The sequence below is a fragment of the Rhodococcus mengyinensis genome, assembly GCF_048381435.1.
Classification (GTDB): Bacteria; Actinomycetota; Actinomycetes; order Mycobacteriales; family Mycobacteriaceae; genus Rhodococcus_F; species Rhodococcus_F opacus_D.
In genome coordinates this window covers 1-42709 of record NZ_JBLWIT010000098.1, presented here as the reverse complement: position 1 = coordinate 42709, position 42709 = coordinate 1, and the positions used below count along the sequence as shown (strand labels likewise).

General features: G+C 67.9%; 49 protein-coding genes and 1 tRNA gene. 29 read left to right on the top strand and 21 right to left on the bottom strand.

Annotated features, from left to right (window positions below):
* On the top strand, positions 1 to 1383 hold a 1383-nt coding region (locus tag ACNJ7E_RS19000), incomplete at its 5' end, for an FAD-dependent oxidoreductase (RefSeq protein ID WP_418340696.1).
* A 53-nt stretch (positions 1384 to 1436) separates the two neighbouring features.
* Here the strand turns inward: ACNJ7E_RS19000 and ACNJ7E_RS18995 are convergent.
* Positions 1437 to 2006, bottom strand: coding sequence for a TetR/AcrR family transcriptional regulator (locus ACNJ7E_RS18995; RefSeq protein ID WP_280780344.1), 570 nt, complete (start codon positions 2004 to 2006; stop codon positions 1437 to 1439).
* 106 nt (positions 2007 to 2112) lie between these two features.
* Between ACNJ7E_RS18995 and ACNJ7E_RS18990 the strand changes: the two genes are divergently transcribed.
* Positions 2113 to 2868 carry an amidohydrolase family protein gene (locus ACNJ7E_RS18990; protein WP_105415221.1) on the top strand — a complete coding sequence of 252 codons (756 nt, stop codon included), beginning with the start codon at positions 2113 to 2115 and terminating at the stop codon, positions 2866 to 2868.
* Between the two features lie 15 nt (positions 2869 to 2883).
* Here ACNJ7E_RS18990 and ACNJ7E_RS18985 read toward each other — a convergent pair whose 3' ends face one another.
* The 5 genes from ACNJ7E_RS18985 to cobF form a co-directional block, all read right to left on the bottom strand.
* On the bottom strand, positions 2884 to 3645 hold the full coding sequence (locus tag ACNJ7E_RS18985) for a hypothetical protein (protein ID WP_280780345.1): 762 nt from the start codon (positions 3643 to 3645) through the stop codon (positions 2884 to 2886).
* Between the two features lie 98 nt (positions 3646 to 3743).
* A complete protein-coding gene (locus ACNJ7E_RS18980) occupies positions 3744 to 4226 on the bottom strand; it encodes a DUF456 domain-containing protein (protein ID WP_283336339.1) in 483 nt (160 codons plus the stop codon).
* Positions 4223 to 5434, bottom strand: coding sequence for a formate-dependent phosphoribosylglycinamide formyltransferase (gene purT, locus ACNJ7E_RS18975; protein ID WP_418340695.1), 1212 nt, complete (start codon positions 5432 to 5434; stop codon positions 4223 to 4225). The genes ACNJ7E_RS18980 and purT overlap by 4 nt, the downstream gene beginning before the upstream one ends.
* 38 nt (positions 5435 to 5472) lie before the next feature.
* Positions 5473 to 6339, bottom strand: a complete 867-nt coding sequence (locus ACNJ7E_RS18970) for an Fpg/Nei family DNA glycosylase (protein WP_418340694.1) — start codon at positions 6337 to 6339, stop codon at positions 5473 to 5475.
* A gap of 55 nt (positions 6340 to 6394) precedes the next feature.
* Positions 6395 to 7135, bottom strand: a complete 741-nt coding sequence (gene cobF / locus ACNJ7E_RS18965) for a precorrin-6A synthase (deacetylating) (protein WP_418340693.1) — start codon at positions 7133 to 7135, stop codon at positions 6395 to 6397.
* A gap of 85 nt (positions 7136 to 7220) precedes the next feature.
* Here cobF and ACNJ7E_RS18960 point away from each other — a divergent pair, with 85 nt between their 5' ends.
* From ACNJ7E_RS18960 to ACNJ7E_RS18935, 6 genes are all read left to right on the top strand, one after another.
* Positions 7221 to 8021, top strand: coding sequence for a thymidylate synthase (locus ACNJ7E_RS18960; RefSeq protein ID WP_280780349.1), 801 nt, complete (start codon positions 7221 to 7223; stop codon positions 8019 to 8021).
* Positions 8021 to 8527, top strand: coding sequence for a dihydrofolate reductase (locus ACNJ7E_RS18955; RefSeq protein ID WP_280780350.1), 507 nt, complete (start codon positions 8021 to 8023; stop codon positions 8525 to 8527). Before ACNJ7E_RS18960 ends, ACNJ7E_RS18955 begins: the two co-directional genes overlap by 1 nt.
* A 72-nt stretch (positions 8528 to 8599) precedes the next feature.
* On the top strand, positions 8600 to 8998 hold the full coding sequence (locus ACNJ7E_RS18950) for a hypothetical protein (RefSeq protein WP_280780351.1): 399 nt from the start codon (positions 8600 to 8602) through the stop codon (positions 8996 to 8998).
* 72 nt (positions 8999 to 9070) lie between these two features.
* Positions 9071 to 9397: a cupin domain-containing protein gene (locus ACNJ7E_RS18945; protein ID WP_087559051.1), complete on the top strand. Its 327-nt coding sequence runs from the start codon at positions 9071 to 9073 to the stop codon at positions 9395 to 9397.
* A 150-nt stretch (positions 9398 to 9547) separates the two neighbouring features.
* On the top strand, positions 9548 to 9787 hold the full coding sequence (locus ACNJ7E_RS18940) for an SLAC1 family transporter (protein ID WP_280780352.1): 240 nt from the start codon (positions 9548 to 9550) through the stop codon (positions 9785 to 9787).
* A complete protein-coding gene (locus tag ACNJ7E_RS18935) occupies positions 9784 to 10509 on the top strand; it encodes an SRPBCC family protein (RefSeq protein ID WP_280780353.1) in 726 nt (241 codons plus the stop codon). Before ACNJ7E_RS18940 ends, ACNJ7E_RS18935 begins: the two co-directional genes overlap by 4 nt.
* Positions 10510 to 10521: 12 nt before the next feature.
* Here the strand turns inward: ACNJ7E_RS18935 and ACNJ7E_RS18930 are convergent, their stop codons facing one another.
* On the bottom strand, positions 10522 to 11145 hold the full coding sequence (locus ACNJ7E_RS18930; protein ID WP_280780354.1) for a Tat pathway signal protein: 624 nt from the start codon (positions 11143 to 11145) through the stop codon (positions 10522 to 10524).
* Positions 11146 to 11262: 117 nt separating this feature from the next.
* Here ACNJ7E_RS18930 and ACNJ7E_RS18925 point away from each other — a divergent pair, with 117 nt between their 5' ends.
* On the top strand, positions 11263 to 12909 hold the full coding sequence (locus tag ACNJ7E_RS18925; RefSeq protein ID WP_280780355.1) for a sensor histidine kinase: 1647 nt from the start codon (positions 11263 to 11265) through the stop codon (positions 12907 to 12909).
* Between the two features lie 8 nt (positions 12910 to 12917).
* Here ACNJ7E_RS18925 and ACNJ7E_RS18920 read toward each other — a convergent pair whose 3' ends face one another.
* Positions 12918 to 13553, bottom strand: a complete 636-nt coding sequence (locus ACNJ7E_RS18920; RefSeq protein WP_280780356.1) for a response regulator transcription factor — start codon at positions 13551 to 13553, stop codon at positions 12918 to 12920.
* A gap of 172 nt (positions 13554 to 13725) precedes the next feature.
* On the opposite strand from ACNJ7E_RS18920, the gene ACNJ7E_RS18915 reads away from it, so the two are divergent.
* Positions 13726 to 14589 (top strand): nitroreductase family protein, encoded by an 864-nt coding sequence (locus ACNJ7E_RS18915; RefSeq protein ID WP_418340692.1) that lies wholly within the window; start codon positions 13726 to 13728, stop codon positions 14587 to 14589.
* Between the two features lie 41 nt (positions 14590 to 14630).
* Here the strand turns inward: ACNJ7E_RS18915 and ACNJ7E_RS18910 are convergent, their stop codons facing one another.
* The 4 genes from ACNJ7E_RS18910 to ACNJ7E_RS18895 form a co-directional block, all read right to left on the bottom strand.
* Positions 14631 to 15716, bottom strand: coding sequence for an alpha/beta hydrolase family protein (locus ACNJ7E_RS18910; RefSeq protein WP_418340691.1), 1086 nt, complete (start codon positions 15714 to 15716; stop codon positions 14631 to 14633).
* 59 nt (positions 15717 to 15775) lie between these two features.
* Positions 15776 to 16666: a universal stress protein gene (locus tag ACNJ7E_RS18905; RefSeq protein WP_280780359.1), complete on the bottom strand. Its 891-nt coding sequence runs from the start codon at positions 16664 to 16666 to the stop codon at positions 15776 to 15778.
* A gap of 49 nt (positions 16667 to 16715) precedes the next feature.
* On the bottom strand, positions 16716 to 17756 hold the full coding sequence (locus tag ACNJ7E_RS18900) for an LLM class F420-dependent oxidoreductase (RefSeq protein ID WP_011595049.1): 1041 nt from the start codon (positions 17754 to 17756) through the stop codon (positions 16716 to 16718).
* A gap of 72 nt (positions 17757 to 17828) precedes the next feature.
* On the bottom strand, positions 17829 to 18713 hold the full coding sequence (locus ACNJ7E_RS18895) for a universal stress protein (protein WP_105415249.1): 885 nt from the start codon (positions 18711 to 18713) through the stop codon (positions 17829 to 17831).
* Between the two features lie 248 nt (positions 18714 to 18961).
* On the opposite strand from ACNJ7E_RS18895, the gene ACNJ7E_RS18890 reads away from it, so the two are divergent.
* The gene (locus tag ACNJ7E_RS18890) at positions 18962 to 19438 is read left to right on the top strand and encodes an RrF2 family transcriptional regulator (protein ID WP_280780360.1); all 477 of its coding nucleotides are present in this window, start codon (positions 18962 to 18964) and stop codon (positions 19436 to 19438) included.
* Between the two features lies 1 nt (position 19439).
* On the top strand, positions 19440 to 20621 hold the full coding sequence (locus ACNJ7E_RS18885; RefSeq protein ID WP_280780361.1) for a globin domain-containing protein: 1182 nt from the start codon (positions 19440 to 19442) through the stop codon (positions 20619 to 20621).
* An 18-nt stretch (positions 20622 to 20639) separates the two neighbouring features.
* On the opposite strand, the gene ACNJ7E_RS18880 is transcribed toward ACNJ7E_RS18885, so the two are convergent.
* Complete coding sequence (locus tag ACNJ7E_RS18880) at positions 20640 to 22148, bottom strand: glutamate-cysteine ligase family protein (RefSeq protein WP_005254223.1); 1509 nt, start codon at positions 22146 to 22148, stop codon at positions 20640 to 20642.
* 118 nt (positions 22149 to 22266) lie between these two features.
* Here ACNJ7E_RS18880 and ACNJ7E_RS18875 point away from each other — a divergent pair, with 118 nt between their 5' ends.
* Positions 22267 to 22527, top strand: coding sequence for a hypothetical protein (locus tag ACNJ7E_RS18875; protein WP_005251602.1), 261 nt, complete (start codon positions 22267 to 22269; stop codon positions 22525 to 22527).
* A gap of 4 nt (positions 22528 to 22531) precedes the next feature.
* Here the strand turns inward: ACNJ7E_RS18875 and ACNJ7E_RS18870 are convergent, their stop codons facing one another.
* Positions 22532 to 23320, bottom strand: a complete 789-nt coding sequence (locus tag ACNJ7E_RS18870; RefSeq protein WP_280780362.1) for a M23 family metallopeptidase — start codon at positions 23318 to 23320, stop codon at positions 22532 to 22534.
* A gap of 113 nt (positions 23321 to 23433) precedes the next feature.
* Positions 23434 to 24912, bottom strand: a complete 1479-nt coding sequence (gene cycA, locus ACNJ7E_RS18865) for a D-serine/D-alanine/glycine transporter (protein WP_280780363.1) — start codon at positions 24910 to 24912, stop codon at positions 23434 to 23436.
* A gap of 176 nt (positions 24913 to 25088) precedes the next feature.
* On the opposite strand from cycA, the gene ACNJ7E_RS18860 reads away from it, so the two are divergent.
* Positions 25089 to 25346, top strand: coding sequence for a hypothetical protein (locus ACNJ7E_RS18860; RefSeq protein WP_105415257.1), 258 nt, complete (start codon positions 25089 to 25091; stop codon positions 25344 to 25346).
* On the opposite strand, the gene ACNJ7E_RS18855 is transcribed toward ACNJ7E_RS18860, so the two are convergent.
* Entirely contained in the window at positions 25347 to 26117 is a 771-nt protein-coding gene (locus tag ACNJ7E_RS18855; protein WP_418340690.1) for a dienelactone hydrolase family protein, read from the bottom strand.
* Positions 26118 to 26188: 71 nt separating this feature from the next.
* Between ACNJ7E_RS18855 and ACNJ7E_RS18850 the strand changes: the two genes are divergently transcribed.
* Together ACNJ7E_RS18850 and ACNJ7E_RS18845 are read left to right on the top strand one after the other, a co-directional pair.
* Positions 26189 to 26261, top strand: a tRNA-Arg gene (locus tag ACNJ7E_RS18850).
* Positions 26262 to 26671: 410 nt separating this feature from the next.
* Positions 26672 to 27115, top strand: coding sequence for a VOC family protein (locus tag ACNJ7E_RS18845; protein WP_418340689.1), 444 nt, complete (start codon positions 26672 to 26674; stop codon positions 27113 to 27115).
* A 42-nt stretch (positions 27116 to 27157) separates the two neighbouring features.
* Here ACNJ7E_RS18845 and ACNJ7E_RS18840 read toward each other — a convergent pair whose 3' ends face one another.
* Both ACNJ7E_RS18840 and ACNJ7E_RS18835 read right to left on the bottom strand, forming a co-directional pair.
* Complete coding sequence (locus tag ACNJ7E_RS18840) at positions 27158 to 28033, bottom strand: amidohydrolase family protein (protein ID WP_283336311.1); 876 nt, start codon at positions 28031 to 28033, stop codon at positions 27158 to 27160.
* Positions 28034 to 28092: 59 nt separating this feature from the next.
* Entirely contained in the window at positions 28093 to 28632 is a 540-nt protein-coding gene (locus tag ACNJ7E_RS18835; RefSeq protein WP_317568290.1) for a ribonuclease H family protein, read from the bottom strand.
* A 72-nt stretch (positions 28633 to 28704) separates the two neighbouring features.
* Between ACNJ7E_RS18835 and ACNJ7E_RS18830 the strand changes: the two genes are divergently transcribed.
* The 8 genes from ACNJ7E_RS18830 (at position 28705) to ACNJ7E_RS18795 (ending at position 34898) form a co-directional block, all read left to right on the top strand.
* Positions 28705 to 29631, top strand: a complete 927-nt coding sequence (locus ACNJ7E_RS18830) for a DNA-3-methyladenine glycosylase family protein (RefSeq protein ID WP_418340688.1) — start codon at positions 28705 to 28707, stop codon at positions 29629 to 29631.
* A gap of 128 nt (positions 29632 to 29759) precedes the next feature.
* Positions 29760 to 30455: an energy-coupling factor ABC transporter permease gene (locus ACNJ7E_RS18825; RefSeq protein ID WP_418340697.1), complete on the top strand. Its 696-nt coding sequence runs from the start codon at positions 29760 to 29762 to the stop codon at positions 30453 to 30455.
* Positions 30452 to 30814: a PDGLE domain-containing protein gene (locus ACNJ7E_RS18820; protein WP_105415372.1), complete on the top strand. Its 363-nt coding sequence runs from the start codon at positions 30452 to 30454 to the stop codon at positions 30812 to 30814. Before ACNJ7E_RS18825 ends, ACNJ7E_RS18820 begins: the two co-directional genes overlap by 4 nt.
* Before the next feature lie 2 nt (positions 30815 to 30816).
* On the top strand, positions 30817 to 31581 hold the full coding sequence (gene cbiQ / locus ACNJ7E_RS18815) for a cobalt ECF transporter T component CbiQ (protein WP_105415374.1): 765 nt from the start codon (positions 30817 to 30819) through the stop codon (positions 31579 to 31581).
* Positions 31578 to 32372 carry an energy-coupling factor ABC transporter ATP-binding protein gene (locus tag ACNJ7E_RS18810; protein WP_283353273.1) on the top strand — a complete coding sequence of 265 codons (795 nt, stop codon included), beginning with the start codon at positions 31578 to 31580 and terminating at the stop codon, positions 32370 to 32372. Before cbiQ ends, ACNJ7E_RS18810 begins: the two co-directional genes overlap by 4 nt.
* A gap of 50 nt (positions 32373 to 32422) precedes the next feature.
* Positions 32423 to 33493 carry a methyltransferase domain-containing protein gene (locus tag ACNJ7E_RS18805; protein ID WP_418340687.1) on the top strand — a complete coding sequence of 357 codons (1071 nt, stop codon included), beginning with the start codon at positions 32423 to 32425 and terminating at the stop codon, positions 33491 to 33493.
* 182 nt (positions 33494 to 33675) lie between these two features.
* Positions 33676 to 34278, top strand: coding sequence for a DUF8020 domain-containing protein (locus ACNJ7E_RS18800; protein WP_317568287.1), 603 nt, complete (start codon positions 33676 to 33678; stop codon positions 34276 to 34278).
* A 191-nt stretch (positions 34279 to 34469) separates the two neighbouring features.
* Complete coding sequence (locus tag ACNJ7E_RS18795) at positions 34470 to 34898, top strand: hypothetical protein (RefSeq protein WP_280780373.1); 429 nt, start codon at positions 34470 to 34472, stop codon at positions 34896 to 34898.
* Between the two features lie 54 nt (positions 34899 to 34952).
* On the opposite strand, the gene ACNJ7E_RS18790 is transcribed toward ACNJ7E_RS18795, so the two are convergent.
* Together ACNJ7E_RS18790 and ACNJ7E_RS18785 are read right to left on the bottom strand one after the other, a co-directional pair.
* Entirely contained in the window at positions 34953 to 36149 is a 1197-nt protein-coding gene (locus ACNJ7E_RS18790; protein ID WP_280780374.1) for a CaiB/BaiF CoA transferase family protein, read from the bottom strand.
* An 8-nt stretch (positions 36150 to 36157) separates the two neighbouring features.
* Positions 36158 to 36523 (bottom strand): ArsR/SmtB family transcription factor, encoded by a 366-nt coding sequence (locus tag ACNJ7E_RS18785; RefSeq protein WP_280780375.1) that lies wholly within the window; start codon positions 36521 to 36523, stop codon positions 36158 to 36160.
* A 168-nt stretch (positions 36524 to 36691) separates the two neighbouring features.
* Here ACNJ7E_RS18785 and ACNJ7E_RS18780 point away from each other — a divergent pair, with 168 nt between their 5' ends.
* From ACNJ7E_RS18780 to ACNJ7E_RS18760, 5 genes are read left to right on the top strand one after another with little or no spacing between them, the layout of a single operon-like run.
* A complete protein-coding gene (locus ACNJ7E_RS18780) occupies positions 36692 to 38260 on the top strand; it encodes a long-chain-fatty-acid--CoA ligase (protein WP_418340686.1) in 1569 nt (522 codons plus the stop codon).
* Positions 38257 to 39300: an MBL fold metallo-hydrolase gene (locus ACNJ7E_RS18775; RefSeq protein WP_418340685.1), complete on the top strand. Its 1044-nt coding sequence runs from the start codon at positions 38257 to 38259 to the stop codon at positions 39298 to 39300. The genes ACNJ7E_RS18780 and ACNJ7E_RS18775 overlap by 4 nt, the downstream gene beginning before the upstream one ends.
* Before the next feature lie 12 nt (positions 39301 to 39312).
* A complete protein-coding gene (locus tag ACNJ7E_RS18770) occupies positions 39313 to 40074 on the top strand; it encodes a crotonase/enoyl-CoA hydratase family protein (protein WP_280780378.1) in 762 nt (253 codons plus the stop codon).
* Between the two features lie 47 nt (positions 40075 to 40121).
* Positions 40122 to 41000 carry a LysR family transcriptional regulator gene (locus ACNJ7E_RS18765; protein WP_280780379.1) on the top strand — a complete coding sequence of 293 codons (879 nt, stop codon included), beginning with the start codon at positions 40122 to 40124 and terminating at the stop codon, positions 40998 to 41000.
* A 12-nt stretch (positions 41001 to 41012) separates the two neighbouring features.
* Positions 41013 to 41897, top strand: a complete 885-nt coding sequence (locus tag ACNJ7E_RS18760; RefSeq protein WP_280780380.1) for a LysR family transcriptional regulator — start codon at positions 41013 to 41015, stop codon at positions 41895 to 41897.
* On the opposite strand, the gene ACNJ7E_RS18755 is transcribed toward ACNJ7E_RS18760, so the two are convergent.
* Positions 41879 to 42709 (bottom strand): NAD(P)H-dependent flavin oxidoreductase (locus ACNJ7E_RS18755; protein WP_418340684.1); only part of this gene is annotated, 831 nt, incomplete at its 5' end. The genes ACNJ7E_RS18760 and ACNJ7E_RS18755 overlap by 19 nt on opposite strands.

Sequence of the window (42709 nt, the reverse complement as noted above, 5' to 3'; positions counted from 1 at the left end):
CAGACACGTCCGTTGCGCGTTGCGATCGTGGGTGCCGGCCCCGCCGGTATCTACGCAGCCGACGCTCTCATGAAATCCGATGCCGCGTCTGACGGCGGGATCAGCATCGACCTCTTCGAGCGGATGCCTGCCCCCTTCGGTCTGATCCGGTACGGCGTCGCACCCGACCACCCGCGCATCAAGGGCATCATCACCGCCCTGCACAAGGTGCTCGACAAGCCGTCGGTGCGCCTGCTGGGCAACATCGACTACGGCAGCGACATCACCCTCGAAGACCTGCACAATTTCTACGACGCGGTGATCTTCTCCACCGGTGCCAACGCCGACCGCGCCCTGGGCATCCCGGGCATCGAACTGGACGGCAGCTACGGCGCCGCCGACTTCGTCTCCTGGTACGACGGCCACCCTGACGTCCCGCGCACCTGGCCCCTCGAGGCCGAGAAGGTCGCCGTCCTCGGTGTCGGCAACGTCGCCCTCGACATCGCCCGCGTCCTCGCCAAGACCGGCGACGAACTGCTGCCGACGGAGATCCCGGCCAACGTTTACGAGGGACTCAAGGCCAACAAGGCCGTCGAGGTCCACGTGTTCGGTCGCCGCGGACCGGCGCAGGCCAAGTTCACCCCCCTCGAGCTGCGTGAACTCGACCACTCGCCGACGATCGAGGTCATCGTCGATCCCGAGGACATCGACTACGACGAGGGCTCCGAGCAGGCGCGCCGCAACTCCAAGCAGGTCGACATGGTCGCCAACACCCTGCAGGACTGGGCCATCCGCGACGTGGGCAACCGTCCGCACAAGCTGTTCCTGCACTTCTTCGAATCGCCCACCGAGGTGCTCGGCGAGGACGGCAAGGTCGTCGGTCTGCGCACCGAGCGCACCCAGCTCGACGGCACCGGCAACGTCAAGGGCACCGGCAAGTTCAACGACTGGGACGTGCAGGCCGTGTACCGGGCGGTGGGCTACCTGTCGCAGAACATCGCCAAGCTCCCGTTCGACGAGCAGGCCGGTACCGTCCCGAACGAGGCCGGACGCGTCATCGCCGACGACACCGCCGAGGGCAACGACCGGTTCATGCCCGCCACGTACGTCACCGGGTGGATCAAGCGCGGCCCGGTCGGCCTGATCGGCCACACCAAGGGCGACGCGAACGAGACCGTCGCGAACCTGCTCGAGGACCGGTCCGGTTTCGCCGAGCCCGCCAACCCGTCCGAGGACGCGATCATCGAGTTCCTCGAGGGCAAGCAGGTCCCGTACACCACCTGGCAGGGCTGGTACCGCCTCGATGCGCACGAGCGCAGCCTGGGCGAGCCCGAGGGCCGTGAGCGGATCAAGGTCGTCGAGCGCGAGGACATGCTCAAGGCCAGCGAGCCCGACAAGGCCTGATCTTTCGAATCGGTGTGAAGGGAACCTCCTGCGGGAGGTTCCCTTCCGTCGTCTCAGGCCAGGTGTGACGACAGCGCCCGCAACGCCGTGAGCAGTTCCTCGGCCGACATCGCATGGTCGGGGTCCACCAGCCACTGCTCCGCGACGCCGAGCAGCAGTGCCTGGTAGAGAGCGCCCAATGTGTGTGCCCGGCCGGGCTCGATGCCCGCGTCACCGAACAGTTCGACCAGCCCTTCGCGGGCGTCGGCCGTCGACGCCACCAGGTTCTTTCTCAATTCCGGCAGGGAGTCCAGGTGCCCGAGCAGTTCGAACTGCAGCATCCACAACCGACGATGGGCGGTGAACGACTCGATGACCCCGGTCCAGATGGCTTCGAACCGTTCCGTCGAACTCATGCCGGGTTCGATCTTCTTCGCGGCGGCCGTCGCGAGGTCGTCACCCCAGCGCTCCATCTCCCGGTACAGGGCGGCGTGGAGCAGCGCCTCCTTGGTGCCGAAGTGGTAGCCGATCGCCGCGAGGCTCACCCCGGAGGCCGACGCGATGTCCCGGGCCGTCGTCCGCGAGTATCCCTTGTCGTACAGGCTGCGCGCGGCGCCGTCGATCAGGTCTTCGCGATTTCCCATGACCTCACCCTAAAGAGTCTCAGACGTATGTGTAGGACGCTTGTACCAGCACTCGCGCACCGCTCCGCCACGCAACGTGTCCCCCGCACAAGGCAGGATATAGGTCGTGTTTGACGCCCATGTTCACATCATCGACCCCCGGTTCCCGGTGGTCGAGAACCACGGCTACCTGCCGGAGCCGTTCACCATCGCCGACTACCGGGCGCGCACGGAAGGCTTCGGCGTGGACGGCGGCGCGGTCGTCACGGCCTCGTACCAGGGGACCGATCAGAACTACCTGAAGGCGGCGCTCGCGGAGCTCGGCCCCAGCTGGGTGGGCGTCACCCAGATGGAACCCGACGCCACCGATGAGAGCATCCTCGAACTCGACCGCGCCGGCGTGCGGGCCCTCCGATTCAACCTCCGGCGCAGCGCGACCGACGTGAAGCTCCTCACCAAGCAGGCCCTGCGCGCGTACGAGCTGGCCGGCTGGCACGCCGAGTTCTACGTGGACGCCACGCTGCTGCTGTCGCTCGAGCCGGTGTTCGCAAAACTCCCCGCCGTGTGCATCGACCACCTGGGGATGTCGACACGGGGCCTGCCGTACCTGCTCGACCTCGTCGACCGCGGAGTTCGGGTGAAGGCAACCGGGTTCGGGCGGACCACCATCGAGAACGTCGGCGACGTGCTGCGCAAGATCCACGCCGTCAACCCCGAGGCGCTGATGTTCGGCACCGACCTTCCGGGTAGTCGTTCCCGAAGAGTGTTCCAGGACAGCGACATCGACATCGTCGCGGACGCGGTGGGTGACGACTTCGACGCCGTCATGGGCGGCAACGCGCGCGCCTGGTACCGCTGCGACGCTCCCGGAGGGGCCTGCTAGCACGCAGGACCCGTGTCAACACCCTTCCATCTGCACACTGTTCATCGACACCATCTCGGCCACCGGCGGCGTCTGTGGCTGCGCCACCAGCCACATGTTGTAGTTGTTCATCTCGTCGCAGTCCAGCTGTTCGCGGCGTTCCTGCCGCCGCTCACGCTGCCGATCGTCCATGTCGTCGTCGTTCCGGTCGACCGCGATGGCACCGGTGCTCGATCCGTTGGCCTGCCGTTCGAGCCCCCGGACGCCGTCGGCGGTCATGATCCAGCCGAGGGTGTAATCGGCGCCGTCGTGGTTGGTGGTTGCCCGGAACATGCCTTCCTCCGCAGCAGCCGGATGGGCCACGAATGCCTTGTCGGGCATGCCCGGCGCGCTGACCTGCCCCGTCACGGTGCCGTCACTCATCGACGCGGTGAGTGTCGCTCCGTCCGGCGACGACAGCGACGCCTTGTCGCCGTCCATGGTGCCGGTCATCCACGTCCACATCTGGTCTCCGTCGCACAGGAAGGCGATCATGTCGTCCCCGGACCGGGCCAGCGCGATATACGCGTCGGATCCGTCGACCGCACCGACGTAGGTCGGCTCCATCTGTGGGGTCATCACGAAAGGTGACGGAACCTTCTCCATCATGTTCGACGCGGGCGCCGCTTCGCCGCTGCTCGTGGCGGCGGCGCTGGTCGTGCTCGGCGCCGCCGAGTCGGACGAGTCGTCGCCGCAGCCGCTCAGGGAGAGGGCCACGGCAGCGAGGGGCGCCAGGATCCAGGTCGTCTTCTTGTTCACGGCGTATTCCTCCGCTGGCCGGGAAGATCAACATCCGCATTTCATCATCGCAGGTGGAGGACCCTTCTGGATACCCCTCGGCGACGATTGCGAGCGACCTACGTCGCGGCCACCGCGGCCAGCCACACACCGGAAGCGATCAGGGCGCCGAGCAGTTCGATCAGCATCGACAGCCCGACGGCCTTGCAGGCGTGCCACGTCGACGCCCACGCCCGGTTGTGCGCACGCAGCCGGTAGAGCTCGGCCACATACGTTCCCGCGATGAAACCGAGGAACAACCCCACCACGGGAACGACGAAGAACCCCACGATCCCGGCCAGTCCGCCGACGATCAGCGACCGGCTGGGAACCCCGGCCGTGCGCATCCGTTTACCGGGCCAGGTGTATTTGACGACGCCACTGATCACGAGGAACACCGTTGCGACCGCGAACACCGTCCACGCCGTCGCGCCACCGGTCATGATGGCCCACACCAGGATTGCCGCGAAGATGAGGATCGTTCCGGGCAGGATCGGGATGACGATTCCGACGAGCCCGATGACGATGGCCAGGCCGACGAGGAGTTCGGCGCCCGGACTCACGCGACGGGCTCGACGCGGGAAGCCGCCTCCCGCGCGCGGCTGCGCGCGGTCTCGACGTCCGGCCCCGTGGACACGGCGACGCCCATCCGCCTGCGGACGAAGCTCTCGGGCTTGCCGAACAGGCGGAGGTCCGTCTCGGGGACCGCCATCGCGTCGGCGACGCCCTCGAAGCCGATACCGGTGGCGTCGACGCCGCCGTAGATCACCGCGGACGCACCGGGTGCCGTGAGGGTGGTGTCGACGGGCAGGCCGAGAATGGCGCGGGCATGCAGTTCGAATTCCGAGAGTCGTTGTGTCCGAAGGGTGACCAAGCCCGTGTCGTGCGGTCGCGGACTGACCTCCGAGAAGTAGACGTCGTCGCCCTTCACGAACAGTTCCACACCGAAGATCCCGCGCCCACCCAGCGCTGCGGTCACCTTCTCGGCCACCTCCCGCGACCGGGCGAGTGCCGCGTCGCTCATCGGTTGCGGCTGCCACGACTCCACGTAATCGCCCGAGTCCTGCAGATGCCCGATGGGCTCGCAGAAGAAGGTGCCCACCTCGCCGTCGGCGCCGATCGCCCGGACAGTGAGCTGAGTGATCTCGTAGTCGAAGTCGACGAACCCCTCCACGATGACGCGGCCGTAATTGATGCGGCCGCCCGCGAGCGCGTACTCCCAGGCCGTCTCGACTTCGCCGGCGCCGCGCACCGTGGACTGCCCCTTTCCGGACGACGACATCACCGGCTTGATCACGCAGGGAAAGCCGATGCGCTCGGTGGCCGCGCGGACCTCCTCGAGCGATTCGGCGAACTCGTAGGGCGACGTCGGCAGCCCCAGCTCCTCCGCCGCGAGGCGCCGGATCCCCTCACGGTTCATCGTCAGCTGCGTCGCCCGCGCGGTGGGGATGACCACCGCGGCGCCGCGCTCCTCGATCGTGGCCAGCGCATCGGTGGCGATCGCCTCGATCTCGGGGACCACGAAGTGGGGGCGTTCCTCCTCGACGAGACGCAACAGCGCCTCCGGGTCGCTCATGTCGATCGTGTGCGCGCGGTGCGCCACCTGGTGGCCCGGCGCGTTGTCGTAGCGGTCGACGGCGATCACCTCGACCCCCAGCCGCTGGAGGGCGATGATCACTTCCTTGCCCAGCTCACCCGACCCGAGCAGCATCACGCGCGTCGCGCCTGCCGTCAGAGGTGTACCGAACCGTACGGGTGCCTGTTCACGCATGGTCACAACTATATGCGGGCACCGTTTCGCGCCGACGCCTACTTCAGCAGCCGCGACATCCGGCGGTCGGCGAGCACCTTGCCTCCGGTCTGGCATGTCGCGCAGTACTGAAAAGACTTCTCCGCGAACGACACTTCCCGAACAGTGTCGCCGCAGACGGGACAGGGGAGGCCGGTCCGGGCGTGCACCCGCATCCCGGATCGCTTCTCCCCCTTCAGCCGCGCCGCATCCTGGCCGAGCGACCTCTGGACGGCGTCGCTGAGCACCGACCGCATCGCGTCGTACAGCACGTGCACCTGGTCTTCCGGCAGAGTGCGCGACGTGGCGAACGGGGAAATCTTTGCGGTGTGCAGGATTTCGTCGGAGTACGCGTTGCCGACGCCGGCGAGCAGCGACTGGTCGACGAGCGCATTCTTGATCCGCGCCGACGTGGTGGACAGCAGCGCCGCGAACTCGGGTTCGGTGACGGCGAGGGCGTCGGGTCCGAGCCGGGCTATCCCCTCCACCTCCTGCGGGTCGTGCACCACCCACACCGCGAGCCGTTTCTTGGTGCCCGCCTCGGTGAGGTCGAACGCCGGCGTCGCGCCCTCCGGGGTGAAGAAGTGCACCCGCAGCGCCAGCGGACCCTTCCCCGGTTTCGGCGGCGCCGCCGACGGGTTGTCGGTCCAGCGCAACCAGCCCCCACGCGAGAGGTGGGTGACGAGCCACAACCCGGAACAATCGAGTGCGAGGTGCTTGCCGAACCGGGTCGCGCCCGTCACGTCGCGACCCTGCAGGTCGGTGATCGGGGGGTCGAACGTCTTGAGCACGCTCAGGGCCGCCACGTCCACTCGGCCGACGACCGCTCCCACGGCATGTTCACGCAGGAACTCGGCTAACGCCTCCACCTCGGGCAGCTCGGGCATGGTCCCAGGCTAACGGTAGGTGAGCGCCGAAGTGTGCTCCTCCACGCTTTCTCACTCACCTGCGGAGGAGATAGGTGTCCATGATCCAGCCCTTGCGGTCGCGCAATGCGGCGCGCACCCGCTGGATCTCGTCCTCGACGTCGCGCAGGCGACCGGAGATCAGCACCTCGTCGGGTGTGCCGAGGTAGGCACCCCACCAGATCTGGACGTCGTCGCCGGGGACCTGGGTGAACGTGCAGTGGGCGTCGAGCATGACCACGGCGTTGTCGACACCGTCGGGCAGACCCTCGGCCAGTCGCCTGCCGGTCGTGATGTGCACGGGTTCGCCGATCCGGTTGAGCACGATCCGGTGCTGCGCGGCCAGCGACTGCACGCTGGTGACGCCCGGGATCACCGAGTAGTCGAACGACACGTTGCCGCGGGCGAGCACCCGCTCGACGATCCGCAGCGTGCTGTCGTAGAGAGACGGGTCACCCCACACGAGGATCGCCCCGACCCCCGGCTCGGACGCGAACTCGGCCTCGAACAGCGCCGCCCGGCGCTCGTGCCAGTCGTCGACCACGCCCTCGTAGTCGGACGGCGTGCGGTCGCGGGGCGGATCGACGATGTCCACGACGCGGTACGGGCCGGCGACGTGCTCCTCGAGGATCGTGGTGCGGAGATCGACGAGGTCCTGCTTCTCGTCACCCTTGCCGATGACGAAGAACACATCGGCCTTGTTCATCGCCTTGATCGCCTGGACCGTCACCTGGTCGGGGTCGCCGGCACCGATGCCGATCACGAAGAGTTCACGCATGGGCGAAGGCTAGCGCTCGTGCGCCTTTCCGGTTGTTCCAGCTACCGAAAAGGCGCACGGGCGCGGAGCGCCTAAACTGGACGCCGTGACTGTGCCGACCCCGTATGAAGACCTGCTCCGACTCGTCATGGACACGGGCACCCCGAAGGCAGACCGCACCGGGACCGGCACGAAGAGCGTCTTCGGTCATCAGATGCGCTGGAACCTCGCGGACGGGTTTCCGCTGATCACCACGAAGAAGGTGCACCTCAAGTCGATCGTCTACGAACTGTTGTGGTTCCTGCGCGGCGATTCCAACGTGAAGTGGCTCCAGGACAACGGCGTCACGATCTGGGACGAGTGGGCGGACGCGGACGGCGAACTGGGCCCGGTGTACGGCGTGCAGTGGCGCAGCTGGCCGACCCCGTCCGGCGAGCACATCGATCAGATCACCCAGACCATCGAGACGCTGAAGTCGAACCCGGACTCGCGTCGCATCATCGTGTCGGCGTGGAACGTCGGCGACATCCCGCAGATGGCGCTGGCGCCGTGCCACGCGTTCTTCCAGTTCTACGTCGCGGACGGCAAGCTGTCGTGCCAGCTGTACCAGCGCAGCGCCGACCTGTTCCTGGGTGTGCCGTTCAACATCGCGAGCTACGCGCTCCTCACCCACATGGTGGCGCAGCAGGCCGGGCTCGAACCGGGCGACTTCATCTGGACGGGCGGCGACTGCCACATCTACGACAATCACGTCGACCAGGTCACCGAGCAGTTGAGCCGGGAACCGTTGCCGTACCCGAAGCTGAAGTTGAACAAGCGGGATTCGATCTTCGACTACACCTTCGAGGACGTGGAGATCGTCGACTACCGGCACCACCCCGCCATCAAGGCGCCGGTGGCCGTCTAGTGGCGGCGCGGCAGGTCAAGCTGGTCTGGGCCCAGGGCGTCGGCGGCGTCATCGGCCGCGACAACACGATCCCGTGGCACGTCCCCGAGGACATGGCGTATTTCAAGAAGGTGACGCAGGGTCACCCGGTGATCATGGGCCGCCGGACGTGGGACTCGCTGCCCCCGAGGTTCCGGCCCCTGCCCGGGCGGCGCAACATCGTGATCAGCCGTCAGCCCGACTGGACTGCGGAGGGTGCCGAGTCCGCCGACGGGCTCGGCTCCGCGCTCGCGCTCACCGACGAGGACGTCTGCGTCATCGGCGGCGCCCAGATCTACACGGCGGCAATGCCGTTCGCCACTCAACTGCTGGTCTCCGAGATCGACGTCACGATCGACGGCGACGCCTGGGCACCTCCGATCGACGACTCCTGGCACGCGCAGGACACCGGTGAGTGGCTCACGTCGGCGAAGAACGGCACCCGCTACCGGTGGATCACCTACACGCGAGCATTACCTGCGAGGTAATTGAGAGCATTCGGCTTCGGCGCGAGTCTGAGTGACGTACCCGTTCACCCGTCTCACGTGAGGACCGCCGACATGATCGCCGCACTCGAAACCCGCACCGCTCTCTCCCCACTGCGCCTCGCCCTCCGCGTCGACGCCGTCGTCACCGGCGCCAACGGCGTCGCCTACCTCGCCGCCGCCACCGTGCTCGACGACGTCCTCGGCCCGACAGCCGGCTTCCTGCGTGCCATCGGCGTCTTCCTGATCGTCTTCACCGCTGGGGTGTGGGCGGTGAGCCTGCCGGCCCGCCCTTCGCCGGCCGCGGTGGACGCCGTCGTCCTCGCGAACGTCTTCTGGGTGGGCGCGAGCGTGGCCCTGGTGCTCACGGAGTGGCAGCACCTCACCACCGTCGGCGTCGTCTGGGTGCTGCTGCAGGCCGTGGTGGTCGGCGCGTTCGCGGCGGCCCAGGGCTGGGCCCTCATCCGGCGCTGAACGACCCCTTTGCCGCCGCACCGTTACCCCATTCGACGGGTGACGGTGCGCGCAGTGGTTCATACTCACCTCATGGACAAGAAGTCACTGACCGCCCTTGCCCGTCAGCAACTGAAGTTGGCAGGCGGGACGTCCAGCGGCCGCAGTTCGCAGACCGTGTACGGCGGGCATCGGCGCAGCCTCCGACAGACCGTCATCGCCTTGGCCGCGGGTCAGAAGATGGCGGAACACGAGAGCCCGGGCGAGGCCACCCTGTTCATTCTCAGCGGCAAACTGAACCTCGTGGCCGGCGAGGACTCGTGGAAGGGTTCCACCGGCGATCTGCTGGTTCTTCCGACTGATCGGCACAGCGTCGAGGCGATCGAGGACGTCGCGTTCCTGCTCACCGTCGCCATGTGACGGTCGTACTCGATCGTGTCGAGGAGTCCGTTCGAAGCCTGAACCCGGGCTATTTCAAGATCGTGATGGCCAGCGGCATCATCTCGGTGGCATGAACCTGGGCGGGTTCGACCTGATCTCGACCGATCGTGGCGTCACGTCGCGAACAAGGTGCCGCTGCGCTACGACACCACCGTGTGGAGCATCGTCTTCCCACTCGGCATGTACGGGGCCGCCGGCATCTACCTGGGGCGTGCGGACCATCTTCCACTCGTCGGTATCGTCGGTAGTGCCGAACTGTGGTGTGCATTCACCGTGTGGTGCGTGGCGTTCGTCGTCATGGTGGTGCATCTCTGGCGGTCGGTGGTGCATGTCGGACCGGCAACAGTGACGACGCAGGAGAACGCGTGACCGAACCCCAGCCCGTGATCGAGGTGTCCGTCGCTGCGGCGCCGTCGGTGGTGTGGCCTGCCCTGCGCGACCCGGAGTTGATCCGGCGCTGGCACGGCTGGGACTACGCCGGCCTGGCCGACGAGATCAGGGAAATTTACTTCGACGACGTGAAAGAGGACGCCGCCGCCTTCACTCTGGCCCTGAACGGCGCCGACAAGTTCAGCCTCCACGAGCACGAGGGCACCACGCTGGTGCGGATCACCCGCCCGCCCCGCAGCGGCGACCCCGCCGCCGACGACTGGTACGACGACGTCACCGAGGGCTGGACCACGTTCCTGCAGTTCCTCAAGTTCGGCATCGAGCGGCACGGACTCGACGAGCGTCGCACGCTGTTCCTCGAAGGCCCGGTCGCGGAGGGTGATTCGGCGCGGCATCTGCTCGGCCTCGACAAACTCGAGGGAATGACGGTCGGCGATCATTTCACCGTGGTCGCCGAGACGGGCGATCTGCTGCACGGGGTCGTGTGTTTCGTGGGCGAACACCAGACCGCGGTGAGTGTCGACGACCTCGGCCCGGGACTGTTGCAGTTCGGCGAGCAGCCCGTCAACGCGGCACGCCCCAACGGCGGTGCGCAGATCCTGCTGGCGGCCTACGACCTGGACGACGAGGAGTGGGCCGAACTCGAAGAGCGCTGGAGAGAGTGGTGGCAGGCCCGGCCGGGAGCCGAACCTGCCTCCTGAGTTCTCGAACGGTCAGGCGAGCACGGTGCCGAGGGTGGGCCACCAGATCGTGCTCTTGACGACGTTCGGCCCCACCTGGTGGTTCAGCGAGCCGTACACCGCCGCCACGACCAGACCGCTGCCGAGCCCGGCGACCGGCGGAGAGGAGACGACCGTGGGAACCGCGACGTTGTTCTGGTCCAGCTTCACGATGCCGCTGGCACCGGTGGCGAAGCTGTAGTAGACGACATCGAGTTCGGCACCGGTCTGGTCGTTCGCGATGACGCCCGGTCCGCCGAAGAATCCGAAGCGGAACTGGTTGCTCATGTTGGTCGCCACGCCCGCGCCGTACAGCTGTCCGAGGACCGGACCGCCCTGCCCGGTGTCGGAGTACGCGGGGATCTGGAAGATCTGGCCCGGGAGGGCGATGTTCGTTGCCGCGGTGTCGGTCGGCGACGCGGCGAGTCGCTCGAGGGCGGCTTCGGCCTCGGGGTTACCGGCGGCGACGGTGCGCAGCTTCGCGATCGCGGTGGCCGGGTCGACGACGGGGGCGGAATCTGCGGGCTGCGCCGATACGACACCGGTGAACATCATCGTCGCTGCCACTGCAGCGGTCAGACCTGCCGCGACCAGTCGTCCGAAGTGCCGTCGATTCATTCTTCTTCTCCCTCGTCACGTCAATGGGTAAGCATTAGTTCGAATGAGTAAACACTCGAGCCCTTATCGACGCCGCGGTTCGCGGCGTTACGCCGCCTCCGGACCTATGCTGCAGACATGGGAGCGGACGGCGGGCACGAGGCGAGGATCAGTGAGTTTCGGGAGGGGCTCGCCGACGTGGTCCCCACCCGCCGAAGTCTGCAGCGACTGTTCGAGGCGGTCCTCGTGGTCGGTTCGGGACTCGAGCTGGATTCCACCCTGCAGCGCATCGTCACTTCGGCCACGTCCCTGCTCGACGCCCGGTACGGTGCGCTCGGTGTCCACGCCCCCGACGGGGGGCTGTCGGAGTTCGTCTACGAGGGCATCACGCCGGAAGAGCGTGCGCACATGGGCCATCTGCCCGAAGGCCTCGGTCTGCTGGGACTGCTGATCCACGACCCCCGCCCGGTGCGCCTCGCCAACCTGGCCGATCACCCGGGGTCGATCGGCTTCCCGCCCGATCATCCACCGATGAGGAGCTTTCTGGGCATGCCGATCATGATGCGGGGCAAGGTTTTCGGGAGCATCTATCTCACCGAGAAACTCAGCGGACCCGAGTTCACCGACGAGGACGAGGTGATCCTGCGCGCGCTCGCGACCTCGGCAGGTGTGGCGGTGGAGAATTCGCGGCTGTTCGAGGAATCGCGGACGCGGGAGCGGTGGTTGACGGCCGTCGCGGCGATCACGTCCCGGCTGATGGTCGGCGGATCACTCGACGAAACACTCCACACACTCGCCGCCGAGGTACGCGAACTGTCCAGCGGCGACGAGGTCTTCATCGTCGTCACGCTCGGCGAGGGCGCGGTGGTCGGCGCGGACAGCACGGTGCGGCCGCTGCGCAACAGCTTCCGAATCGCCACCCAGGCCGAGCCGTTCGCCGAAGTGCTGCTCTCCCGCACTCCCGCACTGCTGACGGGTCTCGACGGTCTCGCACCGTTCTCCGCCGAGGCGGGCCGGGCCGCGGTGCTGCCGTTGTCGACGGCGTCGGGGGTCGGCGGGATCCTGGTGGTCACGGCGCGCGGCAACACCGCGTGGGATCCGGACGAGGTCGCCCGACTCGAATCGGTGGCCGACCTGGCTGCCGTCGCGGTGGAATTCTCCGATCAGCAGAGCAAGCAACGCCTGCTGTCGGTGCTCGCCGACCGCGACCGGATAGCGCGTGACCTGCACGACAACGTCATTCAGCGATTGTTCGCCACCGGCATGAGCCTGCAGAGCACGCACGCGGTCGGGGACGTTCCAGAGGGCGTGCGCTCCATCGTGGCCACCGCGGTCGAGCAACTCGATCGCACGGTGCGCGAGATCCGCACCACCATCTTCGATCTGCAGGCCACCGGGATCGCGTCCGCGACCAGTCTGCGCCGTCGTCTCCTCGACGTGATCGGCGACCTCACCTCCCAGTCACCGATCGCGCCGAACGTCCAGTTCTCGGGCGCCATCGACACTCTCGTGCCCAGCCGCATCCACCAGCACGCGGAGGCGGTGCTGCGGGAAGCCCTGAGCAATGCGCTGCGGCACGCGCGGGCCACCACCATCGACATCTCGGTGGCCGCCGGGGACGACCTCACCGTCACGGTCGCGGACGACGGCATCGGGATCGCCGACGGCGTCCGGCGCAGCGGACTGGACAACCTCGATCGGCGTGCCGAGCACTGCGGCGGCACCTGCACCGTCGACGCCGAGGGCGGCGGAACCGTCGTCACGTGGCGGGTTCCGTTGACGTGAGTAAGAAGTCAGCGCTGGTTGCGTAGTTCGGTGGCCAGCACGGCGGCCTGCGTGCGTCGTTGCATCCCGAGTTTCGACAACAGCCGTGACACATAGTTCTTGATCGTCTTCTCGGCGAGGAAGAGCCGCTCGGCGATCTCCCGGTTGGTGAGCCCCTCGCCGATCAATTCGAACACGGCGCGTTCCTGCTCGGACAGTTCCGCCAGGGGGTCTTCCCGGCGCGCGGACCTGATCCGGTTCATCAGCGCCGACGTCGCCCTGCTGTCGAGCAGCGAACCGCCCTCCCCCACCGTCCGCACGGCGGCGACCAGGTCGGTGCCGAGGATCTGTTTGAGGACGAATCCGGACGCGCCTGCCATGATGGCGTCGAACAGCGCCTCGTCGTCGGAGTACGACGTGAGCATCAGGCACCGCAGTTCGGGCAGGGACGTGCGGAGGTCCCGGCACAGTTCGACGCCGTTGCCGTCGGGCAACCGGACGTCGAGCACGGCGACGTCGGCGCCGCTGCCCGGGATCCGTGCCATCGCCTCGCCGACGGACGCAGCCTCCCCGACGACCGCGAGGTCGGGCACGCTGCCGAGTAGATCGACCAGGCCTCGTCGCACGATCTCGTGGTCGTCGACCAGGAACACCCGCGTGGTCATGTCTGCACCTCCACCGTCTTCTCCTCGAACCGTACCGCGCCGGCGACCGGTGCCCACCCCTCCGGGACCTCCCTCTCGCGCATTCGGGACCTTCGACCCCAGCGCAGGCGGCGCGGTGCGCGGGAGGCTGAGCCTGCGGGGGAACACCCGGACACGACAAGTGGAGGTCGCGATGAACAGCTGGTCGCTCAGTGACATCGAGGTGGTCTCCCGCGCCATCGTCTCGGCCCCGTCGGTCCACGACACCCAGCCGTGGGATCTTCGGCTCGACGGCGGGTGCGCGGAGGTCACGGAGCGTCGCGGTTTCACGGACACACCACGCGCCGACCGCGTGATCTCGTGCGGTGCGGGTGTCGCGAACGTGGAGCTCGCGCTGCGGGCGCTCGGCAAGAAGATCGAGACCGACCTGCTGCCCGATCCGCGCAGACGCGACCTCGTCGCCACCGTTCGGGCCGTGGGCACAGCTTCCCCGTCCAGCACCGAGCTGAGGCTGTTCTCCGCGATGGCCCGCCGCCGGAGTCATCGAGAAGCGTTCGCCGACATACCGGTTCCCGCAGAAACCATCGCCGACATCGTCGCCGCGGCGGAGATAGAGGGCGTCCGCGCTCGGCTGCTCGCCGCGGACGAGGCGCCCGCGCTCGCCGACGTCCTTCTCTATTCCGCCGACCGGGTTCGGCAGGATCCCAGCCACCAGCGCGACCTCTTCCCGTGGACGTCGCACTGGCTGCCGCAGGGCGGTCACGAGTCGGTCGACGCGATCCGCCCCGTCGTCACCCGCGGCGTCCGCGACTCGGCACGGCTCGCCGCGGCCATCGAGAGCGAGACCGTCCTCGTGTTCGTATCGGACACGCAGGAGTCGATCGACCTGGTCCGCACCGGAATCGCGGTCGAACGAGCGTGGCTGACCGCCGTCGACGCCCGGCTGGGCGCCTCCATTCTCTCCCACCCGCTTCGCGTCGACGACTCGGCGCATCGGCTGGCACGCCGACTCGACGTGCCGGGTCATCCCCAACTGATTCTGCGAATCGGCTACTAAGGCATGCGCAACTTCCGCCGCGGCGAACGCGCCGCGTCCTGCTAACGCACCTCGAAGACCAGTGGGTACCGCGACGCGGCGTCGTCGAGTTCGGGTGCCGGAGCCTCCTTCAGGAAGCGGTCGAACATTCCCGCCACGAGGTGGTTGGTCGTGTCGACCACCTCCTGGCGGGGAGCCGTGCCGAGGCTGAAGCCGGCGGGCACGTCCATTCCGGGAGGATCGGGGATCGCCTGCGGGACGTAGTGCTCGGCGTCGGTGAAGCTGAAGTGCCCGGTGTCCCGGAGTGCGTAGACCTTGCTCCAGGACCGGGGGGTCGCAAAATACAGTCCCCAGAACCTGTCCCGGCCTTCGGGGCTCTCGGCGTGACGCGAGTTGAGCACACTGAGCAGTGGGGTGCCGGGATCCTGGGAAACGATCGGGCTCGCCGTGTTCGCGTACAGGAGCGCTCCGTCGACATTGACCCCGGCGTCCACCCGCGGATCGTCGAGGAGGACCTGGGTGGTCGTGGCTCCGCCGATCGAGTGACCGAACATCCCGATCCGTTCGGGATCGACGGCCTCGGAGAGGCCGTCCGGCAGCAGCCGGCCGATCCCGTCGGGGTCGTCACCGCGGGAGAGGGATTCGACGGTGTCGACGACGAAACTCGCGTCCTCCACCCGGGTGTCGAGCGCCTTCTTCTGGGTTTCCGCGGAGTACGGGTCGGTGATCTGCGACGTGACGACGCGGCCGTCCGGGAACACCGTCGCGAGGGCCTCACCCGTGTGGTCCATGCCGATCACCACGTAGCCGCGGCTCGCGAGATCCTCGGCGGCGATCGTGTACAGCGTCCGCGGCACATAGAAGCCCGGCGAGAAGAGGATCACGGGAAGCGAGCGGGTTCCGCCCGCGGCGAATCCGGCAGGATAGGTGACCGTCACCGGGATGGATCGCGCACGGCCCGGCGTCCACGGATCGTCGCGATCGTGATCCACCAGTTCGAGTGTGCTGACACCGACGTTCGAATCGCTCGCTGGCAGGCGCAGCAGCGTGCCCGTGTCGGCACTCGCCGTCGCCGGCTGGACCGAGGCCACTGCGCCGAAAACCACTGCGCCGGCGACCAGTCCCCGGAGTATGAGGGTTGCCTTCACTCGAACCTCCTCTGCGAAGTCGAGCGAAGGCTACCGCACAGTCGTCGTGATCGGGGGCGCTAGCTTTCCGGCCGGACGATCATCACCGGGCAATCCGCGGTGTGGAGCAACGCATTGCTGGTGGAGCCCAGCAGCATTCCCTTGAAGCCACCCCGGCCGCGGCTGCCGACCACGATCAGCTGCGCCTTCTCGGCGAACTCGCTGAGCACCCGCACCGGACGGTCCCGCGCCACGATGCGTTCGACCGTCACGTCGGGATACCGCTCCTGGTATCCGGCGAGGCGCTCCGACAGCACCACCTCTTCACCCGTCTGGATGCTGCTCCACAGCGGGTCCTCCGGGCTGGCGCCGAGCGACGGCTGCACACTGACATCGCTCCACACATTGACCGCGACCAGGCTCGCTCCGCGGGCGGCGGCCTGCTCGAACGCCACTTCCACCGCCGCCTTGCTGCTTTCCGAGCCGTCGACGCCGACCACGATCGGCCCCTCCGTGGGCGGCTGCCCGTCCATGGTGCGCCCCCGCACGACCACCAGCGGGCAATGGCCGTGCGCGGCGACTGCGGAGGTGGTGGAACCGACCAGCAGACCGGTGAACTCACCGTGCCCGCGCGAACCGAGCACCACCATGTGCGCGTTCGCGGAGAGCTCGATAAGTGTCTGACTCACCTTGCCCTCGTGCTGTTCGGTGGTGATGTCGAGCGGCTCGTCCACCGTCTGCTTGGCATGCACCCGCGCACTGCCCAGCCGGGCCTTCGCCGTGTCCTCGAGTTCTTCCTTGAAACTCTCGGCCAGGTACGGCTCGGTGTAATAGAAGGCAGGAATGTGCACCACTGTCACGATGTGCAGCGGGAGCGACAGGGCGGCGGCGGCGCGAGCGGCCCACGCCACTGCGGCCGAGGCCGCCTCGGATCCGTCCACACCCACGACGATCGGCTTGATTCCGGTCATGGTCACCTTTCCTGATTCTTCCGGCTGGGCACTGCTGGGGTTTGCGGGGCTACCCGCAGATCTTGCGGAGCTTCTCGACCAGCGCGACTCGTCCCGCACGATCCGCGGCGAGCGGGGTGACGGTGAGCGTGGTGACCCCGGACTCGGCGAAGGCGGCCACCCGCTCCGCGACGTAGCTCTCCGGACCGATCAGCGACACGGCCCGCACCAGATCGTCCGGCACCGCGGCGGCGGCCTCGTCCTTCTTGCCCGACAGGTAGAGGTCCTGGATGGTCTCGGCTTCCTTCTCGTAGCCGTACCGGACCGCGAGGTCGTTGTAGAAATTCTTGCCCTTCGCGCCCATGCCGCCGATGTACAGCGCCAGGCCCGGGCGGACCCAGTCGAGCATGTGCTCGACGTCGTCGCCGATGGCGAGGGCGGGCGACGCGAAGACCTGCAGCTCACCGAGGCTCGGGTCGCGCTTCGCCTTGCCCTTGGCCAGCGGCTCGCCCCACACGCTCGCCGCCTTCTCCGGGTGGTAGAAGATGGGTTCCCAGCCTTCGGCGATCTCGGCGGTCAGCTCCACGTTCTTCGGTCCGAGCGAGGCGATGACGATCGGGATGCGATCACGCACAGGGTGGTTGATGATCTTCAGCGGCTTGCCCAGCCCGGTGCCCTTCTCGGCGGGCAGCGGAATCTGGTAGTACTTGCCCTGGAACTCGACCTTCTCGCGGCGCCACACCTTGCGGCAGATCTCGACGACCTCGCGGGTGCGCCCGAGCGGGGCGTCGTACTTGACGCCGTGAAAGCCCTCGATCACCTGCGGGCCGGAGGCGCCGAGGCCCATCACGAAGCGTCCGTCCGACACGAAGTCGAGGCCGGCCGCCGTCATGGCGGTCAGGCTGGGCGTGCGGGTGTAGATCTGGAAGATGCCCGACGCAAGTTCGAGTGTCGTGGTCTTGGCGGCGAGGTAGCCGATCTGGCTCACCGCGTCGAACGAGTAGGCCTCGGGCACGAACGCGATGTCGAGCCCGGCTTTCTCCAGGTCGGCGACCTCGTCGACCGTCTCGGCGAAACCGCCGCTGTAGTTCAATCCCATACCTATGCGCACGTCGTTCCCCAATCCTGGCGTTATCTGCAACCTGTTCCTGCGTCAACCCAGACACTACTGCGAACAATCGCGTCAGGGACGTGCAGGCCTCACGACGACTACCGGGCAATGCGCACCACCGACCAGGCTGTTACTGGTCGATCCGAGCAGCATCCCCTTGAATCCTCCGCGCCCACGGCTGCCGACCACCAGCAGTTGCGCCTTCTTCGACCACTCGAGCAGTCGCGCCCGCGGATTGTCGATGTACACCTCCCGGGTGACCCGCACGTCGGGGTACTTCTCCTGCCAGCCGGCGAGGCTCTCGGCGAGAACGGCGTGTTCGTCCTCCTCGAGTCCCTGCGGCACCAGGGCCGCGGCCCGCGGGTCCTCGAACGCTTTCGGTCCGAGGTCACTCCAGACGTGGACGGCCACCAACGGCGCATTCCGCAGCGACGCCTCCTGGAAGGCCACCGAGATCGCCCGCTCACTGGTGGGGCTGCCGTCGACGCCGACCACGACGGGTCCGCCTGCATGGGCGTCGCCGCGGACCACGACGACCGGGCAGTGCGCGTGGCTGGTGACGTTGATCGCCGTGTTCCCGAGCAGTGCGGTGGCGGCCGCTCCGGACCCGGACGCGCCGACGACCACGATCCGGGCGTTCTCGGACAGGTCGACGAGCCACTGGGCGCTGCTGCCGATCGACAGTTCGGTGTGGACGTCGATGATGGGATTGACCGCGAACGCCTGCTCCTGCGCTTCGGCGAGAATCGCCTTGCCGCTGGCCTCCACCCACTCGTACACGCCGCCCGAATCCATGTAGGGACCGCCGAACCCGTACGGGGCGAAGTCGAGTGCGTGGATGATCTTCAGGTTCAGTCCACGTTCGGTGGCCAGTTCGGCGGCCACCCGAACAGCGGACTTCGAGGTGTCCGATCCGTCGACACCGACGACGACGCTGTTGCGGTCCCGTGTGCTCATGACTTCACACTATCCCCGGCCTCCGTTTCGCGTCTGCCGCCCTTCGCCTTTCGACGAGGGACTTAAGTCCCCACCAACTCGGGCTCTCCGCCCGTAGCCGTGGGCCCCGACTTCGACGATGATGAGAAGGTGGGGTCCTGTGCCCTATTCGAATCCTGCTGGGCCACTGCACTTTCCGACCAGATCCGCCTGAGCGACGTCGGTCACAAATTTGGTATTCGGAATGCGAATTAAAGTACGTTCGGGTCATGCAACTCACACAGTTCACCGACCTCGGACTGCGGGTGGTCATGCGACTGGCCGTCGCCGGGGAGGGCGAACGACCGGGAAGCCGGGCGATCGCCGAGGAACTGTCGGTGTCGTACACCCACGCCGCCAAGGTCATTACCCGGCTGGGTGAACTCGGCATCGTGGACGCACGCCGGGGACGCGCGGGCGGTCTGGCCATCACCGAACTCGGGCGCACCGCGTCCGTCGGCTGGCTCGCCCGCCGACTCGAAGGCGATGCGGAGGTCGTCGACTGCGACGGCGCCCAACCGTGCCCGCTGCGATCGGGCTGCCTGCTGCGGTCGGCGCTGCGACGCGCGCAGAACGCGTTCTTCGAGTCGCTGGACGCCCTCACCATCGAAGACCTCACCCGGTCCCCCACCGGAACCGTGCTGCTCACCCTCCCACGCGTAGCCGCCGCCACAACTTCCCAGATTTCTCGAACGATCGGAGAATGACATGCTCTCGCCCACCTCGACGGACGTCATCCGCGCCACCCTGCCCGTGGTCGGCGCCGCGATCTCGGACATCACGACGCTGTTCTACCGCAAGATGTTCGACGCGCACCCCGAACTCGAACGTGACCTGTTCAACCGCGGAAATCAGAAGCAGGGCGAACAGCAGAAAGCGCTGGCCGGGGCCATCGCCGCGTTCGCGGCCCTCCAACTCGAGCCCGATCAGGCGCGCGTCGACCTCATCCTGTCGAGGATCGCGAACAAGCACGCCTCACTGGGGATCGAGCCCGCGCAGTACGCGATCGTGCACACACACCTGTTCGCGGCCATCGTCGAGGTCCTCGGCGACGCCGTCACTCCCGAGGTCGCTGCGGCCTGGGACGAGGTGTACTGGCTGATGGCGGAGACCCTGATCGCGATGGAAGCCGGGCTGTACGCCTCGGCGGGAGTGGCGGTCGGCGACGTGTGGCGGGACGTGCGGGTCCGCGAGCGCCGCCACGAGTCCGCCGACACGGTCTCGTTCGTGCTCACTTCCCTCGACGACTCGCCGCTTCCGTCGTTCGCTCCGGGGCAGTACCTGTCCGTGGCGGTGCACCTGCCGGACGGCGCGCGCCAGATCCGTCAGTACAGCCTGTCGTCGGCCCCGTCGCGCGGTGACTGGAGGATCTCGGTGAAGCGAGCGGGCGAGGTGTCGAAATTCCTGTACCAGAACGTCTTCGAAGACGACATCGTGACGGTGTCGACGCCGTTCGGCGATCTCGTCCTGCAGGACGACGACGCGCCGCTGCTGCTCGTGTCCGCGGGCATCGGGTGCACGCCGATGATCGGGATGCTCAGCCACCTCGCCGACACCGAGGACAGCCGACCGATCTCGGTGCTCCACGCCGACCGGTCCGCCAGCAGTCACGCGCACCGCGCGGAGCTGACCGAACTGGTGGAACGTCTGCCGTTCGCGGTGATGCACCGCTGGTACGAAGACCTGGGCGCCCGCCGGCCCGAGGGCAGCCTGCGGGAGGGACGCGCGGACCTCGGCGAGGTCGCGATCGCGCCCGGCACTCGCGCCTACCTGTGCGGTCCGTTGCCGTTCATGCTCGGAATGCGGGAGGCGCTCCTCGCGAAGGACGTGCCCGCCGAGAACATCCACTACGAGGTGTTCGGCCCCGACAGCTGGTCGGCCACCGTGTGAGAGCCACGGCGGCTTCGTTCACACCGGCCAGGTGTGGACGGGGCTGCCCTCACGCATGTTCTCCACGTACTGACGCAACATGGCGGCCAGGGCTTCCGGGCGGCTCAGACCGGCGTTCTCGTGCCGGACCACCTGCGCACGCTGCCACGACGCCCCCGTCTGCCGGGTGACGCATCGGCCCTCGATGACGCTGAGGTAGCGGTCGCGGGCCTTCGCGGACAGCCCGAACGCGGCGAGCCCCTCGTCGGCGATCGGCAGCAGCCGCCGCAGGACGAGCTCGTCGGCGCCCGCGAACCCCACACCGGGCCAGTACAACTCGGCGTCCATACCGTACTTGGCGCCCGCGTGCAGGTTCTCCTCGGCCGCGTTGAACGACATCTGCGACCAGACGGGCCGATCCGATTCGACGAGCCCGCGCAGCGCGCCGTAGTAGAACGCGGCGTTCGCCATCGTGTCGAGCACCGTCGGGCCCGCGGGCAGCACCCGGTTCTCGATCCGCAGGTGCGGCTTGCCGTCGTCGCTGTCGTACACCGGGCGGTTCCATCGGTAGATGGTGCCGTTGTGCATCTGCAGTTCGCTGAGGTCCGGTACCCGGCCCGCGTCGAGTTCGGCCGACGGGTCGACGTCGGAGACCTCCGGCAGCAGCGCCGGGAAGTATCGGGAGTTCTCCTCGAACAGGTCGAAGACCGACGTGATCCATCGTTCGCCGAACCACACACGCGGCCGCACACCCTGGTTCTTCAGCTCCAGCGGCCGCGTGTCGGTGGCCTGCTCGAAGATCGGGATGCGCGACTCGTGCCACAGCGCCTTGCCTGCCATGAACGGTGCATTCGCGGCGAGGGCCACCTGGGCACCGGCCAGGCACTGCGCGGCGTTCCAGTGCGCGGCGAATTCGTCCGGCGCGACGCGCAGGTGCAACTGCAGCGACGTGCATGCGGCTTCCGGGAGCACCGAATTGGCGTCCACCTTCAGCTGTTCGGCGAGCCGGCCCTCGAGCGGCACACCCTCGAGGTCGAGTTCGATGTCCTCCCCGCGCGCGGCGAAGATCTGATCGTTGAGCTGCTCGTAGCGGGGATTCGCGGTGATCCACTCGCGGCCGAGGTGCTCGAGTTGCAACGTCGGGAGCATGCCCACCATCACCAGCTGGGCGTCGTGTCCGTGGATCCGCGCGTCGGCGACGTGCAGCGATGCCCGCAGGGTGCGTTCGAGCTCGAACGTCCCCTCACCGATCAGGGGACCCGGCCGAACGTTCATCTCGACGTTGAACTGACCGAGTTCGGTCTGGAACACGGCGTCGTCGTCGATCGACTCGAGGACTGCGAGATTGGACATCGCGGGCGTCATGTCGGCATGGACGAGATTGAACTCGATCTCCATGCCCAGCATGGGTCTCGGCGGGTCGACCTCGTCGACGAACGCTCCCTCCCGCAGCATCCTCTCGAGCGCGTCGACGCACATGAGCACCTTCTGCCGGAACAGGCGCCGGTCTTCTCGGGTGAATGTCCGAGACGTCACTTCGCGACCCATACCACTCCCCAACTGCGCGTCGAACTGCGCTCACGGGGGAGCATATCCGTTCATCCCGCGCGAATGCGGGATGGCGGGCTAACCTCGAACCAGACGCTGGTGAGCGGAAGGACTTGAGATGACGCCTGATACCGACTCCAAGAAGAAACCAGAGTTCTCCGTGGGCACGCGCGTGAAAACGCGGCATTCGGCCGATCACGAACTGGCCGAGAAGAAGTGGCCCCTGGAGGCCGGCGTCATCGTCGACGATTTCGCCGGCGTCCAGGACATCAGCAACGATTCGTACGGCCGCGACTGGGCCGTCTCACGCCGCTGGGCGATCGCCCTCGACAGCGGACCACTCGTGTTCCGCAACGACGACGACCTCGAGCCGGAATAGGCCCTTACGCGTTGGCGCCTGCGTCGCCCCAGGTGACGGCCACGCCGCGGTCCTGCAGCCAGCGCCCCGGATCGACCTTGTTACCGCTCGCGTCGTGTACCTCGAAGTGCAGGTGCGGTCCGGTGGATTGGCCGCGGTTACCGACGTGGGCGATCTCCTGCCCGGCGGTGACGCGCTGCCCCACACTCACGGTGTAGTCGTTGACGTGTCCGTAGACGGTGACGGTGCCGTCGTCGTGCAGCAGACGCACCCACAGTCCGAAACCGGACGCCGCGCCGGCGTCGATGACCTGACCGTCGGCCGCCGCGAGCACCGAGGTGCCGATGGGCGCCGCGATGTCGATGCCGCCGTGGTGCGCTCCCCAGCGGGAACCGAAGTTGGAGGTCAGCTTGCCCGACACCGGCTGAACCGCGTGCGGCTTGACCGGGTTGACGTTGGACAGCCACTGCTGCGCCTGAGCGCCGAGGTCCGGGCCGCCGAGGTTCTGGGCGGCGGCACCGAGGTCTGCGGGCAGTTCGAAGCCGGCGGGAAGGACACCGGCCGGGATCTCGAACGGCACACCCGGCAGCGTCTGCGCGCCGCTCGTCTCGTGGGAGTCGACGGGGGCGGCAGCAGCGTTTCCGGCGCCCAGCTGGGCTGCGCCGACCACGATGGCTCCGGTGGCGGCCGCAACAGTCGCGGCCTTGATGCCCACACCCGCTCCGGTCTGCTGGTTGCGATGGCGTCCGCGCGCCGTGTCCGGATCGATCTCGAAGCGAACGGAAGACCCGTTTGCCCGGTGGTGGGAACCCACAGTGAATACCTCGTCAGTCGTCGGATTGCAGCTCTCCCCGTCCGGGGTGGGCTCCTCTGTCTGGCGACGAATGTAACAAAACGATATAGGTCCGCGCCACCGTTACCGAACGTTTATGTTCGGCGGTCCTCGAGTTCTGCCTTGAATGCGGCGTAGCGGGCGCGGTGCGGGGCACGCCGGCGGATCACCGCCCACGCGATCCCGAGCACGACGAACCATACCGGGGTGACGAGGAGCGCCTCCAGGGTGTCCGCCTCCTGGGTCAACGCCCAGATGAGGAACACGAAGAACGCCAGGACGACCCAGCACATCACCACACCGCCGGGCATCTTGAACTTCGACGCCTCGTGCAGATCGGGGCGACGCTTCCGGTACACGATGTAGCTGGCCAGGATCATCGTCCACACGAACATGAACAGCACCGATGAGATTGTCGTCACAGTCGTGAACGCCTCGATGACGGAGTCGCCGGAGAACAGCAGCGCGATCGCCGACAGCAGGAAGGCGCACGAGAACATCAGCGCATTGGCCGGGACCTTGCGGGAGGAGAGCCTGCCGAGCCGGCCCGGCGCGTCACCCTCCTGCGCGAGGCCGTAGACCATCCGGGACGTCGAGTAGATTCCCGAGTTCGCCGAGGACGCCGCGGACGTCAGCACCACGAACTGGATGACTCCGGCTGCGATCCCCAGACCGGCGAGGGTGAACATCGCCGTGAACGGGCTCTCGCCGGGGACGACCTCACGCCATGGCGTGACCGAGATGATCACGATCAGCGAGACCACGTAGAACAGCAGGATGCGGATCGGGATCGAGTTGATGGCTTTCGGCAGGTTCTTCTCCGGGTCCTTCGCCTCGGCCGCCGTGGTGCCGACCAGCTCGATACCGACGAACGCGAAGACCGCGATCTGGAATCCGGCCACGAAGCCCATCGCCCCGGTCGGGAACATGCCGCCGTCGTTCCACAGGTTGTCGAAGCCGGCCTCCGAACCGTTGGGCGACGTGAAGTGCGTGAACACCATCACGAGTCCGACGACGATGAGGCTGACGATGGCGATGATCTTGATCAGCGCGAACCAGAACTCGGTCTCACCGAACGCCCGCACGGTCGGCAGGTTCAGCAGCAGCAGCGCCGCGATGGCGACCAGCGCCGGGATCCACAACTGGAGGTCGGGCCACCAGTACTGCACGTAACCGGAGATCGCGACGATGTCGGCGATGCCGGTGACGATCCAGCAGAACCAGTACGTCCAGCCGGTGAAGAACCCGGCCCAGGGGCCGAGCAGGTCGGCAGTGAAGTCGGAGAACGACTTGTAATGCAGGTTGGAGAGCAGCAGCTCGCCCATCGCCCGCATCACGAAGAACAGCATGAAGCCGATGATCATGTAGACGAAGATCACCGACGGTCCGGCCAGCGAAATCGTCTTCCCGGATCCCATGAAGAGACCCGTGCCGATTGCTCCGCCGATCGCGATCAGCTGGATGTGCCGGTTGGCGAGCTGCCTGGAGAGATGCGGCTCACCGGCCGGTCCCGTCCCTGAGCCATCACCCGGTTCCGATCCGATCGAGCCCGTCGAGGAAGTGCGGTCAGCCATGGAACACCTGCAACCCTTCTCAGTCCTTGCTGTCACCGTCCGAAAGCGTGGGTCACGTTACGCCGGGACCGTTCGCGAACCACGGTCGAGGACGGCATTCCGCATCGAGGGACTTGACAGAGGCCGAGTAGCTAAGGCTAACCTCAGTTCGTTACTTCGAGGCGAGGAGCCTGCACATGATCGAGGACCTGATCGAGATCGCGTACGCCCAGGGCGCTGTCACCTGCGTGGCTCAGGCCGCCGACGGCGTCGACGAGTACGAACTCGCACGGGTCGATTCGGTCGCGTCCAGCGTCACGGTCACGGTGCGGGCCGACGGCAAATTCGCGAAGGCCACCAGCGTCGAGGGCTACCTCAGTCTCGGGCAGGTCGTCCGGGCATGCGGACTCGACTACCGGCACGCCACGTCGAGCGCCCGCCAGTACATCCACTGATCAACTCAGGTGCTCCCCGAAGAAGCCGTCGATCCTCTTCCATGCGTCGGCGGCGGCTTCCGGGTCGGGCACCATCCCTGTGACCTTCGCCAGGGGACGCAGCACCTTAGGTCCGGCCAGTTCGTCGTTCAAGAACGTATGACCGGCAGTGGGGTACTCCTTCACATCGTGAGCCACGCCGGCCTTCGTCAGCGCCGCCTCCAACTTGGCCGCCGCATTCCGCAGCGCGAAGTCCTTGCCGCCGTAACTGGCGACCACCGGGCACGCACCCGCCACCGCCCCCTCGAGGTCGCGCGGCAGGACCCCGTAGTTCGGGGCCGCCGCATCGAACCCCGTGCGCAGGGTCATCAGGGCGAACCCGCCGCCCATGCAGAATCCGATGACACCGATCTTCCCCGTGCAGTCCGACGAGCCGGACAACCACTGACGGGCAGCCTCGATGTCGCCGTACGCCCGGCCCTTCCCCGAGAGCATCGCCCGCATCGTCGACACCAGACAGCGTCGCGCACCACCCGCACTGAACAGATCCGGCGCAACCGTCAGAAACCCCGCCGCCGCCAGCCTGTCCGCCTGCCGGCGCATCACGTCGTCCAAGCCGAACGCCTCGTGCACCATCACCACACCCGGCCACGGACCCTCACCGGACGGCCTCGCCAGATAACCGTGCAAGTTCAGCGAACCGTCGTGCCGCGCAGCGAGGTCGGTCAAGTCGATCTCGGACATGTGCGTCTCCCGTTCCGTCGTCACTTCCAGAACATCTGCGACAACCATGCCCTCCCCATCGCGAGCGCACCACCATTCCCGCTACACTCACCTCGGTGTGCGCCCCGCGCGTGCACCGCGCCTTCGTAGCTCAGGGGATAGAGCAACCCTCTCCTAAAGGGTAGGTCGCAGGTTCGAATCCTGCCGAGGGCACTCTCCTGCCTGCGGTAGTCCTCACTGCGCTCCGCTCCCGCAGCTTGGACGTGGTAACGCAGGTCACGCCGCAGGCGATACGCCAGGCAGGTCGGGACGACCCGAGGAGAGTCTCATGAACTGGGTGGACATCGACATCTTCCCGCCGCTGATTGCCAACCTGCTGCACCTGTTGGCCGCCCTGACGAACAACGGGACGGGATCATGATCGGCATATTGCCCGACCTGCCGTACATGGGATTGGACTGGGAGTTCTTCTTCCCGACCAATCTCTATATCGCGTTCATCAACTGGTGGAATCCTTTCTAGCGCAGGGCAGCTCGGTCAGCGGGGTCCGCGCCCGCGTCGACATTCCGGGGCTACGGATATTGCGGACCGTGGCTGACCTCGATCGTTCGTATCGTCGCCCCATGACCACTACCGAGAACCGCCCGGCCGTCCTGCACTCGTACTTCGCCTACCGTGACGCCCCGGCCGCTCTGCGCTGGCTGGAGCGCGCGTTCGGTTTCGAGACCACCCTCGAATTCCCGGACGACAACGGCGGGATCATGCATTCCGAATTGCGACGAGGCGACGCCGCCATCATGGTCTTCAGCGACGACGGCAACTACGACCGGCCTGCGCTCCGCGGCGAGACCGTCGGGCACGGTACGTATCTCAGCGTCGGCGGCGACAGCGAAGTCGACGAGCTCTACGCGACGGCGATCGAGGCCGGCGCCACCTCGGTCTGGGAACCCGCGAACACCCCATGGGGCAACTACCGGTGCCGGGTCCTCGACCTCGAGGGATTCGAGTGGACGTTCGGCACCCTGCGCCCGGGCGAGAGCAGTGCTGACTGGTCGGAGTGTGAATGACGGTGACACGGAACCGGATCGACGCGGCACCGCACCCCGTCGTCAGACGATCGCGAAGAGCCGCGCCGCGTTGTCGTGGCACACCGCTCGCAGCCACGGCTCGCCCAGGTCGAATCGGGTGAGTCCCTCGAGTGCGTCGAGGTAGGGATACGGGATGTTGGGGAAGTCGCTGCCGAACACGATGCGTTCCTGCAGATCCGCCAGCCGGTGCACCTGGTCGCGCGGAAACGGTGTGGCCGCTTCGGTGTAGTCCGTGAACGTCATCGTGGTGTCGAGATACACGTTGCCGTACTGGTCGGCCAAGTCCAGGAATTCCCGGTACTCCGGCAGACCCATGTGGGCGATGATCAGGTGCAGCCTCGGGTACCGCGACAGCAACTCGGCGATCGGGCCGGGGCCCGTGTAGGTGCCGGGCGCCGGCCCCGACCCGCAATGGATGACCACCGGGACACCCGACTCCTGCAGCACACCCCACACGGGGTCGAGGAGCGGATCGTTCGGCGAGTAATCGCCCACCTGGATGTGGGACTTGAAGACGCGCGTCCCCGACTCGACCGCCTCGGCGACATACGTGGCCGCGGACTCCTCCGGGTAGAACGTAGAGGTCCGCAGACAGTCGGGGGTCTGTTGGGCGAACTCGACCGACCACTGGTTCAGCCACGCGGCCATCTCCGGCTTGTGCGGGTAGATCATCGACGTGAACCGCCTGACACCGAACCCACGGAGGTGTTCGACGCGGACGTCCTCTTCGTGCCGGTAGTGGATGGGCCACTCACGTCCGGTGAGGGGACCGACTGCGTCGAAGTAACCCCACACCTTCTCCATCACGTTCGCGGGCATGAAGTGGGTGTGAACGTCGATGATGCCGGGCAGCCCCAGCGCACGCCAGAACTCCTGCACTCGCAGATCCTCGGACAACAGTCTTCTCCTCGACGCAGTGCCGGACGCAGACCCCGGCAGATCAGAACGGGGCCGACTCAGAACAGCGTGAACGCGTCCTCGGCCTCGGGGGTGGACGGCGCGACGACTGCCGGTGCAGGCGCGGGGGCGGGGGCAGGGGCAGAGACCGGCGCCGGCGCGAGCGCACCGGACGCGACGGCGCGGGCCGCCTCGCCCGCGAGAACGTCGGCCATCTCGTTGTAGTGATTGCCGACGTGGCCGCGAACCCAGCGGAAACGCACGGGCCCGGGCCGTTCGCTGATGGCCCGGTCGATGGACTGCACCAGTGCGAGGTTCTTGACGGGGGCGCCACCCGCCGTCTTCCAGCCTTTGCGCTTCCAACCGGGCAGCCACTCCGACGCGCACTTGATGGCGTACTGGGAATCGGACTCGATCAGCAGCGGATCTTCCCCGGGATGCGCGATGATCGCTTCGAGCAAGGCCCGCAGCTCGGCGATCTGATTGGTCCCGGAGGGTTCGCCACCCGATTGGCTGGGACCCTCGTGATTGACCCATGCCCAGCCGATCGCCCCACCGGGGTTGCGGAGACAGGATCCGTCGGTACTCACGATGATCATGGCTGGGACTTTACGTGCGCGCTCCGACATCCGCCGGTAGCGGTCGCCTTCGGAGTGGATACGCTGCATTCGATGACGGTTTCGCTGGAGGTGGTCGAGACCACCGTGACCGCGCGGCGTCCCCTGGACGTCGCCATGTCGTTGCAGCCGCTGCAACGCGGCAAGGGCGACCCCTGCCACCGCCGGACGGCCGACGGCTCGATCTGGCGGACGTCGGTGCAGAAGTCGGGGCCGGTCACCTATCGCCTCACCCAGGTCGACCGCCACTCGGTGCGCTGTCAGGCGTGGGGTGCGGGCGCCCACGAGTTGTCCGCCGGACTGGGCCGCCTCGTCGGCGACCACGACGACTGCGCGGACTTCGCCCCCGACCATCCGATCCTCGTCGAGGCCCACCGCCGATTCCCGCACCTGCGCCTCGGCCGCACCGACCGGGTGATGGAGGCCCTCGTTCCCGCCATCCTCGAGCAGCGGGTGCACGGCCTCGCCGCGTTCGCGTCGTGGCGGCGTCTCGTGTGGAAGTTCGGTGGGCCCGCGCCCGGGCCCGCCCCCGACGGGATGCGACTACCGCCGACCGCGGACGTGTGGCGGCGGGTTCCGTCGTGGGAATTCCACCGGGCCAACGTCGACCCCAGCCGGTCCCGGACGATCGTCCGCTGCGCGCAGGTCGCCGACCGGCTCGAGAAGATCGTCGACCTCCCCCGCAAGGAAGCGAATCGCCGGCTGATGTCCGTCCCCGGCGTCGGGATCTGGACGGCGGCCGAGGTGTCGCAGCGTGCGCTCGGCGATCCCGACGCCCTGTCGGTCGGCGATTATCACCTCGCCGCGGTGGTGGGGTGGTCGCTGCTCGGCAAGCCCCTCGACGACGCCGAGATGGTGGAGTACCTGGCTCCGCTGCAGCCGCACCGCTATCGCGCGGTACGCCTGCTGGAGGTGAGCGGACAGGCCGTCAAACCCAAGTTCGGGCCCCGGACGGCGCTCGTCGACCACACCTGGCACTGACCCGGGATCCGCGGAGACCACACACGCGCTCACCGGCACCCATGAACACCTGTTCAAGTGTTCATACGAGAAACTAGACTTCGAAGGATCAGCTGCCGGCCGGAGGAGACGCCGTGGAACCCGTGGCAATGCACATGAGCGACGGCCTGATCAATGCGCCGACCTCCCTGCTGTTCGTCGTCGTCGCGGTGGCGGGACTGTCGATCGCCGCGTGGCGCGCGCGCTCCGAACTCGACGAACGCACCGCCCCGATGGCCGGTCTCGTGGCGGCCTTCATCTTCGCGGTCCAGATGGTCAACTTCCCGATCCTTCCCGGTGTGAGCGGGCACCTCCTCGGCGGCGCGCTCGCCGCCATCCTCGTCGGCCCCTACACCGGCATGCTCTGCGTCTCGATCGTGCTGATCGTGCAGGCCCTGCTGTTCGCCGACGGTGGGCTGACGGCGCTCGGAGCGAACATCACCAACATGGCGATCATCGGGGTGGCCGTCGGCTACGGCGTCGCGGTGGCCCTGCGTCCACTCGTGGTGCGACAGCAGCGACTGCGCTTCCGCATCCTCGGTGCGCTCGCCTTCGCCGCGGCACTGTGCGGAACGGTGGCGGCGTCGATGGGCTTCGTCCTCGAATACGCGATCGGCGGTCATGCGACGTCCGGAGATTCGACGTCGCTGGGCGCGGTGGCGGTGTACATGCTCGGGGCGCACGTGCTGATCGGCATCGGCGAAGGCCTCATCACCGCCGTCACGGTGACGGCCGTGGCGAAGGCGCGCCCCGACCTCGTGTACCTGCTGCGGACGACGCCCCGCCGAGTCGAGGTGCGGGCATGAGCACGTCGTCGCCGGTCTCGCTGCGCCGATTCCTCATCGGCTTCGCGCTGGTGGCGTTGCTCGTCGCCGGCGCGGTCTCGTACCTCGCCAGCTCGAGTCCTGACGGTCTGGATTCCGCGACCACTCGCGGGTGCGAAACCGTGGAAACCGACACCGGGGAGACGCTCGAGGGTGACTGCATCGCCCAGAACGCGTCCGCCCACCCGTTGTCGGACTCGCCGCTCGCCGACTACACGGTGGGCGGCCGGTCGCATCTCACCGGGGTCGCGGGCGTGATCGGCGCGACCGCCACGTTCGTCGTCGCGGGTGGCCTGTTCTGGCTGCTCGCCCGCGTGCGGCGCAACCGAACGAGCCCCTGACCGTGGGAGCCGGCCACGCCCATCCGCTCTACCTCGACGGCACGTCCCCCGTGCACCGGCTGCCGGCCGAGGTCGGGATCGTCTGCGCCGTCGTCTTCGTTTTCGCGGTGGTCGCGACGCCACGCGAGGCGTTCTGGGCGTTCGCCGGGTATCTCGCGATCCTGATCGTGATCTGGCGGATCGCCGGCATTGCGCTCACGTGGATCGGACCGCGGATGCTGATCGAGTTGCCATTCGTGACGCTCGCGCTCCTCCTGCCGTTCGCCGAGGGCGGTGCACGCGTCACCGTCCTCGGACTGTCGCTGTCGGTCGCGGGCCTCTACGCCGCCTGGGGCATTCTCGTGAAGGGCACGCTCGGCGTCCTGGTCTCGCTGACACTCGCCGCGACGACGCCGGCCCGGGACCTGCCGTTGGGTCTGGCGCGGCTGCGCGTACCCGCGATGCTCACCACGATCGTGGTGCTGATGCTGCGCTACCTCGACCTGCTGACCGCCGAGGTCGAGCGGATGCGCACCGCCCGGCTCTCCCGCGGCGACGACCCCCGGACGTTCCGGCAGATCGGTGCCACCGCCCGGGGCGTCGGCGGCTTGTTCGTGCGGTCCTACGAGCGCGGCGAGCGCGTCCACCTGGCCATGCTGTCGCGGGGATTCACGGGTTCCGTTCCCACGATCGGCGCGCCCCCGGCGACCGCTGCGATGTGGCGGGCGGGGCTCGTGCCCGCCGTGTGCGCGGTGGGGATCTGTGTCACCGTGTGGGTGCTCCGATGACCGCGGCCGTGCATCTCGAGGGCGTCTCGTTCGCGTATCCGGACGGCAGGGCCGCGCTGCACCGGATCGACCTCACGGTTGAACCCGGCGAGCGGGTGGCCGTCCTCGGTCCGAACGGGGCCGGGAAGACCACACTGATGTTGCACCTCAACGGCATTCTGACGGCCACCGAGGGCAGTGTCACCGTGGGCGGGCTGGAGCTGTCGCGGGGGGCGTCCCGGGACACGGTGCGGGAGGTCCGGCGCCGCGTCGGCATCGTCTTCCAGGACCCCGACGACCAGTTGTTCATGCCGACCGTCGCGCAGGACGTCGCGTTCGGTCCGGTCAACTTCGGGGTCACCGGGACCGCGCTCGACGAGCGGGTGCACGACGCGCTGACGGCCGTGGACATGACGGCACATTCGGACCGCAATCCCGCGCACCTCTCCGTGGGGCAGCGCCGCCGCGTCGCGCTGGCGACGGTCCTCGCGTGCGCCCCGGACGTCCTCGTGCTGGACGAGCCGTCGAGCAATCTCGACCCCGTCGCCCGACGCGAACTGGCCGACGTCCTCCTGGGTATCGACACCACGCAGCTGCTCGTCACGCACGACCTGCCGTACGCCGCCCAGTTGTGCACGCGCGCCGTGATCCTCGACGAGGGACACCTGGTGGCCGACGGTCCGATCCTGGAACTGCTCGGCGACCCCGCGCTGCTCGCCCAGCATCGTCTCGAGTTGCCCTGGGGTTTCCGGCTTCCCGCGACCGACCCTCATTCGCCCGGCGAACGATCCGTGACACCGCCGACCAGGTAGCCCACGATGGGGAGACGAAGCTTCGCCCGCACTCCCACCGGAGGTCAGCGATGTCCATACCCGAAGCCGACGCCGGGGCCGTGTCCCAGCGCATTTTCGACGCATCGCTCGGGGCGATCGACCTCCTCGCCGTCCATCTGGGCGACCGTCTCGGCTGGTACCGCAGTCTCGCTTCGGACGGTCCGGCGACCGCGGACCAACTGGCGGAACGCACCACCACCCACCCGCGGTACGCGCGGGAATGGCTCGAACAGCAGGCCGTGTCGGGACTTCTCACGGTCGACGATTCGGAGCCACGGACGTTCACGCTTCCGGCCGGCGCCGCCGAAGTACTCACCGACGAGCAGAGTCTCAACTATCTTGCACCGCTGGCGCGGATCTTCGTCGCCGCGACCACGCAGATGCCCGCGTTGCTGGAGGCGTACCGCACGGGCGGCGGTGTGGGCTGGGCGCAGTACGGCACGGATGCCCGTGAGTCGCAGGCCGACATGAATCGGCCGTGGTACGAGCAGGTTCTTCCCGGTGCACTGGCATCGGTTCCCGAGGTGGATGCATTGCTCCGGACGCCCGGTGCCACCATCGCCGACGTCGGATGCGGCGGCGCCTGGTCCACGATCGCACTCGCGCGTGCCTACCCGGATGCCCGGCTCCACGGCTACGACATCGACACCGCGACCGTTGAACTCGCGAGGTCCAATGTGCGCGAGCGGCCGGACGTCGCCGATCGGATCACGATCACCGAATCGGATGCGGCCGGGATCCCCGAGAGCAGCTACACCGCCGCGTTCGCGTTCGAGTGCATCCACGACATGCCCGCGCCCGTCGACGTGCTGTCCGCGGTCCGCAAGGCACTGGTTCCCGGTGGCGCGATGATCGTGATGGACGAGGCGGTGGACGACGAGTTCTCCGCCCCGGGAAGCGACATCGAGCGTCTGATGTACGGATTCAGCCTCACCGTGTGTCTTCCCGACGGCATGAACCACACACCCAGCGCGGGCACCGGAACGGTCATGCGCCCGAGCACATTGCGCGGCTACGCCGAGGCGGCCGGTTTCGGCACCATGGACGTCCTGCCGATCGAGGATTTCGCGTTCTTCCGGTTCTACCGGCTCACGGTGTAATCCCTGCACCGACACCCCGATACGCACGTATTTTGCGGAAAGGCCGAAAACTGGGGCATCCGAAGGGGGAAGATGTCTGCAGTAGGCAGGTTACGGACGCTTTCGCCGGTCGGGGCAACTGTGAAGCGCCAGGTCGAACCAGATTTGTCGTTTGTCATCCGCTACTACGCATGGGAAACACCATGAAACTGCATAGAGTGACAGCACCGGCAGCGCTGCTGATCGCCACCCTGTGTGTCGGAATGGGTACCGCGTATGCCGCCCCCACTCCCGCCGACCAGGCCGTCATCTCGCACACCAGCCTGAGCGCCGACGGCCGATCGGTCGGCACGGCACTCGACGCCGGGCACTTCACCCTGTCGCGGACGGCCGCCGCCGTCGACATCGTCAACGATTCGGGCACCCCGGTGGGCATGATCCCCCTGCGCTATTCGATCGCCGGTGTGCAGTTCGCGATCGATCCGGTCATCACCGACGCCGGCCGGTTCCTGAACCTGACACCCACGACGACCCCTGTCGCGGGAACCCTCGCCCTCACCCCGGTCGACAGGGATTCGGCGTACAACAACATGGTCGAGCAACTGCAGATCGGCTGGGACAACGGCGGCGGGACCGCGACCGCGATCGGCGCAGGCATCGGATTCGTCGTCGGGTGCGTCTTCCTCATCCTCGGCGGGTGCCTCCCCGGTGCCGCGGTGGGCGCAGCGATCGGCGCGGTCACGGGTATCAGCAACGCGAACCCCGCTGCGCCACCAGCGGTTTACGAATTCCTCGGAACCCCGTAGCGGGGCTTTCCGTCCGACTCCGAAGACGATTTCGGGAGGGCTATGGGTTAGTTCGCACACGGGGAGCATCACCGCGCACCCACATATGCATGTAGCCGTTCCGGTTTTCCAGCGAATATGGTCCACGCACAACGATGTTCGGTGCACTCAGGTGGGGACCGTGTTCGTCCTACGACATGGTGGGAATTTCCATGAAACTCTTGAAAACTCTGGCATTGTCCATATTCGTCATCTCCGCGATGGCCGTCGGGGCGGGCACTGCGTATGCCGATCCCGCACCTCAGGGAATCGACTGGTCGCAGCCGCTGATGACCCCGGCAGCCGACGGCGGCAGCAGCCAGGTGGCCGAACAGTTCTTCCCGGAGAACGAAGGGAAGCAGGACGCCTTCGACAAGATGACCAACGAGATCAATACCGGCTGGAACAACGCGGGCCTGCAGGGCATGGCGATCGGTTCCAACGTGGGCATGGCCATCGGGTGCGTGTCGATCTTCCCCAACTTCATTGCCGGCTGCATCGTCGGCGCAGTGGTCGGCACCATCGCCGGCGCCGTCATCGGCATCGGTGTGGGTAATCCCAACGCACAGCCGGCCGTAGAGCAGTTCTTCGCCACACCCTGAGCGAAGAGCGAGCTGCAGCCCCGGCCTCACTCGGGCCGGGGCTGCGGCGTGTCGTCAGCCGACGACGCCCTGGTCGCGCATCGTCGCGATATCGTCCGCCGACCAGCCCAGTTCACCGAGGATCCGATCGGTGTGCGCGCCGAGCGCGGGCACGTCGCCCATCCGCATCTCCACGTCGGAGAACGTCATCGGGGGCAGCATCGCCCTGATCGGCCCGGCCTCGGTGCCGATGTCACGCCAGCGGTCGCGCTGATCCAGCTGCGGATGCTCGATCAGCCCGCCCATGTCGTTGAGCTCCGCCGCCGGGATCCCGGAGTCCGCGAGCGCCTGGTCGAGAGCCGCGCTCGTGAAGCGTTGAGTCTCCTCGGCGACGAGGGCGTCCACCTCGGCGCGGTGCTGCACGCGCAGCATGTTGGTCGCGAACCGGGGGTGGTCGGCGAGTTCGGGGCGTTTGAACACGTCGGTCACCAGTTGCCGCCACCCGCGGTCGTTCTGGACACCGATGAGGATCTGCCCGTCGAGGGTGGGGTAGGAGTCGTACGGGACGATCGCCGCATGACCGAGCCCGACGCGCGGGATCTGCTTGTCGGCGTACATCTTCATGTACATCGGGTGGCCCAGCCACTCGGCGGTCGCGTCGAACATCGACACGTCGATCCGCGCCCCCACCCCGGTTCGTGACCGCCGGAACAGGGCACCGAGAACTGACGTCATCGCGTACATTCCCGCCGCGATGTCGGACACCGGAACACCCGTCTTGGTTGCGGTGTCGGGGGTGCCGGTCACCGAGATCATCCCCGTTTCGGCCTGGACCAGCATGTCGTAGGCCTTGCGTTCGCGCCGCGGCCCCGCCGATCCGTAGCCCGACATGTTCACGACGATCAGTTCCTCGTGGTCGGCGCGCAACTCGTCGGCGCCGAACCCCAGACGGTCGGCGGCGTCGGGGGCGAGATTCTGGACGAAGACGTCGGCCTTCGCGATCAGCTTCGCGACGGTGTCCCGACCCACCTCGGACTTCAGGTCGACGCCGAGCGACTCCTTCGACCGATTCAGCCACACGAAATGCGAGGCCTGCCCGAACACCGCGTCGTCGTAGTTGCGGGCGAAGTCTCCCTCACCGACGCGCTCGATCTTGATGACCCGCGCACCCATGTCCGCGAGATGGCGGGTGGCGAGCGGAGCGGCCACGGCCTGCTCGAGTGCCACGACGGTGATGCCGTCGAGCGGCAGCAGTCCGGGATCGTTCTCCATGTCGGGATTCACCTTTCCTCTTCGGCACCCGGGTGATTGTGATAGTGCGTGGCCCCGATCGTGTGCAGCAGTTCGTGCACGGTGTCGTCGGTGAGCCGGTACCGCATCGATCGACCGTCCCGCGTCGCCGACACCCACCCCTGGTTGCGGAGCAGTCGCAGCGCGTGCGAGACGGCGGTCCCGGTCATGTCGAGTGCCGCCGCCAGGTCGCCGACGCAGATGTCGGGGGCGTGGTGCAGACACAACAGCAGTCGGAGGCGGTTGCCGTCGGACAGCAGTTCGAACCGGTTGGCCCACCCGTCGATGTCGGGGGTGTGCAGTGCCGCCGCAGCACGCTGAACATCCTCGGGGTTCAGGGCGGGGGTGGCGGCCATTACGCCAGTCTACAAACGCCGCGAGGCCGCTCGGCCGGGCATCCATAGGCGATTCCTCACTGTCCGTTCGGCTCTGTGACTTTGTTTCCGGCCTCACACGGGTGGTCGACTGGCAGCACGCGTCACCCGGTTCCCCGGCGGCGTCGACGAGTCATCGAGGAGCGTGATGTGAGCGGTCTGCATCTTCCCCAGCGCGTGCGGCGCCATGCCGCAGAACGGCCCGGAGCACCGGCCGTGACGTGTGGTGACACCACGCTGACGTATGCGGAGCTCGACTGGCGGACCAATCGGATCGCAACCGCGCTGTCGGCGTTGACATCCGGCGGCGGCCGGGTCGGGGCACTGCTCCGGATGCGCACCGAGGGGGTCGAGATGTTCGTGGCCGCCGCCAAGTCGGGGCTGGTGTTCGTCCCGCTCAACTGGCGACTCCCGCCCGCCGAGGCCGCCGCGATCGCGGTCGATGCCGAACTCCAGGTACTGATCGTCGAATCCGAATTCGCCGCCGCCGCGGACGCCGTCCGCGACGCGCTCCCGAGTGTGGTCGTGGTGGTCGTCGACGCCGCCGACGGCGACGTTCTTCGGCCCGGCACCTGGACGTGGGACCGGCTGGTCACGTCCGGCACCGCCACCGATCCGGGTCTCGGGGACGACCCCGACGCCGAGGTGCTGCAGCTCTACACATCGGGCACCACGGGCTTCCCGAAGGGCGTCGTCGCGACGCATCGCAACCTGCACAACGAGCCGCAGGGCCTGCTGATCTATCGCTGGAAGCCCGGCTCGGTGGCACTCGACGCCATGCCGCTGTTCCACATCGCGGGTGCCGGCTGGTTGAGCACGTGCCTGTCGGCCGGCGTCCACGTGGTGCTGCTCGGCGCGTTCGACGCCCGACAGGTCGCCGAACTCGTCGAACGGCATCGGATCACCCACACCTTCCTGGTTCCGTCGACCATTCAGATGCTCCTCGACGTGCCCGACCTCGACCGCTACGACGTGTCGAGCCTCGAACTGGTTGCCTACGGTTCGGCGCCGATCACCACCACTCTGCTCCGGCGCGCGATCGATCGCCTCGGCTGTGGATTCGTGCAGCGCTACGGCATGACCGAGACGACGGGCTCGGTCACCGCCCTCGCCGTCGAGGACCACGACCCGTCCGGGCACCGCGCGCACCTGCTGCGTTCCGCCGGCAAACCCATGCCCGGTGTCGAGGTCGAGATCCGGGACGTGGTGACCGGCGCCCGGCTTCCGGTGGGCGAATCCGGGGAGATCGTGTGCCGCTCACGCAACAACGTCACGGGTTACTGGCGGCGGCCAGACGAGACCGCGCAACTGCTCACCCACGACGGTTTTCTGCGCACCGGCGACGCCGGGCACATCGACGAGGAGGGCTACCTGTTCGTCACCGACCGGGTGAAGGACATGATCATCACGGGAGGCGAGAACGTGTACCCGATCGAGGTCGAATCGGTGCTCGCCGAGCATCCGGCGGTCGCCGAGGTGGCAGTGGTCGGCGTGCCGCACCGGACGTGGGGTGAGTCCGTGACGGCGGTCGTCCGGCTCGTCGATCCGTCGAACCGACCGGACGAGCAGGACCTGATCGCGTTCACCGCCGCCCGGCTCGCGTCGTACAAGAAGCCGCGGGAGATCGTCTACGTCGCCGAACTTCCGCGCGGAGCGAGCGGCAAGATCCTCAAACGCACCCTGCGCGAAGGGCTCCGCGCCACGGAGGTGCCGTCGTGATCGTCACCGAAGACGTCGGTACCGTCCAGCGCGAGGCGTGGGCCCGCGGCGTCCTGCCACCGGTCGAGCAGGTACGACCCGGATTGTGGTCGATCCCGGTGCCGATGCCGCGAAACCCGTTGCGCTACGTTCTGATCTACGCGCTCGCGCTGCCCGACGGCCTCGCCCTGATCGACGTCGGCTGGGATTCCGAAGAGTCATGGCGGGCCCTTGTCGACGGCATCGCCCAGACCGGGCACCACGTCACCGACGTCCGGTACGCCGCCGTCACCCACCTGCATCCCGACCATTTCGGTCTCGCGCCGCGGCTGAGGGAGGTCAGCGGGGCCGCGCTCGCGATGCACGGCGCGGATGCCGCACTCCTCGGCCACCATTCGCCGGAGGACGCCGCCGACGACGAACAGCTGTGGAACACCCAGCTCGCCCAACTCGGGGCCCCCACCGACATCCTCGCGGCCGCCCGCGTCGACCTCGTTCGCCTGGGAGCGGGCGAATCCATGGACGTCGTGCTCGATGACGGCACTCCCCTGGACCTGCCGGGCTGGGATCTGCGGGCGGTCTGGACCCCGGGGCACACTCCCGGTCATCTGACCTTCGTCGACGACACCCACGGGCTGATGTTCAGCGGCGACCACATGCTGCCCCGCATCAGTCCCAACATCTCCACGGTCCCCGGCGAGCTGGAGAACCCGCTGCACCGCTATCTTCTGTCGCTGCACGCCACCACCTCCATGCCCGACGGCGAGGTGCTGCCGGCCCACGAGTACCGCTTCCGGGGCATCGCCGACCGCGCCCGGCAGCTGATGGGTCATCACGAGGAACGCCTCGCGGAGATCGTCGACGCCCTGGGGGTGCGCCCCGAATCGACGGCGTGGGAGATCTCGCAGCACATCTCGTGGTCGCGGCCGTTCGAATCCATGTCCGACCGCCTGCTCCGCCTCGCGGTCCGCGAAACCCATGCCCACCTGCTCGTTCTGGCCGACCGCGGGAGCATCCGCTCACTCGGCGGGCACCCCGAACGCTGGACCCCGACACCGTAAGGAAGACACCCCATGAGCGTGGTTCTCACCGAATTCTCCGACGGCGTCGCCGTCATCACCCTGAACCGGCCGGAGGCGAAGAACGCCGTCGACCTCGAGGTCGCCAAGGCACTCGCCGCCGCGATCGACGAGTTCGAGGCGCGGCCCGACCTGACGATCGCGATCCTCACCGGCGCCGGGGGAACGTTCTGCGCGGGCATGGATCTGAAGGCGTTCACCCGCGGGGAGCGGCCGTCGCTGCCTGGACGCGGCTTCGGCGGAATCACGGAGGCCCCGCCGACGAAGCCGCTGATCGCCGCGGTCGAGGGCTGGGCGCTGGCCGGCGGCTGCGAATTGGCACTGTCGGCCGATCTGATCGTCGCCGCCCGCGACGCCAAGTTCGGCATCCCCGAGGTCAAGCGGGGGCTCGCCGCCGCCGGCGGCGGCCTGCTGCGACTGCCGAAGGTGCTGCCGTACCCGATCGCGATGGAGATGGCGATCACCGGCGACCCCCTCACCGCCGAGGTGGCGCACGCGCACGGACTCGTCAACCGGCTCACCGAGCCCGGACAGGCCCTCGACACCGCACGCGAACTGGCGGCACGGGTCGCCGCCAACGGTCCCCTCGCCGTGCGCGCCACCAAGCAGGTCGTCGCGATGTCCGCCAACTACACCGACCCCGACGCGTTCATCGGGCAACGCCGCTTCCTCGATCCGGTGTTCGCTTCCGAGGACGCGCAGGAGGGTGCACGCGCCTTCGCGGAGAAGCGCCCGCCGGTGTGGCGTGGCCGCTAGCCGCATGATCGGCACAGCCCGCATCACGGCTTCCGTACGATGACCGCGTGGACCTGCATCTCGTCACCTACTTCGTCGCGGTAGTCGATCACGGCGGGATCACCAGGGCCGCGCAGTCCCTCTACATCTCGCAACCGTCGCTCTCGCAGGCAATCCGCACACTCGAACGCCGCCTCGGTGTCACCCTGTTCGACCGCACCGGGCGGCGTCTCGAGCTGACCGAGGACGGCCGCACCCTCGACGTCGCCGCCCGCCGCATCCTCGCCGACGTCGAACGGGCCAAGGCGAAGGTCGCCGCCGTGCGCGAACTCGTGTCCGGCCGCGTCGACGTCGTCACCTACGCGGCGTTCTCGATCGATCCGATCGTCGATTTGGTGCGCCGGTTCCGGGAGCAGTACCCCCGCGTGACGGTCCGCATCATCGACGCCGACGGCCCCACCGGCGTCCTCGGCGCCCTGCGCCGCGGCGAGGCCGAACTCGGGGTGATCGACCTGTCCGTCGACCACAGCGCACTGCGCTCGGTCCCCATCGGCGACCAGGAGCTGGTACTCGCCCTGCCCGGCGCCCTCGCCGAGACGCTTCCCGATCCGGTGCCCCGCTCGGCCGTCCGCGACATTCCGCTCGTTCAGGATCTCGGGGACAAGAGCGACGCGGCGCTGATCACCGAGCTCGTCGGCGAGCCCGCGAACGTCGTCATCGACTGCACGCACCCGGGCGCCACGTGGGAGCTGGTGATGCGCGGCGCGGGGGCCACCGTCCTCCCCCGCCTCGTCGCCGAGGAACAGTTGCGCGGGGTCTCGATCCGGTCGATGACGCCGAAGCTGACCCGTCCCGTCGGTCTCGTGCAGCGGTCCGGGCCGGGATCACCGGCGGCCTCGGCGTTCGTCGCGATCGCGCAGGCCACCCGAACACCGGCACCCGAGTGAGGAACTGAGCACATGGAGTTGCGTCAGGTCGAGTACTTTCTCGCCGTCGTGGAACACGAAGGCATCAACGGGGCCGCCGCGTCGCTCGGTGTCGCACAGCCCACCATCTCGCAGGCATTGCGCGGGCTCGAGCGGGAACTGGGTGTGCAGCTGTTCCACCGCATCGGCCGGGGCATGGTGCTCAGCGCCGCAGGGCGCAGCATGGTCGGGCCGAGCAGGCAGATCCTGCGCGACGTCACCGCCGTCGAAGACCTCCTCGCCACCTCCGACGGGGCACTCGCCGGCCGACTGGACATCATGGCGTTTCCGGCGTTGGCGATCGGACCCCTCGTCGACCTCGTCACCGAATTCCGGCGGACCCACCCGAATGTGATGGTCCGGTTGGGTGAATTGAAAGACGAGGCACAGGCCGGGTCGCTGATCGAGGATGGCCACTGCGAATTCGTGGTGGCCCACCTCCCGCTGGACGACGCCCGCCTGGACGTCGTCGAACTCGGCGAACAGGAGTACTGGCTCGTGTACCCACCGGGCACCGACCTGCCGGACGGTCCCGTTCCGCTCGCCGCGCTTCCCGACATCCCGATGGTCTTCGTCCCCCGCGGCCACTCCGTCGCCAATGAGATCGAGGAATCGATCCGTCGCGCCGGCGCACGCCCCACTCTCGCGGCGCTGTCCGATCACCGCGAGGCGCGACTTCCCCTGGTACTCGCGGGAATAGGCGGAACCCTGCTGGAACGGTCGATCGCGGAGGCGGCCCAGGACCGCGCGGTGGTCCGCCGCGCGGAGCCGACGATTGCCCGCACCTTCGGGATCGCATTCGATCCCGACATGCTCTCCCCGGTCGGGCACGCGTTCGTCGAACTCGTGCGGGCGGAAGGTTACAGCGCGAGCAGGTAGTTCTTGGCCGCGGCGTACTCGGAGACGAGCCGGTCGACGAGTTCCGCCGTCGGTTGCACGGAGCGCACGGTGCCGATCCCCTGTCCGGATCCCCAGATGTCGCGCCATGCCTTCGTTTTGGCGCTTCCGCCGCGGAAGCTCATGGCGGACGGGTCCGATACGGCGAGGTTGTTCGGGTCGAGTCCGGCGGCCTCGATGCTGCCGCGCAGGTAGTTGCCGTGCACCCCGGTGAACAGGTTGGAGTAGACGATGTCGGATGCGGTGGAGTCGACGATCATCTGCTTGTAGCCCTGGTCTGCGTTGGCCTCTTCGGTGGCGATGAACGCGGAGCCGACGTAGGCGAGGTCGGCGCCTGCGGCCTGCGCGGCGAGGACCGAGCGGCCGTGGGCGATGGAGCCCGACAGCAGGACCGGCCCGTCGAACCATTCGCGGATCTCCTGGATCAACGCGAACGGCGACAGGGTGCCCGCGTGTCCGCCCGCGCCGGCCGCGACGGCGATGAGGCCGTCGGCGCCCTTCTCCACGGCCTTCTTCGCGAATTTGTTGTTGATGACGTCGTGGAGGACGATGCCGCCGTAGCTGTGGATGGCCTCGTTGACGTCGGCGCGGGCGCCGAGGGACGTGATGACGATCGGGACCTCGAACTCGACGATGGTCGCGAGGTCCTCGTCGAGGCGGTCGTTGCTCTTGTGGACGATCAGGTTGACCGCGTACGGCGCGGACGGTGTCTCCGGGTTGTTGGCGTCGTGTTTGGCGAGTTCTTCGGTGATGCGGGTGAGCCATTCACGCAGGACGGGCTGCGGGCGGGCGTT

Coding starts and splice junctions, on each gene's coding strand:
- ACNJ7E_RS18995 (WP_280780344.1), bottom strand. CDS start 2,006: ATGGGAAATCGCGAAGACCTGATCGACGGCGCCGCGCGCAGCCTGTAC.
- purT (WP_418340695.1), bottom strand. CDS start 5,434: ATGCGTGAACAGGCACCCGTACGGTTCGGTACACCTCTGACGGCAGGC.
- ACNJ7E_RS18855 (WP_418340690.1), bottom strand. CDS start 26,117: ATGGTTGTCGCAGATGTTCTGGAAGTGACGACGGAACGGGAGACGCAC.
- ACNJ7E_RS18915 (WP_418340692.1), top strand. CDS start 13,726: ATGAACAGCTGGTCGCTCAGTGACATCGAGGTGGTCTCCCGCGCCATC.
- cobF (WP_418340693.1), bottom strand. CDS start 7,135: ATGCGTGAACTCTTCGTGATCGGCATCGGTGCCGGCGACCCCGACCAG.
- ACNJ7E_RS18875 (WP_005251602.1), top strand. CDS start 22,267: ATGACGCCTGATACCGACTCCAAGAAGAAACCAGAGTTCTCCGTGGGC.
- ACNJ7E_RS18760 (WP_280780380.1), top strand. CDS start 41,013: ATGGAGTTGCGTCAGGTCGAGTACTTTCTCGCCGTCGTGGAACACGAA.
- ACNJ7E_RS18795 (WP_280780373.1), top strand. CDS start 34,470: ATGAAACTCTTGAAAACTCTGGCATTGTCCATATTCGTCATCTCCGCG.
- ACNJ7E_RS18825 (WP_418340697.1), top strand. CDS start 29,760: ATGCACATGAGCGACGGCCTGATCAATGCGCCGACCTCCCTGCTGTTC.
- ACNJ7E_RS18885 (WP_280780361.1), top strand. CDS start 19,440: ATGCTCTCGCCCACCTCGACGGACGTCATCCGCGCCACCCTGCCCGTG.
- ACNJ7E_RS18880 (WP_005254223.1), bottom strand. CDS start 22,148: ATGGGTCGCGAAGTGACGTCTCGGACATTCACCCGAGAAGACCGGCGC.
- ACNJ7E_RS18790 (WP_280780374.1), bottom strand. CDS start 36,149: ATGGAGAACGATCCCGGACTGCTGCCGCTCGACGGCATCACCGTCGTG.
- ACNJ7E_RS18930 (WP_280780354.1), bottom strand. CDS start 11,145: ATGAATCGACGGCACTTCGGACGACTGGTCGCGGCAGGTCTGACCGCT.
- ACNJ7E_RS18970 (WP_418340694.1), bottom strand. CDS start 6,339: ATGCCCGAGCTGCCCGAGGTGGAGGCGTTAGCCGAGTTCCTGCGTGAA.
- ACNJ7E_RS18950 (WP_280780351.1), top strand. CDS start 8,600: ATGATCGCCGCACTCGAAACCCGCACCGCTCTCTCCCCACTGCGCCTC.
- ACNJ7E_RS18770 (WP_280780378.1), top strand. CDS start 39,313: ATGAGCGTGGTTCTCACCGAATTCTCCGACGGCGTCGCCGTCATCACC.
- ACNJ7E_RS18895 (WP_105415249.1), bottom strand. CDS start 18,713: ATGAGCACACGGGACCGCAACAGCGTCGTCGTCGGTGTCGACGGATCG.
- ACNJ7E_RS18905 (WP_280780359.1), bottom strand. CDS start 16,666: ATGACCGGAATCAAGCCGATCGTCGTGGGTGTGGACGGATCCGAGGCG.
- ACNJ7E_RS18890 (WP_280780360.1), top strand. CDS start 18,962: ATGCAACTCACACAGTTCACCGACCTCGGACTGCGGGTGGTCATGCGA.
- ACNJ7E_RS18810 (WP_283353273.1), top strand. CDS start 31,578: ATGACCGCGGCCGTGCATCTCGAGGGCGTCTCGTTCGCGTATCCGGAC.
- ACNJ7E_RS18925 (WP_280780355.1), top strand. CDS start 11,263: ATGGGAGCGGACGGCGGGCACGAGGCGAGGATCAGTGAGTTTCGGGAG.
- ACNJ7E_RS18835 (WP_317568290.1), bottom strand. CDS start 28,632: ATGATCATCGTGAGTACCGACGGATCCTGTCTCCGCAACCCCGGTGGG.
- ACNJ7E_RS18860 (WP_105415257.1), top strand. CDS start 25,089: ATGATCGAGGACCTGATCGAGATCGCGTACGCCCAGGGCGCTGTCACC.
- ACNJ7E_RS18800 (WP_317568287.1), top strand. CDS start 33,676: ATGAAACTGCATAGAGTGACAGCACCGGCAGCGCTGCTGATCGCCACC.
- ACNJ7E_RS18785 (WP_280780375.1), bottom strand. CDS start 36,523: ATGGCCGCCACCCCCGCCCTGAACCCCGAGGATGTTCAGCGTGCTGCG.
- ACNJ7E_RS18920 (WP_280780356.1), bottom strand. CDS start 13,553: ATGACCACGCGGGTGTTCCTGGTCGACGACCACGAGATCGTGCGACGA.
- ACNJ7E_RS18945 (WP_087559051.1), top strand. CDS start 9,071: ATGGACAAGAAGTCACTGACCGCCCTTGCCCGTCAGCAACTGAAGTTG.
- ACNJ7E_RS18805 (WP_418340687.1), top strand. CDS start 32,423: ATGTCCATACCCGAAGCCGACGCCGGGGCCGTGTCCCAGCGCATTTTC.
- cycA (WP_280780363.1), bottom strand. CDS start 24,912: ATGGCTGACCGCACTTCCTCGACGGGCTCGATCGGATCGGAACCGGGT.
- ACNJ7E_RS18820 (WP_105415372.1), top strand. CDS start 30,452: ATGAGCACGTCGTCGCCGGTCTCGCTGCGCCGATTCCTCATCGGCTTC.
- ACNJ7E_RS18845 (WP_418340689.1), top strand. CDS start 26,672: ATGACCACTACCGAGAACCGCCCGGCCGTCCTGCACTCGTACTTCGCC.
- ACNJ7E_RS18830 (WP_418340688.1), top strand. CDS start 28,705: ATGACGGTTTCGCTGGAGGTGGTCGAGACCACCGTGACCGCGCGGCGT.